This is a genomic window from Nocardia flavorosea NBRC 108225 (assembly GCF_001613385.1).
Classification (GTDB): Bacteria; Actinomycetota; Actinomycetes; order Mycobacteriales; family Mycobacteriaceae; genus Nocardia; species Nocardia flavorosea.
This window is the reverse complement of the sequence record NZ_BDCG01000004.1, coordinates 57672-115342: the sequence shown is the minus strand read 5'-3', so window position 1 is coordinate 115342 and position 57671 is coordinate 57672. Positions and strand designations below refer to the sequence as shown.

Annotated in this window: 51 protein-coding genes and 1 pseudogene (2 of these 52 cut by a window edge); 30 read left to right on the top strand and 22 right to left on the bottom strand. The window is 67.3% G+C overall.

Annotated features, from left to right (window positions below; genetic code table 11):
- From NFL01S_RS04405 to NFL01S_RS36720, 3 genes are all read right to left on the bottom strand, one after another.
- Positions 1-363: the 5' portion of a hypothetical protein gene (locus NFL01S_RS04405; protein ID WP_062971740.1), read on the bottom strand. It extends 246 nt beyond the left edge of the window; the window shows 363 of its 609 coding nt (coding positions 1-363); its start codon is at positions 361-363; the stop codon falls past the left edge of the window.
- Between the two features lie 135 nt (positions 364-498).
- Entirely contained in the window at positions 499-1272 is a 774-nt protein-coding gene (locus NFL01S_RS04400) for a MerR family transcriptional regulator (RefSeq protein ID WP_062971738.1), read from the bottom strand.
- 85 nt (positions 1273-1357) lie between these two features.
- On the bottom strand, positions 1358-2950 hold the full coding sequence (locus NFL01S_RS36720; protein ID WP_062971736.1) for a SpoIID/LytB domain-containing protein: 1593 nt from the start codon (positions 2948-2950) through the stop codon (positions 1358-1360).
- A gap of 327 nt (positions 2951-3277) precedes the next feature.
- Between NFL01S_RS36720 and NFL01S_RS04390 the strand changes: the two genes are divergently transcribed.
- A complete protein-coding gene (locus NFL01S_RS04390) occupies positions 3278-5584 on the top strand; it encodes an N-acetylmuramoyl-L-alanine amidase (RefSeq protein ID WP_063915860.1) in 2307 nt (768 codons plus the stop codon).
- Between the two features lie 165 nt (positions 5585-5749).
- On the opposite strand, the gene NFL01S_RS04385 is transcribed toward NFL01S_RS04390, so the two are convergent.
- Positions 5750-6607, bottom strand: coding sequence for a Cof-type HAD-IIB family hydrolase (locus NFL01S_RS04385; protein ID WP_084492398.1), 858 nt, complete (start codon positions 6605-6607; stop codon positions 5750-5752).
- A gap of 239 nt (positions 6608-6846) precedes the next feature.
- Here NFL01S_RS04385 and NFL01S_RS04380 point away from each other — a divergent pair, with 239 nt between their 5' ends.
- The 5 genes and pseudogenes from NFL01S_RS04380 (at position 6847) to NFL01S_RS04360 (ending at position 13108) form a co-directional block, all read left to right on the top strand.
- Positions 6847-7824 (top strand): ABC transporter permease, encoded by a 978-nt coding sequence (locus NFL01S_RS04380; RefSeq protein ID WP_033244439.1) that lies wholly within the window; start codon positions 6847-6849, stop codon positions 7822-7824.
- On the top strand, positions 7821-8798 hold the full coding sequence (locus NFL01S_RS04375; RefSeq protein ID WP_062971734.1) for an ABC transporter permease: 978 nt from the start codon (positions 7821-7823) through the stop codon (positions 8796-8798). The genes NFL01S_RS04380 and NFL01S_RS04375 overlap by 4 nt, the downstream gene beginning before the upstream one ends.
- Before the next feature lie 14 nt (positions 8799-8812).
- The gene (locus NFL01S_RS04370) at positions 8813-10696 is read left to right on the top strand and encodes an ABC transporter ATP-binding protein (protein ID WP_062971733.1); all 1884 of its coding nucleotides are present in this window, start codon (positions 8813-8815) and stop codon (positions 10694-10696) included.
- A 44-nt stretch (positions 10697-10740) separates the two neighbouring features.
- A pseudogene (locus NFL01S_RS04365) lies at positions 10741-12416 on the top strand (ABC transporter family substrate-binding protein).
- Positions 12413-13108 carry a hypothetical protein gene (locus tag NFL01S_RS04360; protein WP_371851770.1) on the top strand — a complete coding sequence of 232 codons (696 nt, stop codon included), beginning with the start codon at positions 12413-12415 and terminating at the stop codon, positions 13106-13108. The pseudogene NFL01S_RS04365 and the gene NFL01S_RS04360 overlap by 4 nt, the downstream one beginning before the upstream one ends.
- Positions 13109-13210: 102 nt before the next feature.
- On the opposite strand, the gene hemC is transcribed toward NFL01S_RS04360, so the two are convergent.
- From hemC to NFL01S_RS04345, 3 genes are all read right to left on the bottom strand, one after another.
- Complete coding sequence (gene hemC, locus NFL01S_RS04355; protein ID WP_062971731.1) at positions 13211-14137, bottom strand: hydroxymethylbilane synthase; 927 nt, start codon at positions 14135-14137, stop codon at positions 13211-13213.
- A gap of 331 nt (positions 14138-14468) precedes the next feature.
- Positions 14469-16055 (bottom strand): Rieske 2Fe-2S domain-containing protein, encoded by a 1587-nt coding sequence (locus NFL01S_RS04350; RefSeq protein WP_062971729.1) that lies wholly within the window; start codon positions 16053-16055, stop codon positions 14469-14471.
- A 44-nt stretch (positions 16056-16099) separates the two neighbouring features.
- Positions 16100-17059: a hypothetical protein gene (locus NFL01S_RS04345; RefSeq protein ID WP_062971727.1), complete on the bottom strand. Its 960-nt coding sequence runs from the start codon at positions 17057-17059 to the stop codon at positions 16100-16102.
- A gap of 101 nt (positions 17060-17160) precedes the next feature.
- On the opposite strand from NFL01S_RS04345, the gene NFL01S_RS04340 reads away from it, so the two are divergent.
- The 4 genes from NFL01S_RS04340 to NFL01S_RS04325 all read left to right on the top strand — a co-directional run bounded on the left by NFL01S_RS04340 (position 17161) and on the right by NFL01S_RS04325 (position 22727).
- Entirely contained in the window at positions 17161-17922 is a 762-nt protein-coding gene (locus NFL01S_RS04340; protein ID WP_062971725.1) for a lysophospholipid acyltransferase family protein, read from the top strand.
- 58 nt (positions 17923-17980) lie between these two features.
- Positions 17981-18721: a lysophospholipid acyltransferase family protein gene (locus NFL01S_RS04335; RefSeq protein ID WP_062971723.1), complete on the top strand. Its 741-nt coding sequence runs from the start codon at positions 17981-17983 to the stop codon at positions 18719-18721.
- A 785-nt stretch (positions 18722-19506) separates the two neighbouring features.
- Positions 19507-20421, top strand: coding sequence for a DUF8832 domain-containing protein (locus NFL01S_RS04330; RefSeq protein WP_062972376.1), 915 nt, complete (start codon positions 19507-19509; stop codon positions 20419-20421).
- A gap of 26 nt (positions 20422-20447) precedes the next feature.
- Positions 20448-22727 carry a heavy metal translocating P-type ATPase gene (locus NFL01S_RS04325; protein WP_062971721.1) on the top strand — a complete coding sequence of 760 codons (2280 nt, stop codon included), beginning with the start codon at positions 20448-20450 and terminating at the stop codon, positions 22725-22727.
- 177 nt (positions 22728-22904) lie between these two features.
- Here the strand turns inward: NFL01S_RS04325 and NFL01S_RS04320 are convergent, their stop codons facing one another.
- The 4 genes from NFL01S_RS04320 to serS all read right to left on the bottom strand — a co-directional run bounded on the left by NFL01S_RS04320 (position 22905) and on the right by serS (position 28981).
- Entirely contained in the window at positions 22905-23906 is a 1002-nt protein-coding gene (locus tag NFL01S_RS04320; RefSeq protein ID WP_062971719.1) for a DMT family transporter, read from the bottom strand.
- 327 nt (positions 23907-24233) lie between these two features.
- On the bottom strand, positions 24234-25628 hold the full coding sequence (locus NFL01S_RS04315; RefSeq protein ID WP_245670515.1) for an MFS transporter: 1395 nt from the start codon (positions 25626-25628) through the stop codon (positions 24234-24236).
- A 153-nt stretch (positions 25629-25781) separates the two neighbouring features.
- Positions 25782-27635, bottom strand: coding sequence for a putative bifunctional diguanylate cyclase/phosphodiesterase (locus tag NFL01S_RS04310; RefSeq protein WP_245670514.1), 1854 nt, complete (start codon positions 27633-27635; stop codon positions 25782-25784).
- Positions 27636-27718: 83 nt separating this feature from the next.
- Entirely contained in the window at positions 27719-28981 is a 1263-nt protein-coding gene (serS, locus tag NFL01S_RS04305; RefSeq protein WP_062971718.1) for a serine--tRNA ligase, read from the bottom strand.
- Positions 28982-29135: 154 nt separating this feature from the next.
- On the opposite strand from serS, the gene NFL01S_RS04300 reads away from it, so the two are divergent.
- From NFL01S_RS04300 to NFL01S_RS04280, 5 genes are all read left to right on the top strand, one after another.
- Entirely contained in the window at positions 29136-30419 is a 1284-nt protein-coding gene (locus NFL01S_RS04300) for a septum formation family protein (protein ID WP_084492397.1), read from the top strand.
- Between the two features lie 14 nt (positions 30420-30433).
- Complete coding sequence (locus NFL01S_RS04295) at positions 30434-30784, top strand: metallopeptidase family protein (protein ID WP_084492396.1); 351 nt, start codon at positions 30434-30436, stop codon at positions 30782-30784.
- Between the two features lie 175 nt (positions 30785-30959).
- The gene (locus NFL01S_RS04290; RefSeq protein ID WP_062971714.1) at positions 30960-31292 is read left to right on the top strand and encodes a PE family protein; all 333 of its coding nucleotides are present in this window, start codon (positions 30960-30962) and stop codon (positions 31290-31292) included.
- A 102-nt stretch (positions 31293-31394) separates the two neighbouring features.
- A complete protein-coding gene (locus tag NFL01S_RS04285) occupies positions 31395-32552 on the top strand; it encodes a PPE domain-containing protein (RefSeq protein ID WP_062971712.1) in 1158 nt (385 codons plus the stop codon).
- 41 nt (positions 32553-32593) lie between these two features.
- Entirely contained in the window at positions 32594-33379 is a 786-nt protein-coding gene (locus NFL01S_RS04280; RefSeq protein WP_245670513.1) for an ESX secretion-associated protein EspG, read from the top strand.
- Positions 33380-33713: 334 nt separating this feature from the next.
- Here the strand turns inward: NFL01S_RS04280 and NFL01S_RS04275 are convergent, their stop codons facing one another.
- The 3 genes from NFL01S_RS04275 to NFL01S_RS04265 all read right to left on the bottom strand — a co-directional run bounded on the left by NFL01S_RS04275 (position 33714) and on the right by NFL01S_RS04265 (position 35807).
- On the bottom strand, positions 33714-34379 hold the full coding sequence (locus NFL01S_RS04275) for a histidine phosphatase family protein (protein WP_062971708.1): 666 nt from the start codon (positions 34377-34379) through the stop codon (positions 33714-33716).
- Positions 34376-35293 (bottom strand): prephenate dehydratase, encoded by a 918-nt coding sequence (gene pheA, locus NFL01S_RS04270; protein ID WP_062971706.1) that lies wholly within the window; start codon positions 35291-35293, stop codon positions 34376-34378. The genes NFL01S_RS04275 and pheA overlap by 4 nt, the downstream gene beginning before the upstream one ends.
- An 82-nt stretch (positions 35294-35375) precedes the next feature.
- Positions 35376-35807: a hypothetical protein gene (locus tag NFL01S_RS04265; protein WP_062971705.1), complete on the bottom strand. Its 432-nt coding sequence runs from the start codon at positions 35805-35807 to the stop codon at positions 35376-35378.
- Positions 35808-35985: 178 nt separating this feature from the next.
- Here NFL01S_RS04265 and NFL01S_RS04260 point away from each other — a divergent pair, with 178 nt between their 5' ends.
- The 5 genes from NFL01S_RS04260 to NFL01S_RS04240 all read left to right on the top strand — a co-directional run bounded on the left by NFL01S_RS04260 (position 35986) and on the right by NFL01S_RS04240 (position 40344).
- Positions 35986-36744 (top strand): DUF2470 domain-containing protein, encoded by a 759-nt coding sequence (locus NFL01S_RS04260; RefSeq protein WP_062972368.1) that lies wholly within the window; start codon positions 35986-35988, stop codon positions 36742-36744.
- 61 nt (positions 36745-36805) lie between these two features.
- On the top strand, positions 36806-37585 hold the full coding sequence (locus tag NFL01S_RS04255; protein WP_062971703.1) for a CPBP family intramembrane glutamic endopeptidase: 780 nt from the start codon (positions 36806-36808) through the stop codon (positions 37583-37585).
- An 88-nt stretch (positions 37586-37673) separates the two neighbouring features.
- Positions 37674-39068 (top strand): LCP family protein, encoded by a 1395-nt coding sequence (locus tag NFL01S_RS04250; protein WP_245670512.1) that lies wholly within the window; start codon positions 37674-37676, stop codon positions 39066-39068.
- Positions 39069-39145: 77 nt separating this feature from the next.
- A complete protein-coding gene (locus NFL01S_RS04245; RefSeq protein WP_062971701.1) occupies positions 39146-39700 on the top strand; it encodes a ferritin in 555 nt (184 codons plus the stop codon).
- 92 nt (positions 39701-39792) lie between these two features.
- Positions 39793-40344, top strand: coding sequence for a ferritin (locus NFL01S_RS04240; RefSeq protein ID WP_033243815.1), 552 nt, complete (start codon positions 39793-39795; stop codon positions 40342-40344).
- A gap of 269 nt (positions 40345-40613) precedes the next feature.
- On the opposite strand, the gene NFL01S_RS04235 is transcribed toward NFL01S_RS04240, so the two are convergent.
- The 4 genes from NFL01S_RS04235 to NFL01S_RS04220 all read right to left on the bottom strand — a co-directional run bounded on the left by NFL01S_RS04235 (position 40614) and on the right by NFL01S_RS04220 (position 43827).
- Positions 40614-41534 (bottom strand): DUF5926 family protein, encoded by a 921-nt coding sequence (locus tag NFL01S_RS04235; RefSeq protein WP_062971699.1) that lies wholly within the window; start codon positions 41532-41534, stop codon positions 40614-40616.
- A gap of 74 nt (positions 41535-41608) precedes the next feature.
- On the bottom strand, positions 41609-42394 hold the full coding sequence (locus tag NFL01S_RS04230; protein ID WP_051157003.1) for a glycerophosphodiester phosphodiesterase: 786 nt from the start codon (positions 42392-42394) through the stop codon (positions 41609-41611).
- Entirely contained in the window at positions 42391-43377 is a 987-nt protein-coding gene (locus NFL01S_RS04225; protein WP_062971697.1) for a DUF4328 domain-containing protein, read from the bottom strand. The genes NFL01S_RS04230 and NFL01S_RS04225 overlap by 4 nt, the downstream gene beginning before the upstream one ends.
- A gap of 81 nt (positions 43378-43458) precedes the next feature.
- Positions 43459-43827 carry a rhodanese-like domain-containing protein gene (locus NFL01S_RS04220; protein ID WP_062971695.1) on the bottom strand — a complete coding sequence of 123 codons (369 nt, stop codon included), beginning with the start codon at positions 43825-43827 and terminating at the stop codon, positions 43459-43461.
- Between the two features lie 479 nt (positions 43828-44306).
- On the opposite strand from NFL01S_RS04220, the gene NFL01S_RS04210 reads away from it, so the two are divergent.
- The 3 genes from NFL01S_RS04210 (at position 44307) to NFL01S_RS04200 (ending at position 46658) form a co-directional block, all read left to right on the top strand.
- Complete coding sequence (locus tag NFL01S_RS04210) at positions 44307-44945, top strand: hypothetical protein (RefSeq protein WP_062971692.1); 639 nt, start codon at positions 44307-44309, stop codon at positions 44943-44945.
- 342 nt (positions 44946-45287) lie between these two features.
- Positions 45288-45911 (top strand): superoxide dismutase, encoded by a 624-nt coding sequence (locus tag NFL01S_RS04205; RefSeq protein ID WP_033243809.1) that lies wholly within the window; start codon positions 45288-45290, stop codon positions 45909-45911.
- 219 nt (positions 45912-46130) lie between these two features.
- A complete protein-coding gene (locus NFL01S_RS04200) occupies positions 46131-46658 on the top strand; it encodes a hypothetical protein (RefSeq protein WP_062971690.1) in 528 nt (175 codons plus the stop codon).
- 84 nt (positions 46659-46742) lie between these two features.
- On the opposite strand, the gene NFL01S_RS04195 is transcribed toward NFL01S_RS04200, so the two are convergent.
- Positions 46743-47117, bottom strand: coding sequence for a hypothetical protein (locus NFL01S_RS04195; protein ID WP_062971688.1), 375 nt, complete (start codon positions 47115-47117; stop codon positions 46743-46745).
- 540 nt (positions 47118-47657) lie between these two features.
- On the opposite strand from NFL01S_RS04195, the gene NFL01S_RS04190 reads away from it, so the two are divergent.
- Together NFL01S_RS04190 and NFL01S_RS04185 are read left to right on the top strand one after the other, a co-directional pair.
- A complete protein-coding gene (locus tag NFL01S_RS04190; protein WP_062972364.1) occupies positions 47658-48392 on the top strand; it encodes a TMEM165/GDT1 family protein in 735 nt (244 codons plus the stop codon).
- Positions 48393-48502: 110 nt separating this feature from the next.
- Entirely contained in the window at positions 48503-49270 is a 768-nt protein-coding gene (locus NFL01S_RS04185; protein WP_062971686.1) for an SDR family NAD(P)-dependent oxidoreductase, read from the top strand.
- A gap of 345 nt (positions 49271-49615) precedes the next feature.
- On the opposite strand, the gene NFL01S_RS04180 is transcribed toward NFL01S_RS04185, so the two are convergent.
- From NFL01S_RS04180 to NFL01S_RS04170, 3 genes are all read right to left on the bottom strand, one after another.
- A complete protein-coding gene (locus NFL01S_RS04180; RefSeq protein WP_157116238.1) occupies positions 49616-50128 on the bottom strand; it encodes a hypothetical protein in 513 nt (170 codons plus the stop codon).
- A gap of 307 nt (positions 50129-50435) precedes the next feature.
- Positions 50436-52394, bottom strand: a complete 1959-nt coding sequence (gene htpG, locus NFL01S_RS04175; protein WP_062971682.1) for a molecular chaperone HtpG — start codon at positions 52392-52394, stop codon at positions 50436-50438.
- A 4-nt stretch (positions 52395-52398) separates the two neighbouring features.
- Positions 52399-54177 carry a TM0106 family RecB-like putative nuclease gene (locus NFL01S_RS04170; RefSeq protein ID WP_084492447.1) on the bottom strand — a complete coding sequence of 593 codons (1779 nt, stop codon included), beginning with the start codon at positions 54175-54177 and terminating at the stop codon, positions 52399-52401.
- A gap of 347 nt (positions 54178-54524) precedes the next feature.
- On the opposite strand from NFL01S_RS04170, the gene NFL01S_RS04165 reads away from it, so the two are divergent.
- The 5 genes from NFL01S_RS04165 to NFL01S_RS04145 all read left to right on the top strand — a co-directional run.
- The gene (locus NFL01S_RS04165; protein ID WP_062971680.1) at positions 54525-55163 is read left to right on the top strand and encodes a DUF6474 family protein; all 639 of its coding nucleotides are present in this window, start codon (positions 54525-54527) and stop codon (positions 55161-55163) included.
- Positions 55164-55270: 107 nt separating this feature from the next.
- On the top strand, positions 55271-55930 hold the full coding sequence (locus tag NFL01S_RS04160; RefSeq protein WP_157116237.1) for a hypothetical protein: 660 nt from the start codon (positions 55271-55273) through the stop codon (positions 55928-55930).
- Positions 55891-56547, top strand: a complete 657-nt coding sequence (locus tag NFL01S_RS04155) for a YcnI family protein (RefSeq protein WP_062971676.1) — start codon at positions 55891-55893, stop codon at positions 56545-56547. The genes NFL01S_RS04160 and NFL01S_RS04155 overlap by 40 nt, the downstream gene beginning before the upstream one ends.
- Positions 56544-57086: a copper resistance CopC family protein gene (locus NFL01S_RS04150; RefSeq protein WP_062971674.1), complete on the top strand. Its 543-nt coding sequence runs from the start codon at positions 56544-56546 to the stop codon at positions 57084-57086. Before NFL01S_RS04155 ends, NFL01S_RS04150 begins: the two co-directional genes overlap by 4 nt.
- Positions 57083-57671 carry the 5' portion of a CopD family protein gene (locus NFL01S_RS04145; protein WP_062971672.1) on the top strand. The gene runs 338 nt beyond the window's last position, so only the first 589 of its 927 coding nucleotides appear in the window; its start codon is at positions 57083-57085; its stop codon lies off the right edge, out of view. Before NFL01S_RS04150 ends, NFL01S_RS04145 begins: the two co-directional genes overlap by 4 nt.

The window sequence follows — 57671 nt, the reverse complement described above, 5'->3', positions numbered from 1 at the left end:
CACCGCCACGATGAGGTACAGAATTCCCCAGATGATGCCGACGCCCTCGAAATCGATATCCACGTCGGTGCCGCTGCTACTGGAGGAGCTGCTGCGCCGACGCGCCCCGGTGGCCAGCGCCGCTCCGCTGGTGAGCGAACTCTCCGAGGTGGCGGCCGTCAGGATGAACATGGAGATGGCCATACCGATGCTGGAGAGGGCGCCCAGCAGCGCGAGGATGCCCGCGGTGATACCGGTGCCCCCGCTCGGCGCGGGCTGCGGGTACCCGTACGGGCCGGGGGCGGCCGCGTAGGCCGGGGCGGGATAGCCGGGGCCCGGTGCCGGGTATCCCGGCTGATGCGGCGGCTGATAAGGATAACTCATGGGACCTCCCCCTGGTAAAGGTTTTCGGGAACCCTACCGCGCCGCAATGGAGTTCGCCGACGTCTCGTCCCACTCATTGTGAAAAGCAAGTGTCCGCATACTTTTCGTGTGCGGACACCCGCGCCGAGCCGTTTTCTATTCAAGATAGGTGTCCGCGTAGTACTTCATCGCATCGCGAACCAGCTCCACCGTGCCTTTTCCGTGCCGGTCGTAGTTGATACCGAAACGTTCGTCGGCGACGTACATTTCACCGAGCCCGGCGAATTCCTTCGCACTCGGCCGCCGGCCCTGCCAGCCCATCGTCACCCATTCGTAGTGCCGCTGGGTGATCGCCCGGACCTCGGCGCTGTCCGGCGCCAGCCCGGCCTGCCACGCCCGGCCGTAGTCCGCAGCGATATCGAGCTGATCCTGCTGGAACCGCTGTTTCTGTGTCGTGGTGAGCGCATTCCACCAGCGGTCGCCGCGCTCGTAGGCTTCGGCGCCCCAGCGCTCGGTGACCTCGTCCTTGTATTGCGTATGGTCGAATTCTTCGAAAACTTCTGCCGCCACGAGTCGTTCACCTCTTTCCAATTTGCCCAACGTGGTGCGTACCGACTCGATCCGGCGGCGGATCCGGTCCTGTTCACCCTGTAACAGGTCCAATTGCGCGCGCAGGGCGGTGGCGGCGTCCGTCTCTCCGGCCAGAATCTCCCCGATCACGGGCAGACCCATACCGAGTTCGCGCAGCAGCAGGATCCGCTGCAGCCGCACCAGGGAACGCTCGTCGTAATAGCGGTATCCGTTGGCGCCGATCCGGCTGGGCGGCAGCAGCCCCAGCTGCCCGTAATGGCGCAGCGTGCGACTGGTGGTGCCGGCCGCCCTGGCCAGCTCCTGGATGGGCCATTCGCCGGTGCCCGAACCCGCGCCCACGACCACTCACCTCTTCCGTATCGCGTCGGTTCCCCCAGCGTGCAAGTTGACGCTACGTAAAAGTCAAACGGTCGCGGGGCGGCGTTCACGCACCGTCGAACAGGTCTGTCGCCTCCATATCCGTGGGGATTTTCTGGGCACCCGGCACGGCGGCCGGGCGGTCGCCCTGCAGCGCGGGCCCGCCCGGCGAGGTTTCCGGTACGTCCGCGGCTCCGGCGCGCCCCGCCGGCACTCGGCCCGGAGCGATACCGGGGTCGCTTCCAGCAGCTCCCGAACTACCCGATTCGGTGGTCCCGGGCTCGGTCGTTCCGGGAACGCCGGTGCCGGGTTCGGTTGCTTCCGGATCAGCGCTGCCCACCGCGGGCTCCTCCAGGTTCGGCACCATCTGCATCAGCGTGGTGAAGTCGACTACCTGGGCACCCAGGGACGGGGTGTAGACAATGACACCGTTCTCGAACAACCGGTAGCTACCGGCGTCGTCGGGTAGCGGCATTTCGGGGGTGACGGGCAGGCCGACCACACTGCGCGTGCCCCCCATTTCCGCATAGGCGGTATCGATCGGCGAGGGCGTTTCACCCGGTTTCAGGCCGGGTATCGCCGGATTCGTCCCGTCAGGTGACGCCGGCAGGGTGCCCTCCGGGGTCCGCGGTACCGGTGCGCCCGCATTCGGGGCGGTCTTATCGCCTTCCGGTGACAACGGCGGTACGGAGTCGCCGGGCATGCCGGGCGTGGACCCGTCGGGGCGCGCGGCCTGGATCTCCGGATCGGCCGGCGCGGCCGGCATGGGACCGGCGACCGCGAGTTCCGCGGGTGTCGGGCCCACCTCGAACGTCTGGATATCGGCGGGTTGCCCGCCGTCGGGCGCGGCGGAGTACTCCGACCGCAGAATCCGTCCGTCCCGCAGCAGCACCCGGCCCGCGGTGGCCTCCACCGCGGCGGTGGTGCGCGGATCTTCCTGGGCGGTACCGCTGTAGACCTGGCAGTCGGTGGTATCGCAGGTCTGCGCGTACGGCCAGCGGGTCTCCGCGAGAGCATAGGAGCGCGCCGCGATGGCCTGGGCCTCGAGCGCGACGGGATCCCAGCCGGCGGGCATCTCCGCGGGGATCACGCCGAGTAGATAGTCCTGGACGTCCACTCGGTTGACCGTGCGCGGGTCGCCGTTTTCGGACGCCACACCCACGGAGCCGCGGTAGGCGCCGCCCCCGCACAGGGTGAGGTGTTCGTTCGCCGGACGGTTGGGGTTCGGGTCGACGGGATAGACCCAGGGGTCGTCGACGGAGGTCTCCCAGAGCACGCCGCCCTCGCAGCCGTCGGTGACCACGACATGGGCACCGCCGTCCGGCAGGGGGATCAGGCGGGCGGCCTCGCCGGGTTCGAGCACCCGCCCCGCCACCCGGGCGCCCGCGTCCGAGAAGACGACCGGTTCGGCGCCGTCGTAACCCTGTAACCGGACCGATACCGAAGCCGGGCCGACGGTGCCGATCTCGGCCCCGGGGTAGTAGTGCCCGAGGATCTGCTCGACACTCTGGCCGCTGCGCGCGTTCTGCAGGGCGCCGTGCTGGCTGAGCCCCCGGCCGTGCCCGGGACCGGCCTCGGCAATCATCCGGTATACCTCACCGGCGGAGGGCGCCAGTAACGATCCGCCGATCAGCAGAGCCGTGGCGCCGCAGGCGAACATCGGCCCGGGCCTGATCCTCCGTTCCCGCATCGACCGGGGTAATCGGCGCACTACCAGCGGATTACCAAGGCGCAGCGGACCTTTCGAGCGAGTTTTGCTGTTTCGGTATGGCATACGAGCACTCCCATCGATTCGCCCGGACGTTTGCCTCGACACGACGTCGGCATGTCGTTTCGACCGGCCACGCTCCGGGAGCTACATTCGAGCGACCAGGTAAGCCTCAACCTCAGGTTTAGATTTGTGACGAATGTGGCTAGTGTGGTCTGTGAGACTCGAGTACGCAAGCATGACTTGCTCACCGATCACCGGTTGCAACCCTGATTGGAGATGCTCGTGCCCTACCGCAAACCGAAGCGTTCCTACGTCCTGCCGGTTGTCGCGCTGATTGCGGTAGCGGGGCCGCTCCTGGTTCCCACGGTTATCAGCCCACACAAATCTGCCGATCAGGTGGAACTCACCGCCGTACCACCCCTGCTCACCGAGCAGGCGTTGAGCAACGCCACCGATATCGTCCTACCGCTGGCCGAACTGACCGGCCTCGAACTCCCCGACCTGCGATTATCGGATTTACAAGCACTCGATCTGTCCGGACTCCCCCCAGCCGAAACCCCATCGGGCCCGATATCCGGCGGACAGGTCCCCGGATTCGTCACCGACGGCGGCACACCATCGGCCGACACGCCGGCACTCACCCCCGGCGTCATCCCCCCTGAATTCATGAACGCCGTAGGCGCCCAAGTCAAGGAGCTGACCCGGGAAGAGCCGTTCAGCATGGTCGCGCTCACCGCGCCGGACCTGGCGAACACCACCGTCATGGTCCGCGCCAAACAGCCCGACGGTGCATGGGGCCAGTGGTACGAAGCCAGCCCGATCGACGGCGCCGACGGCGTGGCCGACGGCGCACCCGCAGGTACCGACCCGATCTACGTCGGAAACACCACCGCGGTACAGGTCCTGGTGACCCGGACACCACAGCAGGCACCGGGCGGACCACTGTCGCCGACCCCGGCAGCGGCCGGCGAACAAGAGCCACCGCCCGATCTCACCGCCGTCCTGATCGATCCCGGTCGCGGCGCCGTCGACGACAATTTGCAGGATATCGCCGCCGCGTTGCCGGGCGGCGGACCACGGGTGATCACCCGTAATCAATGGGGCGCCGACGAATCCATCCGCTGCCAGGAACCCACCTACGACGACAGTCTCGGCGGTATCACCGTGCACCACACCGCTGGCCGCAACGATTACAGCAAGGGTGAATCGGCCGGCATCGTGCGCGCCATCTACGCCTACCATTCGAAAACCCTCGGCTGGTGCGATATGGGCTACAACGCCCTGGTCGACAAGTACGGGCAGATCTTCGAGGGTCGCTACGGCGGCCTGAACGAGCCGGTACAGGGCGCCCACGCGGGCGGTTTCAACGAGAACACCTCCGGGGTCGCGATCATGGGCGACTACCAGACCGAACAGCCCACCGACGCCGCGATCGAAGCCACCGGCAAGTTCATCGGCTGGCGCGCGAAGATCGCCGGACTCGATCCGAAGGGTCAGACGACCATGTACTCGGAGGGCACGGAGTTCACCCCGTACGCTCGTGGTGAAGAGGTGAAACTGCCGGTTGTGTTCGCGCACCGCGACGTCGGCAACACCAGCTGCCCGGGCGATGCCGCGTACGGGCAGATGGACCGTATCCGCACCATCGCCGCGGGTGAAGCCGGTGGAACACAATCACAATCGCAGGCCCCCCGCAGCCAGGCCTCCCGCTCCGACCTGGCCGCGCTCGCCGATCTCACCGCCAAGCTGCTGACCATGGTCGACGACAACCTGATCGCCAAATACTGGGTCGCCAAAGGCGGCCCCGACGGCCCGCTCGGCCAGGCGACCTCCGAACCGCTGCCCGCCGCGCAGGGCCAGCAGTACGCGAAATTCGTGAACGGGTACGTCTACACCACCCCCGACGGACAGGCCCACGAAGTGGTCGGCAAAATCCTCGACCGCTTCCTCGAACTCGGTGCCGACGCCGGCGCCCTCGGCCTGCCGTTGACCAGCCCCTACCCGGTCCCCGAAGGTCTGCGCGCCGATTTCCAGAACGGTTCGCTGATCCTGAACCAGGCGACCGATATCGTCAGCACGCTCTGGAAGACCTACAACGAACTCAACCAGCAGCAGGTCCAGGGGGCGCCGGGTCAACCACCACACCCACAGGCCGCCCCCCTGCCGGCGCCGGGCCTGCCGCAGGGAGTAACGCCGACACCGGCGCCCGCGCTCGCCGCCCCGCCGCCCGTACACGATCAGGTGCCGGGGGCACCCGCGCCGGCAGTGGCGGCCCCGGCTCCGCAACCACGGGCGCACGCCCAGGTTCCGGCCCGATCACAAGCTCCGGTTCCGGCCCGAGCGCAGGCCGGAGTTCCGGCTCCGGGAGAAAGTTCCACGCCGAACGGTCCCATCGCACCACCGCCCGCCGGTGCGCCCATCCACGAAACGCCCCCGGCGCAACCGGCACCCACCGGCGCGCCGACGGCACCGCCCGAACCGGCCGGCACCCCGGACCAGCAATCGCCACCGCATAACCCGCAACCGGCCCCGACCGGCCCGGAGGGAGTTACAGCGCCCCCCGCAACCGCCGGCGGCCGATAGCCCCACCGTCCCCAGCAGCCTGAATCGAGCCCGGATCACCGCGCCGACCGTGCACCACGGTCGGCGCGGTTCTGCGTATGGCCAGTGCTGCTCGGTCTCCAGCTACCGCTTCTCGAATTCCCGGCGGTCCTTCTCGAAGCTCCGGGCAGTGCTCATCAGTCCGTGTCAGCGGTACGAATCGCCCTGCGGCCACCAGCGTTCCAGCACCCGCGCGACCCCGTCCTCGGAGTTCGTCCCGGTCACCTCGTCCGCGGCCGCGATCGCCTCCGGATGCGCATGACCCATCGCGACGCCCAGCCCGGCCATCCGCAGCATCGGTACATCGTTGGGCATATCACCGAACGCGACCATATCGGCGGGGTCGATACCGAGCCGCTCGCCGATGATGCGCAGCCCGTGTGCCTTGGTGACACCGGGCGCCGAGATCTCCACCAGCCCGTGATCGGTGGAATAGGTGATATCCGCCCGGTCACCGATATGCCCGGCCAGCGTCGCCGCCATATCGCCGCTACTGGCCTCGGGTAGCCGGATCAGCATTTTGATCGCCGGGGAGGCGATGACCTCGTCGCGTGCCACGGCCGTATCGTCGGGGTTCAGCCAAGCGTGCACGTACTCCGGCGAGCTCACGAACTGCGGAGTCGCCGCGTCCTGGGCGCTGGCGCCCACCCGTTCGGCCGCCAGACCACATCCGGGCAGTACCTTCTCCGCGAGATCGGCGAGCCAGGCCAGCGTCGGCACATCGAGGACGGTGGTGCTCAGCACCCGGTCGGTTTCGGGGTCGTAGAGCACCGCCCCGTTACCGCAGACGCACAGCGGCGCGAACCCGAGCCCGGCGACCACCGGCGCAATCCACCGCGGCGGCCGCCCGGTCGCCAGCACAAACTGCACTCCGTCGGCCACCAGCGCCGCCACGACATCCCGGGTCCGCGCGGTAACCCGTTCGAACGGGTCGATCAGGGTGCCGTCCACGTCGGAGGCCACAAGCTTGGGTTTGGGCATTTGCGATGCGGTCACCCAGTCCATTCTGCTGTGTCACCGGTAGGGCGGGCCCCCGCGGGCACCGCAGTGTTCCGCGAGTACGCCCAGCGCCCCCGGTTCATGGGCCTCCCTCGACGCGGACCATGCGCGCCCGGTACCCGACAGGCGCCGTGGCACCGGGCGACCCAGCCACGTACCGGGTGAACACGGAGCAAGCCATCCGGCGCGCAGGTCGCGGGAACGCTCCCTATGATCAGGGACCACACCTGATACCGAGGGGAATGATGGCCGGCTTTCTGTTGCGACGCGCACTCAACTACGTCGTACTGTTGCTGCTGGCATCCTTCTTGACATTCAGTCTCGCCTCGCTGACCTTCCGGCCACTGGACAGCCTGGAACAGCGCAACCCGCGCCCCCCGCAGTCGGTGATCGATGCCAAAGCCGAGGAACTGCATCTCGACGAGCCGATACCGCAGCGCTACGTGATCTGGATGAAAGGCGTGGTACAGGGCGACTTCGGCGAAACTCTCGGGGGACAGCCGGTGAGCGAAGAACTCGGCCGGCGGGTGGCGGTGAGTCTGCGCTTGCTGATACTGGGATCCATCATCGGCACCGTGCTCGGCGTGCTGATCGGCGCGGCCGGCGCGATCCGCCAGTACAGATTCAGTGACTACTTCACGACGGTTTTCTCGCTGCTGATCCTGTCAACCCCCGTCTTCCTGCTGGCCACACTGTTGAAGTTCGGTGCGCTGGAGATCAACTCACTGACCGGCCAGCAGATCTTCCTGTACACCGGCGAGACCTCGGCCGGCCATATCGAGGGTTTCGGCGCGCAACTCGTCGACCGGCTACAACATCTGGTGCTGCCCACCTTGACCCTCGCGCTCGGCGGCATGGCCGGATACAGCCGCTACCAGCGCAACGCCATGCTGGACGTATTGCAGAGCGATTTCATCCGTACCGCACGAGCAAAGGGGCTCACGCGGAACAAAGCGCTCTACAAACACGGTCTGCGCACCGCGCTTATCCCGATGGCAACACTGTTCGCCTACAGCCTCGGCGGGCTGATCACCGGCGCGACCTTCACCGAGAAGATTTTCGGCTGGCACGGCGTCGGGGAATGGCTGGTCGATTCGATCAACGCGCAGGACATCTACGTGGTCGCCACGGTGACCGCGTTCGCCGGCCTGGTGGTGCTGGTGTCCGGGCTGCTCTCCGATATCGTCTACGCGATTCTCGACCCGAGGGTGCGAGTGGCATGAGCATCAACGAAACCGAGATCCTCGTACAGGGCGCGCCGGAACCCGCGGCGAGCGGCCGGCGGAAACTGGTGCTGCGCCGTTTCCTGCGGAACAAACCGGCATTGTTCGGCGCCGCGATCCTGATCCTGCTTTTCCTTGCCGCGTTCGTGCTGCCGGGATTTCTGCCGTACGACCACAAGGAACTCGATTACACCGCGCTGTTACAACCCCCGAGCCCGCAGCATCCCTTCGGCACCAACGAAATCGGGCAGGACGTACTCGCCCAAACACTGCGCGGCCTGCAGAAATCGCTGATCATCGGATTCTGCGTGGCGGTGGCCTCCACAACCCTCGCCGCGCTGGTCGGTGCGATAGCCGGACTGCTGGGCGGCTGGACCGACCGTGCCCTCATGTGGCTGGTCGATCTGCTGCTGGTGGTACCGAGCTTCATCATCGTGGCCTTGTTCGCGCCGCGGACGAAAGGCAGCGGTTCTATCGTGCTGTTGATCGTGCTGCTCAGTGTGTTCGGCTGGATGATCAGTGCGCGGATCGTGCGCGGTCTGACCATGAGCCTGCGCGAACGCGAATTCGTCCGGGCTGCACGGTATATGGGCGCCCCCACACATACGGTGATCCTGACCCATATCGTGCCCAACATCGCGTCGATCCTGATCATCGATACGACGCTCACCGTGGGTGCTTCGATCATGGCCGAAACCGGGCTGAGCTTCCTGGGTTTCGGCGTGCAGCCGCCGGATGTCTCGCTGGGCACCCTGATCGCCAACGGCACCAGCTCGGCGATGACCTATCCGTGGTTGTTCATGTTCGCCGGTGGTCTGCTGATCGTCACCGTGCTCTGCGCGAACCTGGTGGGTGACGGGTTACGTGATGCCTTCGACCCCGGGGCGAAGAACGCCCGGTCCCGGCCGTCCCGGAAGGAACGGAAAGCGCAGCAAGCACAGCAGGCCCGCGCGGCGGAGGGTTCGGGGAAATGACCGGAGGCAACTCGATGACGGAATCGGCGGCGAACCGGTCCGGCGGGCCGGCCGAAACGGAGCCGACCGCGCCGCTGCTCGAGGTGACCGGCCTGCGGGTTTCCTTTCCCAGCGAAGAGGGGCGTATCGAGGCAGTCCGCGGTGTCGACTACACAGTGGCCGACGGCGAAGTTCTCGCGATAGTCGGCGAATCCGGTTCCGGTAAGTCCGTATCGTCACTGGCGGTTATGGGCCTGCTGCCCGAACAGGCGCGCGTCGGCGGATCGATTCGGTTGCGCGGCCGGGAGCTGCTCGGGCTGGGTGACAAGGAATTGTCGCGGTTGCGCGGCAGCGCGGTGAGCATGGTATTCCAGGATCCGCTCTCGGCACTCACCCCGGTATTCCGGGTGGGCGATCAGATAGCCGAGGCGCTGCTCGCGCATGGTGCCATGAGCAAAGAGGCCGCCGCGAAACGAGCAGTGGAACTGCTCGACCTGGTCGGCATCCCCGATCCGGAGCTGCGGGCCAGGGCTTTCCCGCACGAGTTCTCCGGCGGAATGCGCCAGCGGGTGGTGATAGCGATGGCCATCGCCAACGATCCCGCGTTGATCATCTGCGACGAACCGACCACCGCACTCGACGTGACGGTACAGAAGCAAATTCTGAACCTGCTGCGCAAGGCACGTGATATCACCGGCGCCGGCGTCGTCATGATCACCCACGATATGGGTATCGCCGCCACCATCGCCGACCGTGTGGCGGTGATGTACGCCGGTCGGATCGTGGAAACCGCCAGTACAGCGGCATTGTTCCGGAACCCGCGAATGCCCTACACCGTGGGCCTGCTCGGCTCCATCCCCCGGATGGACGGCCCCCCGCGCGCCCCCCTCATTCCGATCGTCGGCGCCCCGCCCGCCATGCACGCGCTACCGCCGGGATGCTCGTTCGCGCCACGCTGCCCCGTGGCGATCGACGCCTGCCGCACCACCGAACCACCGCTCACCGAAACCGATCCGGGCCAGGCCGCCGCATGCATCCGCACCGCCGAGCTGAGTTCCGGCGCATTGTTCGACGCGTACCGCCAGGAAATAAGGGCAACGGCCGCCACACCCGATACGGATACTCAGGTCGTACTGAAGGTCACCGACCTGGTGAAAACATTCCAGATCACCTCCGGTGTACTGCTGCGGCGCCGCAAAGGCGAGGTGCGCGCGGTGGACGGGATCAGCTTCGAGATCCGCGCCGGACGCACGCTTGCCCTGGTCGGCGAATCGGGGTCCGGTAAATCGACAACCCTCACCCAAATCCTCGACCTCGTGAAACCACAGTCCGGCTCCATCGAGGTCATGGGCCGCGACGTGGCGACCCTGACCCGGGCCGAACGTCGCGAACTGCGCCGGAAACTGCAGATCGTCTTCCAGGATCCCACTGCTTCACTCGACCCCCGCCTGCCCGTGGCCGACGCCGTCGGGCAACCGATGCGGATCGCCGGGCGGCCGAAATCCGAGATCGCTCAGCGGGTACCGGCGCTATTGCGACAGGTGGGCCTGCGACCCGAGCATGCCGACCGGTACCCGGGCGATTTCTCGGGCGGCCAGAAACAGCGCATCTGTATCGCCCGAGCCCTCGCTCTGGACCCCGAACTGCTCGTACTCGACGAGCCGGTGTCCTCGCTGGATGTGTCCATCCAGGCCGGAGTGCTGAACCTACTGCGCGATCTGCAAGCCGAACGCGGGCTGTCCTATCTTTTCGTCTCGCACGATCTGTCGGTGGTGCGGAATCTGGCGCATGATATCGCCGTGATGTACCGCGGCGAGATCGTGGAAGCGGGGCCGGCCGAGCAGATCTTCGAAGCCCCGGAACACGCGTACACACGGTCGCTGATCGAGGCGGTACCCGTGCCCGTGGTACAGGGTTGACAGGCGTGCTCGCCGGACCCACCGGCAGGAAGGAAGTATCGGCCATGAGGATTCGATCTGTGGGGAGAAGGCTCGCGGTACCGCTGTTCGCTGCCGCCCTGCTCGCGGCCGGATGCGGCGCGAACGACACCGGTGCGCCGGAGGGCGCGGTCGCCGAGTTGGGGACGGTCAACGATCTCAACCCGCACGATGTGAACGAACTGCGTGACGGGGGAAACCTGCGGTTGGTCATGTCGTCGTATCCGGAGCAGTGGAATCCGCTGCAACTGGACAGCGACGGCGGTTCGGCATCCGTCGTCCGGCCTACGCTGCCCCGCTCCTTCACCACGGATGCGGCAGGCAAGATATCGGTGGACACCAACTACTTCACCAGCGTGGAGCTGACCAACACCGACCCGCAGCAGGTGACCTACACGATCAATCCGAAGGCTGTGTGGTCCGATGGTAGCCCTATCACCTGGGAGGACATCGCGTCGCAGGCGAACGCGCTCAGCGGCCGGGACAAGCGGTTCCTGGTGGGCAACACCATGGGCTTCGACCGGGTCGACAAGGTCGAGCGCGGCGTCGACGACCGCCAGGCGATAGTCACCTTCAACAAGCATTTCGCAGACTGGGCCGGGCAGTTCGCAGGCAACAGCATGCTGCTGCCCAAGGAGATAACGTCCACGCCCGAGGCCTTCAACGAAGGCTGGCGAAACGGCGTGACCAAAACCGCCGGACCTTTCGTCGTACAGTCCACCGACCGCGCGCAGAGCCGGGTGGTGCTCGGCCGCAATCCCGAGTGGTGGGGCGATACTCCCAAACTCGACACCATCACGTTCAGCGACTGTCTTCCGAGGCGATGGTGCCGGCGCTGGCCAACAACGAGATCGACGCAGTTGGGCTCGGTACACGCGACGATATGGAAACGGCGCGAAAAACCCCCGGAGTCGTTATCCGCCGGGCGCCCAGCAACTACTGGAACCACCTGACCTTCAACGGGGCTCCCGGTTCACTGCTGGAAGATCCGGCGGTGCGAGTCGCGATCATCAAGGCGATCGACCGTAACGGTATCGCCAAAGCCATGCAGAATGGGCTGGTTCCGGATCCGAAACCACTGAACAACCACATCTTCGTCCAAGGGCAGGAGGGCTACCAGGACAACAGCCTGCCGTTCGACCCCGAGGCCGCAGCCCGGGAACTGGATGCCCTCGGCTGGAAACTCAACGGCGACGTCCGCGAAAAGGACGGGCGCCGCCTCGAGATCCGCGATGTGATGTACAACGACCAAACCTGGGTGCAGATCGCACAGATCATCCAGCAGAACCTCGCCCGGATCGGGGTCGAGCTGGTCATCGAGACCAAACCGGGGAACGGTTTCTTCACCGATGTGATCCAGCCCGGCAATTTCGATGTGGGCCAGTGGAGCTGGCAGGGCGACGCATTCCCACTGAGCAGCATCCCGCAGATCTGGGGCTACTATCCCGATGACCTCCAGGGCAACTACGGTCGCATCGGTTCGCCCGAACTGAACGAGCTGATCGAGCAGACGCTGTCGGAGCTGGATCCGCAGAAAGCCATCGATCTGGCCAATCAGGTCGATAAGGAGATCTGGGCCGAAGGACATTCGATTCCGCTGGTGCAGTCTGCCGGGAACGTCGGCGTGCGCGATAACCTCGCCAATTACGGTGCCGCCGGACTGGCCTCGCTCGACTACACGAAAATCGGATTCCTGAAGTGAGATCCCGGATAGGCCATCCACTGGCCTATCCGCTGTGCGTAACGATCGGCGCCCTCGCGGTACTCACCGCGTGGGCGCCGTTCGCCGATCCGGACCAGCTCAGCGCATTGGCGGTGGTGGCGATCGGGATCGTGGGGTACAGCGGGTACCGGATCGCGGTCGCGCTGGGCGTTCTCCGGCACGGCACCAGCGACCACGGAACAGTCACCGTGCGGCGTGTCCGGCAGGAGTATCAGCTGCTCAGCCGGTCCTGGCTGGAACTGCGCGATGGTGACCGCATCCGGTGGCTGCCGGTGTACTTCGGCCCCGAACTGATCTCCTACACCGGTGGCACCGCTCCGCTGCGCCAGCGCCGGATGGTGCTGCGGAATACGAGGACCGACCCGGACACCGTTTCCGAGAGTGAATTCCGCATATTCCCGTCGGGTCGCGCACGTGATCACGAGCCCCCTGGCCGCCTGATCGACAACCCCGCCCGGGTCGACCCGGACGCCCGGGTTCGTGCACAGACAGCCGCGAAACTCACCCGGCGTCTTCTGCTGGACGCCCAGTCTGTGGTGGCGGCACCGTTCGCGGGCCTGCTCTGGGTCTACGTCGTGGGCGGCGGCATTCCGGCCTTCACCGGCGCATGCTGTGTCACCGCCGCAGCCGCCATCTGGCTCGCCGCGATCCGCGGATCGGACCCGAGCTGATCTGAGGTCATCTCGGCTGGTGGAGAGGCCGCCGAGCTACGCGTGTTCCTCGGCGGCGGCGATCCGTTCCCGGCTACTCGAAGTCGTTCTTCGCAGGTCTGGTCAGTGCGGGATGGAGTCAATGATCCTGCGCGCACCCTGCCGCAGCAGGTCCGATCCCACGAAGAAGCCCAGTGCCTGCGGATCCTCCGGGACACCCCAGTGCTGTGAATCCAGCCACTGGGTCCCCTCGAGGTTGAACACCTTGCCGTGCAACGAGAGCCGACCGGCGGGTTCGATCACACAGACCCCGGCGATCGGCGAATTGCAGTGGCCCTGCAGGGCGTGGAGCATCGCGCGTTCGGCGTCGACGACGCGGCGGGTTTCGGCGTGGTCGAGCCGGCCTGCGAGTTCGCGGACCTCGTCGTCCTCGGCACGGCAGGCCAGGGTGAGCACCCCCGCACCGATCGGCGGGCACATGATTTCCAGCGGCAGGATTTCGGTGATCCGATCCTCCTGGCCGATCCGGTACATACCGGCGACCGCGGCGATCAGCACATCGCAGTACCCGTCTTCGAGCCGCATGAGCCGGGAGTTCATATTCCCGCGCAGCGGTTTCATCTCGAGGTGCGGATAGTGCAACCGCAGCTGCGCGGCCCGGCGCACCGAACTGGTACCGACCACCGTTCCCGGCGGTTGTTCCGACAGCGGCCGGCCGTCCTTGGTGATGATCGCGTCACGGACATCGTCGCGTTTCGGGAAACCGGCGAACGCGATACCTTCCGGAATCGGGATATCACCCGGAATATCCTTCAGACAGTGCACGGCGAGATCGGCCTCGTCGTGCAGCAGGGCGTCGTCGATTTCCTTGACGAAAGCCCCCTTGCCGCCGAGCGCCGCCAGATCACCCATCCAGCGGTCACCCGCGGCGGTAACCTTCACCAGTTCGGTTTCCGCACCGAGCTCGGATAGACCAGCCGCCACCTGCTCGGCTTGGGCAACTGCCATAGGGCTGGCCCGGGTCGCGACCCGGATAATGCGCGAGGCCATGGCGTGACTCTACCGCCGCCCGAAACCGGGGCAACCGGCCGTCCCGCAACTACCCGGCCACAGAGTCATCGACACAGGCAGCGTTCGGGAACTACGTCAAGACGCCTGCCGGAACCGACGGGTCGCGACAGCAGTGATGAAGGCATCCCGGGTTCCTGCTGCGGGATTCGCTCACCCGACTGGGTCGGCCGGTGCCCGTAACCGGTGGGCCCGTAACTACTCACCGCATTCGCTTCGTTCTGCGAGATCACCGCCCCCTCCGGACGACGGATAACTCTGCTGCGTGAATGACGCCGGCGGCAAAGGGTCCACCGGAACGGTGCCGCGCTGATCAGCTGTCCTGTCCCGCCGGTTCGGTCAGTTTGCGGGAGCGGAGTTCATGGCCCTTCGAAGTTTTGCAGCGGCCCGATTCCAGATCCCACTGCCAACCGTGCAGGTTGCAGGTCAGAGTGTTTCCGTCCACCACACCGAATTTCGACAGATCGGCTTTGAGGTGGGGGCAGCGGCGCTGGATTTCCCAGCCGGCCACTTCGACCGAGGCCGAATCGTCGTGGGCTTCGGAGAACCAGCCGTCGGCGTAGGCGATGCGTTCGTCGGTGAGGCATTTGAAGAACGTGTACAGGTATTCGTTGTAGCCGCCGATACGCCATGCCTGGAAGCGGGTGGACAGGAAGATCGTGTTGACCCAGTCCGGTTCCTGATCGCGCAGGACGGTGCGAACGAGTTCGGGGGCGATCCGGAAGCCGTAGCGGTATCTGCCCTCCCCTTCGCGGGGGGCGCGGACTTGGCGGGCCGGGAAGTCGAGCACCACGGTTTCCTCGCCCAGCACCAAACCGACCGGGTAGCCGATACCGTCGCAGATGAGATCGCTCTGCCGCATGATCGGCTCGAACAGTTCGCGCAGGGGTTCCAGGAGCGGTTCGCCTTCAGCGGAAGCCCAGGTCTTCTTCTCCGCGACCAGGACCGGTGCCAGCCGCTGCGCCATCTTCTCGATGTAGGCGGCCTTATCGCTCCAGATGGTGTCGGGATCGTAGGGGTGGTTCAGCTCGAGTTCGGTGCCGTGCACGTCGACCGTCGAACCGGGCACCATCAGCAGCCCGCGGTCGTGGCCGTGCTCACGCATCTGCTCGAGGAAGACCATCTGATCGGGGAAGATATTTCCCTCGTCGCCGCGATCGTCGTTGAGATAGCGCAGTTCGTCGTCCAGGAAAACCGGCGGACCGGCCGACGGGACCACCCAGGTGGCATCGACCTGCTCGATATAGCTGCGGGCCCGGTCCATTCCGCGCTGCCGCTTCTGCTTACCGAAATTCGATTTCGTGCGGGCCGGGATGTCGTAAACCATCGGATACCAGATGGCACCGGAGTACTGCAGCAGATGAATATCGATCTTGCCGAAGGCGTCGTGCAGTACGTCCATATCGACCGGCCGCGCGTCGTTCATATTGAAACAGGTGGTTTCCCGGTCGGAGACGATGAGTCCGGAATCACCGATCGGGCCGTCGGCGGGAGCGCGCAGCGCGACGATCATGATGTCCAGTTCGGCGGTGGGATCGCCACCGCCGGCGCCCATGGCACCGGTCACCGTGTGCTTGACCGAATCCTCGGTTTCGAAGAATTTGTGAAAACCGAGTTTTTCCAGCTCACGACGCAGATCCGGGACCGGGTAGTCGGGCAGCAGGACGGTGGCGTCCTTGTTCACGTACTCCAGCAGATGCGCGGTATCGAAATGGTCGCGGTGCAAATGGGAAACGTAGAGGAAATCGCAGTTCCCGAGTTCCTCCCAATCGAGCTGGGTGTTGTCCGGGAACGGGAACCAGGAACCGAAGTACGCGGGGTTCACCCAGGGATCGCATAGGATCGTCCCGGCCGCGGTCCGGATATGGAATCCCGCATGTCCGACGCTGGTGATCTGCACGTGCTCGCTCCTCTTGACCGATTGCAGGCTTCCAGGGTAGTGGCTCAGGACGAGATTTCCCCGATGCAGTAGCCGTTGTCACCATCGGCGAGGACAAATGTCCGATTTTGTGTGACTCCGGAGGCATTCGTCACCGGCGCCGTCACCGACATATATCCCGGGGTCAGCTGCTGGGAACTGATCTGCTGGTCGGTGAAACCGGTGGTTCCGGTGAGTATGCCGGTGTTGTTCGCCAGCGGCGCGGGCCCCGGCGCGCCGGTGGCCTGGGGATCCCAGGTGGCCGGATTCGCCGCGCAGACCAACGGATATTCGGCTTCCTGGTCGTCGGGGTGCAACGGTTGGCCGACGAGCCGGGCCAGGTACCGGCGCACGGTGTGCCGGGCGTCGGCGGCGTCGTGCGCCGGTTCCACCCCGGCGGGGAACACGCGGCCGCAGGCATATCCGGACGCCACCCGATCCCGCTCGGCCGTGACACTCGTCACTCCGTCTGTCCAGGTGAGCGTTCCGTCCGTCGCCGTACCCGGCTGGGCCAGCGCACTGAGCGCGGCGTCGGGGTCGGCGTACATGGTCTGCGTGGTGAGAGGCGGGATGGTCCAGCACGTCTCTTGGAGGGTCGTGAGATCACCGGCACGCAGGTCGACGGCGAACCGTTGCAGCGCGGGAGCAGCCTCCGGAACCCCGGGCACCTCGCCGACCAGCGGTGCGTCCGCGGGGACCGGCGGCAATGTGGGCGAAGGTGCCACGGCAGTGGCGGCGGCCGTCGGCTCGGCGCTTGTACCGGTATCGGCCGACTCGGTGGCCGGATCGTCGACCGGAATCCCGGAGACGGAATCACATGCGGTGGCCAGTAGCAGACCGGCCGCGGCCAGCCCGATCACCGCCGACCGGCCCCGGTGGCGGCGCGGTGCGGCACCGGCGCGGAGATCGCCTGCACGGCGCGGTGCGGTTGCGCGGCCGGGTCGGCGCGACGGTACGGGGCGGACGCGTTCCACTTCGACGATCACCTTTCCTGCGGTACATACCGGTTCGAACAGGGCCCGCCGGGGGATGCTTTCGCGGGCCGGGCGGCGCCGGTCATCATGGCAGCGACTACGCTAGCGGACTTGTGGATCCCGTCTACCGGACTGTCATCGGGCTGGCCCGGACCGTCTTCTTCCTCGAGGGCCTGAAATTCACCGTCACCGGCGACGAGAACATTCCCGCCACCGGCGGTGCGGTGCTGGCGGTCAATCACACCGGGTACATGGATTTCACCTATGCGGGCCTGCCGGTGCGTACCCCCAAGCGCTACATCCGGTTCATGGCCAAACACGAAGTCTTCGAGAACAAGATCTCCGGCCCGATCATGCGGGCCCTCAAACATATTCCGGTCGACCGCACCGCCGGCGCCGACTCGTACCAGGCCGCCGTGGACTATCTGCGCCGCGGCGAACTCGTCGGCGTATACCCCGAGGCCACGATCAGCCGCAGCTTCGAGATCAAACAGCTGAAATCGGGTGCGGCCCGGATGGCGCTCGAAGCCGATGTGCCGATCATCCCGATCGTCATCTGGGGTGCGCAGCGCGTGTGGACCAAGGGGTACCCGAAGCGGCTCGGCCGCACCAACACCCCGATCTCGATCGCCGTCGGGGAACCGATCCGGCCCTATGAGCCCGCGGCCGAACTGACCGCCGAACTGCGTTCCACGATGCAGCGGCTGCTGCACGGGCTACAGGAGAACTACCACCACGAACCCGGCGCCTACTGGGTTCCCGCCCGGCTGGGAGGTAGTGCCCCTACCCTGGAGGAAGCCGACGCGATGGATGCCGCCGAAGCCGCGCAGCGAGCCGACCGCAAACAGGCCGGCGACGGCGCGGCGGACGGGTGACCACTGCGCGGCGATACCGGGGAGCGGGTGTATCCGCAGGCAGTGAGCAGGAGTCGCAATGGCGCGGGAGCCGGTTTTCGATATTCTCGCCGGGCTGGTGCATACGGTGTGCTTCGCCCAAGGTCTGCGGGTGGATATCCGCGGCCAGGAACATATTCCACGCAACGGCGGCGCGGTCCTCGCGGTGAACCACACGTCCTACCTGGATTTCATGCAGGTAGGGGTGGTCGGGCGCCGGTCGGGCCGCAATGTGCGGTACATGATGAAGGCCGAGCTCGAACACGGCATCGTCGGTTTCCTCATGAAGCATTGCAAGGCTATCGGGGTGGACCGCGCGGCGGGCGCGGAATCGTTCGGCCGGGCTGTGGCGGCGCTGCGCGAAGGGGAACTGGTCGTCGTCTATCCGGAAGCGACCATCAGCCGCAGTTTCGAACTGAAGGAATTCAAATCTGGTGCGGCCCGAATGGCCCTGGAATCCGGCGCTCCGATCATTCCGCTGGTCATCTGGGGTGCGCAACGGATTTGGAGCAAGGGATTTCCCCGGCAGCTCGGCCGGCACAATTTTCCGATCAGTATCCGGATCGGCGACCCGTTGGAAGCTTCGGGTTCGGCCGATGAGGTAACCGCCGCTCTGCGCACTCGAATGAGCGATCTGCTGACCGCTGCCCAGGACGGCTACCCGATGCCGACGGGCCAGCCGTGGGTGCCGGCCCGATTGGGTGGTAGCGCCCCGACGCTCGAACAGGCCGCAGTCCTGGAGGCCCAGGAGTACGCCCGCCGCCATACCCCGCGCCCCTAGCCGGAGCGGTGGACTGCCGACTGATATCCGTCCCCTCCGGGTTGCCGTAATGCGCGGGCGGCGGAGTCGGCTATCGACCGGGCAGCCTCCTGCGCCTGAGTGGACATAGTCATCCCGATCTTCGCGTTCGTCGACGTCGAAATCGGCGGACTGTCTGCCACTGACCCCGAACGCCGCGGATTCAGGAGGCTCTCGGATGCCTTCGGTGCCGCACACGAACGCGCTCGGTCTGGTGCCGTCGTTCGCGCATTCCGTCGGGCGACAGCGCCACTCGGCAGGGTTGCGGCTGGTCCTCGGTCAGTGGGCTCGGCGAGACCCACTACCGGATAGACCTGGGCTCGCGCTCCCGGCAGTACGTCCAACGGCCGATCGCTGCGGGCCGGTGAACGAGCTGTCCACAATCATCCACAGCAATCTTTCGCGGTTCAGAAGGATGCGAGCATCGCGCCGCATGACAGGCAAGGCGTGATCGTCGGCGACGGCCGCCCTCGCCCGCCCGTCCTTTCTGACCGGGGTCGGTCCGCCGGGTCGGACGCGACCGATAAGGCGTGTACCAGCGGCCTTACGGAGCGCGCCGCGACCGACCTTCCACCCGGCCGGAGCCGGGGTTCACAGCGATCGGTCACATCCCGGATCACCGGATGTTCGCGCTCGACCGGGCGTATCCCAATCCATCCACAGTTGCCGATGCACCCCACCTCGCTTGTTGACAAAATACCCTAGGGGGGTACCGTAGCAATCATGAGGTGGCGCGGGCCGCCTGAAACCGTTGGATGGAGCATCGGATGAATACGTCGACCAAGTTCGCCGGCTTCGCGCTCGGACTTGTCGCGCTGTTCGGAGTCGCGCTGGGAGTAGGCACCCTCGTGGAGGCACCCGACAGCGAGCCGGAGACCCACGACACCGCCGCGCCGGAACCGGGCACGCACGCCGGTCCGGGCGGCCTGACCGACAGCGCCGGCGGATACACGCTGGTGGTAGCGGACCCGATCACCGAATCCCGGCGCGACGCCATGCTGCGTTTCCGGATCGAAGACAGAACGGGCCGGCCGGTGGTGCGATACACGACCGAGCACGAGAAGGATCTGCACCTGATCCTGGTACGCCGCGATATGACCGGATATCAGCATCTGCATCCCACGCTCGGCGCCGACGGCACCTGGAGCGCGCCGGTGGACCTCGGCCGCGCCGGCGACTACCGGGTCTTCGCGGATTTCGTCACCGCCGACGGGCAGCCGTTCACGCTCGGGACCGACCTGCGGGTCGCGGGCCGGTACGCGCCGCAGGCATTGCCCGCCCCCGCCACCACAGCAACCGTCGGCGAATATACGGTCGAGCTGAACGGAACCCTGGCCGCGGGACGGTCCACCGACCTGGCTCTCGCGGTCTCCCGTGACGGGCAACCGGTCACCGATCTACAGCCCTACCTGGGGGCGTACGGTCATCTCGTGGCCCTGCGCGCCGCCGACCTCGGCTATCTCCACGTACACCCGGCCGGACATCCCGGCGACGGAACCACCCCGGCCGGTCCGGACGTACGTTTCGCGGTAACGGCGCCCGGCACCGGGGACTACCGGCTGTTCTTCGAATTCCGGCATGCGGGAACCGTGCACTGGGCCGAGCTGACCGTTCCGGTCGCACCCGGCACGCACGCCCCGCAACCGGCATCCGAACCCACCGAACCCGGCCACGGCCACTGATCCGGCCATACGGAGCGAGCGAAATCATGACCACACAGACACCACGGGAAAAATCCATCGCCCACCCCTCGACCGAACAGGTCGAACTGGTGATCGGCGGGATGACCTGCGCCTCCTGCGCCAACCGTATCGAGAAGAAACTCAACAAGCTCGACGGTGTGACCGCGACGGTCAACTACGCGACCGAGAAGGCCCGCGTCCACTTCCCGGAAAACCTCACCCCCGACGACCTGGTCGCCGTGGTCGAACAGACCGGATACACGGCCGCGCTTCCACAGCCGCCCGCCGAGGAAAACGCCGCCACCGAACCGGCCGACCCCACCGATGCCCTGCGCACCAGGCTGCTGGTCGCCCTGGTACTCACGATCCCGGTGATCGCCATGGCGATGATTCCGGCATTGCAGTTCACCAACTGGCAATGGCTGTCGCTCACGCTGGCAGCACCGGTCGTCGTCTGGGGCGCATTGCCGTTCCACCGGGCGGCGCTGACGAATCTGCGGCACGCCACCGCAACCATGGACACCCTGGTCTCGCTGGGCACTCTGGCCGCGTTCGGCTGGTCGCTGTACGCGCTGTTCTGGGGCACCGCCGGCACTCCCGGGATGACCCACCCGTTCGAATTCACGATTGCGCGGATGGACGGTACGGGCAGCATCTATCTGGAGGCCGCCGCCGGCGTCACCACCTTCATCCTGGCCGGACGGTACTTCGAGGCGAAGTCCAAGCGCCGCGCGGGAGCCGCGCTACGGGCCCTGCTGGAGCTCGGCGCCAAAGAGGTGTCGGTGCTGCGCCCCACGGGCACGGACAACTGGACCGAAGAGCGGATACCGGTGGAACAGCTCGCCACCGGCGACCGTTTCGTGGTCCGGCCCGGTGAGAAGATCGCGACCGACGGTGTGATCGTGGACGGTTCGTCCGCGGTGGATGTCTCCATGCTGACCGGCGAATCCGTGCCGGTGGAGGTGGGACCGCAGGATTCGGTCGCCGGCGCGACCGTGAACGTGGGCGGCCGCATCACCGTGCAGGCCACCCGGGTCGGCTCGGATACCCAGCTCGCGCAGATGGCCCGGATGGTCGAAGACGCGCAATCCGGAAAAGCGCAGGCCCAGCGGCTGGCCGACCGGATCTCCGGGGTTTTCGTCCCGATCGTGATCGCGCTCGCCGTGGCCACCCTCGGCTTCTGGCTCGGCACGGGCGGTTCGGTGGCGGCGGCCTTCACGGCAGCGGTGGCGGTGCTGATCATCGCCTGCCCGTGCGCGCTGGGCCTGGCGACCCCGACCGCGCTCATGGTCGGTACGGGGCGGGGTGCGCAGCTGGGCATCCTGATCAAAGGTCCCGAGGTGCTGGAGAACACCCGCCGGGTGGACACCGTGGTCCTCGACAAGACCGGCACCGTGACCACCGGCAAGATGGCGCTGCTCGATGTGGTGGCCGCGGCCGGCGAGGACACCGACGAGGTGCTGCGGCTGGCGGGTTCGCTCGAGGATTCCTCCGAGCACCCCATCGCCAAGGCCATCGCGGACGGCGCCCGTCAGCAGATCGGCGCACTACTGCCGGTCGAGGGTTTCCGTAACAACGCCGGGCTCGGTGTGGAGGGTGTGGTCGACGGCCACGCCGTGCTCGTGGGCCGCACCGGGCTGCTCGCCGAGTACGCCCTGAACCTGGACGACGACCTGCGTGACGCCATGCACGCGGCCGAAGCCGAGGGCCGGACGGCGGTGGCGATCGGCTGGGACGGTAAGGCCCGCGGCGTGCTCGTGGTCGCCGACACGGTGAAACCGACTTCCGCCGAAGCGGTTTCCCGGCTCCGTGCCCTCGGTCTCACCCCGATCATGCTCACCGGCGACAACACCACCGCGGCGAAGGCCATCGCCCGGCAGGTCGGCATCGACGAGGTGATCGCCGAGGTACTGCCACAGGACAAGGTCGCGGTGATCGAACGGTTGCAAGGTGAAGGCCGCACCGTCGCCATGGTCGGTGACGGTGTGAACGACGCGGCCGCCCTGGCCCGCGCCGATCTCGGCCTGGCCATCGGCACCGGCACCGATATCGCCATCGAGGCCGCCGACCTCACCCTGGTCCGGGGCGACCTGACCGCCGCCCCCGATGCCATCCGGCTGGCCCGGCGCACCCTCGGCACCATCAAGGGCAACCTGTTCTGGGCCTTCGGCTACAACGTGGCGATGATCCCGCTGGCCATGGCGGGTCTGCTCAACCCGATGCTGGCCGGCGCCGCAATGGCGTTCTCCTCGGTGTTCGTGGTGAGCAACAGCCTGCGTCTGCGCAGGTTCCGGCCGACCCACTGATCGGCAGCACAGGGCCGGGGCCCCCGAGGTGCCCCGCCCTGTGCTGCGACGAAGGCTACGGACCGCGAGGGGCCGGCGCAGAGGTTGCCTCTTCTCTCGTCGACAGTCGTCGCTATCTCGATTTCCAGGGCCACCATCCTGTCCCCTGGGCCGATGACGATGAACCTTTTGTCATCCCTACTGCCGGGCCGATCGCGAGTCTGGGCCGGTGGCCGAGTTCGCGGGAGCGGAACGCCCGGTCCGCAAGGTCGCGACGACCACCGCGGCGAGGGTGAGCCCGCAGCCGACCAACTTCGCCGTAGACAGGGCGGCACCCGCGGGCAGGAACCAGTCGAGCAGCATCGAGGTCGTGAGCTGGCCGGCGACAGTGCTGAGACCCATCATCAGCACCCCGACCCAGCGCACGACCAGCACCCCGGCCGCGATGAACAGCACCCCGATCGCGCCGCCGAGGTATAGCCAGGGTTCGCGGGGGAACTCGGCAGGAGGCCCGACCCGGACCAGTACCAGTGCATCGATAACCAGAAGACCCAGCAGGCCGATGCCGAAGTTGATCACGGTGGCGGCGAACGGGCTACCGGACGTGCCGACCCGCCCGTTCCACGCCTGCTGCCACGCCAGCCCGATCCCCGCCAGCACCGGCAGGAACAACAGAACCGGCCCGGCGGCGGCTCCGAGCCAGGACGCCGTCGTCGTCCCGTCCGATCCCGACCCACCGGACGCGGCCAGCAGCACAGCGCCCACCGCCAGGACCGCCCCACCGAGCCGAGCCGTGGTCACCGGAGTGCGACCCTGCGGCCCGATCCCCAGCCGGTCCACAACCAGACTGCTCACCAACTGCCCGGATACCGCGCCCACGGTGAATGCCGTGACACCGACGGCGGCCACAGCCAACGATTGACTAGCCACGAACAACGCCCCGCACAGCCCGCCGAGCAGCTGCCAGTACCTCAGTTCCCTCGCGGCCAGCGCCGCCCCCACCCCGCGCAGTCCCGCCTGCAGTCGAGCACTGAAGGCCACCGCGATCAGCAGGAGCACGAAGCCGCTCCCGAAACTCACCACTGCCGCCGCGACACCGTCTTCCAGCCGCGCTCCGAGTTCCCCGTTGATCCGCCCCTGCACAGCGACCCCGGCCCCGATCAGCAATCCCAGCCCGAGACCCCACCGCCGCAACACCATGATCGGAACCCTACCGCCGGCGACTCCTGCGCTTCGGGCGCCGACGGAAGGCCGGGCATACGCGGTCCACCTATGCCGCCCGGCGACCGATGCGCGGCACACAGCGAGTAGCCCCAGACGGGGCCGATCGATCACTGTGCAGATACGGGCCGGCTCCCGGAGATCCGCCGAACGCCGGTTCTCTCAACACCGGATATCGATCGAGCGAAGCTGAGCGCGGCACGATACGCACACCGGTTGCGGAGGGAGACTCCCGTGGTGCGTGCCGCCGCGTTCCGATACGCCACCGGCCAAGCAGCGGTCGGCACGGGTCGCCGGACCGAAGCGTTATGTTTGCCCGGTTCCCGTGGACCGAGGGTCGGCGTCCGGCGCGGTTCCGTCCAGTCGGCCCCGCACCGGTAACCACGCCGGCGCCAGGACAGCGATCGCGGCGAGGGCGATACCCAGCAGCGCGAGGGTGGAGGAGATCGGCAACCACATCGCCATCAGGCCGACGAAGCCGAAGACCGCCAGGGAAACCAATTCCTCCGACAGCCCGGCCACCGACATCACGGTCGCCCGCGCCGGCCCGGTGATGGAGTCCTGCAACCGTGCTTCGGCGACGATACCGGCGTTGTAGACAATGCCGTAGGAAACAGCCAGCGCGGCGAAACCGAGGCCGGCGAGGACATACCCCACCGCCGGCCAGCGGCTCGCCGCGCCGGCCAGCAGCGCCCCCGCGCCGAAAAGGACAGCCGCCGCGCACAGCGCACATGCCATGGTGCGGGCCCGCATCGCTTCGGTCCGGCCGGCCAGTAGCGAACCCAGCAGCGAACCGACGACGGTCACGCCCACCAGGACCGGCACCACCGCGGTAGCGGCACCGGCCTCACCGGCGAGCAGCGCGAAGTATTCGTCGAAGGCAGTGATCCCGTAAAGCAGCGCGAGAAGCCCCACACCGTGGCGCACCCGCCGGATCCGCACCGCTTCGGTGACACCGGTCCGCAGCATGTGCAGGTACCGCCGGATCGATCCGTAGCCGCTGAGGGTGGGGTCGGCGGTGGCCGGTCGCGGGCCGGGGGCGAGCACGTCGCGGCCGGCCGTATCCGAGTCGGTCCCGTCGCGTTCGTCCTCTTCGAGGTCGGCGATATCGGCCGCCGAAACCGATCTCGGCGCCGCCGGCAGGCTCCGGGCCAGGGCGGTATGCACGACCGCGCAGCCGACACTGGCCCAGCCGACCAGCGCGTAGCCGCCCCACAGATACAGCGGGGTCGCGGCGAGTATCGCGATCACCGCGCTGAATTCGCTCGCCGATCGGGTGTAACCGATAACGCGGGCATAAGCACGGGATTCACCGCGGACGGTGAGTTCGTCGTACACCAGCGCTTCGAAGGTCCCCGACCGCAACGCGCCCGCCACACCCCACAGGACGAAACCGAGCGCGAATCCGAGGAATGACGGCGCGACCGTCCACAGCAGGAACCCCGCGGCCATCAAAAAACCGTTGAGAACCAGCAGACCGCGCCGCGAGACGGTATCGGCCCACGCTCCGGACGGGATCTCACAGACGAAGGCCGTCACCGACCAGAGCGCTAACAGCAGCGAAATCTGTCCGGCCCCGAAGCCGTGATCGGCGAAGAGCAGCGCGTACAGCGCGTAGTACGGAATCAGGTCCCCGGTCGCGGCGAACAGCGTCGCACGCAGAGTCAGCGCGCGCAGGCCGGCGTTACGCCCGGGGCTCACCCACCGGTGTCAACAGTTGTAGATGACCAAACGCATACGATCAGCTTTGCGGCCGCGAGCCCCCGGGTCAAGACCTTTTACTCTCGCCCCCGCGGGGACCTCATCGCCGGCCACGCGCCGGCACCGGCGAATCACCGGCCGTGGCCGGGAGACTCAGAGCGGCACCCAGCCGTTCTGTTCCGCCGAGCCGATGCCGAGCGCGCGGGTATTCGCGGCGCCCAGTCCCCGGTTCATATCGCTGATCAGATCGGCCACCGGATGCGAATCGCTGTAGTGGTATCCCTGGGCCAGTGCGAAACCCAGCTCGGTGAGCACGGCTGCCTGGTGTTCGGTTTCCACACCTTCCGCGATGACCTGCAGGTCCAGCGATTTACTCAGCGCCGCGATCACACCGAGTAGCGGCGGGGCCGGGGAATCGGAGCGGATGGCGGCCACGAACGACTGGTCGACCTTGATGATATCGCTGGGCAGTGTGGCCAACCGGCTGAGCGAGGAGTAGCCGGTTCCGAAATCGTCGATGGCGATCCGCACGCCCCTGTCGCGCAGGGTGTGCAGATTCGCGATCGCGGTATCGGATTCGGCGGCCAGTTCGGTTTCGGTCACCTCGAGCACCAGCTGATCCGCGGGCCAACCGGTGCTCTCCAGGATTCCGGCGACCTTGTCCGCGTACCCGGATTCGGCAAGTTCCAGCCCGCTGACGTTCACGTTCAACGTGAGTTCCAGCGCGGCGAACGTTTCCTGTAGCTGGGCGGCGTCGGCGCAGGCCCGGCGCAATACCAGTTCGTCCAGGTCGGCGATGAGGTCGTACTCCTCGGCCACCCGGATCAAACCTTCGGTGGTGACGTCCGGTTGCGCGCTCGACGACCAGCGCAACAGCGCCTCCACCCCGACCGCCTTCTCACCGCCGTCGCTGAGGCTGACGATCGGCTGGTAATGCACGTCGAGGTTGCCGTTGTCGATGGCCTCACGCAGTTCCACCGCCAGGGGTGTGCGATGCCCCGATTCCAGGACCGTCCGGTTGCGGCCCGACTGTTTGGCTCGATAGAGCCCCACATCGGCACGACTCACCAACAGGGAGGCCGATTCCCCGGTCTGCCAGGAGGTGACACCCGCCGAACATCCGGTGCTCACCGCGGCCCGCAACTGCTCGGTGAGCAGGATGGCCGCCTGTTCGGTGGTGCCCGGCAGCAGCGCCGCGAAGACATCGCCGCCGTAGCGGGCGAGCCGCTGACCCGGTCCCAGCAGTCCGGCCCAGGTGTCGGCAACCTTCTGCAGCACCGCGTCGCCGGCGCGATGGCCGAGATGATCGTTGACCTTCTGGAAGCGGTCCAGATCGACCAGCACCAGCGCCAATGCCTGACCGGAGCGGTCGGCCTGTTCGATGGCGTTGTTCAGGGCCCGGTCGAAACCGCGCCGGTTGAGCAACCCGGTCAACGTGTCGATATCGGCCTCGGATGCCATCCGAGTGAGGATGCCCACCACGACGCCGACGCCGAAGGTGATCCCCGCCGGGGTCACGCCGGACCACCACGGCAGACCCATCCGTGTCGGCAGCACCCACAGGCACAGCGCCATACAGAGGGCGATATGGGCCGCGGCCTGCGTCCAGGCGAAGAACAGCGCGGCATCACACGCGACGAAGACGTAGAACGAGGCCAGGGTGATCGCCGCGACGGTATTGGGGAACGAGTGCACGGCGATGGTCACCAGGACGGTCGCCAGCACGACATAGCCGTGATGCAGCCAATGCGGCATCCGCGGACCCCAGCCGAGCAGGCTTATCCCCAGCAGAAGCGCCACGGCCGCAGCCGAGCCGACCAGGACGCGATTGCCCTCGTCGCCCGGATACAGCACCTGGGTGGGCGCAATGGCGGTCACCAGGAGGCCGAGTACACCACCCATGACGTAGAACGCCCCGGTGGTCCGGGACATGACCATGGCGGTCGCCACACCCGACGCGGCCCGTACCCGAGTCCGGGTATCGCCGCGAGACCCGCTTCCTCGCACGATGAACAGCCTAAACAACGAGTTCACTGCGCGGCGACCCAACCGGGGATATCGAGTACCCCGAAACCGGTGAACCGAACCGCTCAGCCCACCGGGGTCAGCACATCGGTACCCACGAACGGCACCAGGGCGGCGGGCACCCGGACCGAACCGTCGGCCTGCTGGTGGTTCTCCAGCAGCGCGACCAGCCACCGGGTGGTGGCGAGCGTTCCGTTCAGCGTCGCCGCGATCTGCGGTTTCCCGTTGTCGTCGCGGTAACGTACCGAAAGTCTGCGCGCCTGGAAGGTGGTGCAGTTGGAGGTCGAGGTGAGTTCACGGTAGGTGCCCTGGCTGGGGACCCAGGCCTCACAGTCGAATTTGCGGGCCGCCGAACTGCCCAGATCGCCCGCGGCGACATCGATGATCCGGTACGGCACGTCGAGGGCGGCGAGCATATCGCGCTCCCAGGCCAGCAGCCGCTGGTGTTCGGCGTCGGCGTCCTCGGGCCGGCAGTAGACGAACATCTCGACCTTGTCGAACTGATGAACCCGGATGATCCCCCGGGTGTCCTTGCCGTAGCTGCCGGCTTCCCGCCGGAAACACGACGACCAGCCCGCGTAACGCTTGGGGCCGGCGCCGAGGTCCAGGATTTCGCCGGAGTGGTACCCGGCCAGCGGCACCTCGGAGGTGCCCACCAGGTACAGATCGTCCTCCTCGAGGTGGTACACCTCGGCCGAATGCTGACCGAGGAACCCGGTTCCGGCCATGATCTCCGGACGGACCAGCACCGGCGGGATCATCATCGTGAAACCGTTGGCCACCGCGCGCTGCGCCGCCAACTGCAACAGCCCCAGCTGCAGCAACGCGCCGTAGCCGGTGAGGAAATAGAACCGCGAGCCCGATACTTTGGCCCCGCGTTCCATATCGATCACGCCCAGTGATTCACCGAGATCCAGGTGGTCACGCGGTATGAAATCGAATTCGGGCACATCGCCGACGGTCTCGAGCAGGACGAAATCGTCCTCCCCACCGGCCGGTGCGCCGTCCTGGACGATATTCGAGATCGCCCGGTGCGCTTCCTGCAGTTCGGCCTCGGCGGCGTGCTGCGCGGTCTCGGCCTTTTTCACCTCGGCCGACATCTGCTGCGCCTGCTCCAGCAGCGCCGGACGCTCTTCCTTGCTCGCCTTGCCGACCTGCTTACCCATGGCCTTGTGCTCGGCCCGCAATTTATCGGCGGTGGCGATCGCGGACCGGCGCGCGCTATCGGCCGTGAGCAGCGCGTCGACGAGTGCCGGGTCCTCGCCCCGGGCTCGCTGCGAGGCGCGGACCAGCTCGGGATCATCGCGCAGGAGTCGGAGGTCGATCATGGCTGACCAGCGTAATGGGCGCTGATTTCCGGCCTCAACCGAGTATCTCCCCCACGGGCCCACGCCGGTCCCCACCGGTTCTCGCACAAGTGCGCCATACCGATCGGCCGGGTTCGTGGCACGTTCGGGTGTGGCGCTGCCATGATGGACCGCGATGTCCTCCGAAAATGAGCCTGCAAACCGGCCCGGCCTCCGTGGCGGCCAATCGTTGCGCTCGCGTACCGCCCGCCCGGGCCGCGGTCGCAAGACCGATACCGCGCGGACCCGGTCCGGTGATCCGGCATCCCCTGACGGGCCGGACCACGATCCCACGGCGGTGCCCTCCCCACGCCGGGGGAAACGGCCGGGGCCGGCGGGGTCGCGTCCGAGTGCGGCGGCAGGTCCGCGACCGAGCGGCAAAGGCAAACCCAAACGGGTCCCCGCGCCGCGGTTGCGCTGGAGCCTGCTCGCGGTGGCCGTCGGCGCGATCGTCGCGGCGCTGGCCACGCTGATGCTCAGCGGGTTCGACAACGATTCGAACCTGCAGGCACGCAGTCCGGGCGGGGTGGTCGCAAAGGCGGACAAGGTATTCGCATCGGTGGCTCCGGGCGATTGCCTCACCTGGACCAAGCCGGACCATTCGGATCTGGTGGAACTGGATTGCGCCGAGGAGCATTTGTTCGAGGTCACCGATACGGTCGATCTGAGCCGGTACCCCGGCGCCGAATTCGGGCCCGGTGCTGTCTGGCCGGATTCGCTGCGGCTCACCGAACTCCGCGAGGAACATTGCGTGCCCGCAGCCCAGCGCTACCTCAACGGCCGGTTCGACCCGCGCGGCAAGTACGCGGTGGGATTGATGTATCCGAGCAATGACGGCTGGAACACTTCCGGCGATCGCATCCTGCGCTGCGGTTTGCAGGTACCCGGATTGAGCGGCAACCCGCTGCCCAATACCGGTCGCGTGGCCGAAAGCGACCAGTCCAAGGTGTACGAGCCCGGCGTCTGCCTCGGGATCAGCCAGAACCTGCCGACCGATCCCGTCGACTGCGCCCAGGAACATGCCGTCGAAATCGCGTCGACTATCGATCTGTCCGCCCGGTTCCCCGGCGGGCCCCCGTCCAAGGACGACCAGGACAGATTCCTGGAAGAGGAATGCGGCCGGACCACCAACGACTATCTCGGCGGCCCGCATGTGCTGCGGGACAAGACACTGACGGTGTTCTTCGATTTCATCGATGCGCGCAGCTGGCTGGCCGGTAGCCGGAAGTTGAACTGCATGATCGGAAAGGGCGCGGACCAGGAAGGTTTCGCACCGATCGTGGGTCCGGCGCGCGGCCGGATCATGATCGACGGTCAGGAGCCCGTACCGCCGCCGAACTCGGGCCGCTCCACTCCCACCCCGTTGCCGGGTGCGGCGCCGCTGCCCCCGCAGCCGGAGCCGCGGCCCGCGCCGCGCTGAGACGGAGCGTCACTGTGCCGGTAACCATGTCGGAGACCCGTTTCGAAGAGCTCGTCGGGGATGCGCTGGACCTGATCCCCCCGGAGTTGTCCCGGGCCATCGACAACGTGGTCGTGCTGATCGAACCGCGTAATCCCGACGATCCGCATCTGCTGGGGCTCTACCACGGGATCGCGCTCACCGAACGCGACAGTCATTACGGCGGTTCGCTTCCCGATACGATCACCATCTATCGGGAGGCCCTGTTGTCGATCTGCGCCGACGAGGACGAAGTGGTGGAGGAGGTACGGATCACCGTGATCCACGAAATCGCACACTATTTCGGGATTGACGAAGACCGGCTGCATCAGTTGGGATGGGGTTAAGCTAAGCCTGGTCTACGCGACGCGCCGGCAGGGGATGCACGGGCGCGGGGCCGGACCGCACCGGAAGAAGTTCTGGATTCGATGGAACCGCTCGCGGGGGTATCGCGTCCAATGTACTCGTAGGGGGAATTCTCGTGGTTCCGCCCAAGAGCCGCCACAAGAAGGAGTCGAGGACATGATTGGCAATGTCGGCGTCACACCTGAGCTCATCCTTGCCGCAGCGGTCGAACTGGACCTGCTCGCCGACCGGCTGGCCGGGGTTGCCGCGGCCACCGTACCCGCCACCTATGTCGCGCCGTCCGGCGCCGACGAGGCGTCGATACACGGTGCGATGCATATGAACAAGGGTGCCGCCACCCACCAGACCTCGCTGGCGCAGGCTGTGCTCGAGCTGCACCACACCGCCGCCATCCTGCGTACCCAGCTCGCCGGATACCTTGCCCAGGACGCGGCCTCGGCCGGTGTACTGGCGCTCACCGGCGCACCGTTCGGCGCGATCAGCGCCTAGGCCACCGATGATCTCGAACGCGCCGCACCGCGGCGCGGACCACGAGCGCGCGTGGCGCGACCGCCGAAGTATCAGCGATAGTTCACAAGGGGAGAAACAAGCATGACCGCAGGTATCACCGGGGTGTTCTGGCTGCCCAGACTCGCCGAGGGGAATTCGATCGCACTGAACGCGGGATCGCACGCCATCCCGATGTCCGGGGCCGCCACCGCGTGGGGCGCACTCACCGCGGCCTGGGTGGATGCCAATGCCACGGTGGTCCGGGTGATGGCCGAACTCGGCGTCGGTATGCAGAGCGTCAACGGTATCGGCGCCCTGGCCCGCCTGGTCGGCTTCACCGGCTGGGCGCAGCAGCAGGGTGCCATGGCCGCGACGCTGGGCACCAAGGCCGCCTCGCAGGCCACTGCCTACACCGTGGCCTCGATCGCCATGCCGAGCCTGCCGGAGATCGCGGCGGTGAACGCGGCCCGCGCCGCGGCTCACACCACCGGTGGAGTCCTCAACGGCAGCTCTCAGGTTGCGGAAACGGCCAAGGCCGCCCTGGATCTGCGGGCAGCACTCACCATGGAGACGTACGAGGCGGCCATTACCGCGCTTGTGCTGACGCCCGGCGAATTCCTCAACCCGCCGCCGATCGCCAACGGCGCCGGCCAGGCCGATCCGGGCCCCGCCGAGGATGCCATGAAGGAAGCCAACGGCGATCCGGTGAAGATGCTGGCCGCGGCGGGTAGTGCGCTGGCCCAGAATCCCGGTGTCGCGAGCGCGGTCACCCAGGCCGCGAATGTTGCCGGTTCGGTGGCGAGTACCGGTGTCACCACCGTCGGCAATCTCGGCGCGAATGCCATCGCCGCGGCCACCACCACCTCGGCACCCGCATCGGTGGCGCCGATGCCCGGCATGGTGACCGGCGCGGTAGCGGCATCCACCGCGGCGGCCGCGACCCGGGCCGGTGGTGTGCCCAGCTCGGCCCTGGGACTGAACAACGGCGGGCTGAAAGTACCCGAGGGTTGGGGGGCTCCACCCGCGAGCGGCGCCGCGCCCGCCACCGAATCCGTCGCCGTGACGCGCGGCGAAGCCGCCCCCGTCCGGCCGGCCGGCCCCGGCACCGCCGGGAGCCCGCTGATGGGTAACGCCCGTGCCGGACGCGAGGACGAGCAGGATCACGACGCGGCCGATTACCTGCGTGGTAATCATTTCGCCGACGGGCGCTATATCGCGGACGGCGTCATCGGCGCCGAACCCCAGCGGTCGGACAAGTGACGGTGCTGGGTGGGGGGCGCGGCGCGTCCATACTCGCGGCGGTGTCGTTGTCGCTCGACGAAATGCAGTATCTCCTGGAGAAACTGGAGATCGACGAAGTCCCCGTCGTGCTCGACGCGCGGGGTCGCTACGACAACGAGGTCGACCACGACAGAGCCATGAAAGCCGCCGAGCAGTTGCTGACCGAACGGGAACTGCTCGACGGCGATCATATCCATCCGGAGCTCGCCGACCGGCTACGCGGCCTGTACCGGCCGCACTGGGAGGTGGCACTGCGACTCTTCGTGGGCGGCCAGGCGAGCCGGATGTGCCTGGCGAAGGGCGACGATTTGGTGACGGTCGCCCTGCGTGGACCGGTGTCCTACATCATCGATGAGGCCGGCGAGGATCTACCAGGACCGGTGATGGCGGCACTCGGTCCCGCTCAACCGCTGGAACTGACCGGAATGAATGCGCCCACCGAACAACTCGTGCCGATTTTCGACGATACCGGCGATCCGGCGGCCACCGCCGCTCGGCTGGCGAAGGTCGGCAATCCCACCCGGGATGCGCAAACCATCGCATCGGCCATGGCACATTGCGAATCGCATGCCGAAATCGTGGGGGTCGTCTACGGGGACGCGAGTCGCGATATCGCCGACAACCATATCGCCGTATTCAATACGCGGGCGGGCCGTTTCATCGCCACCGCCAGCCTCGCGGACGATGGAACCAAATGGACGTCGTTCAGCAGCGGTACGGATGCCCGGCTGCGAATCGCCCTGCAGGATCTGATCAATTCGCTGCCCGAGCGTTCGGAATTCCCGACCAACCCTGCGCTGGCCTGATCGGCCGGGCCTGTCGAAGCCGATTCCCCTGCGCGTTGCTCATGGTCGACGGAAACGAGCAGAGGTACTCGGCGTCTCCGAGTGGCGTCCCGGAGCGGGGCCGCATCCACTGAGGTGTGGCCCCGCTCCCGGAGATATCGCTCAGGTGCCTGCCGGTTTGCGCATTTCCTGCGCGCCGGCCAGGCATATCGCGGAAGATCCCCGCGCGGCACAATGGCGTCCCGGTCCCGACTCGCCGTGCCGACGGCGCGTACCCGGCGCGGTTCAGCTACTGCCGTCCGACCTGACCGGCCCACCGGCGCTGCCCATGGCAGTGGGCGCCCGGGAACGCTCGCTACCCCATGGGATCGTCGGCGCCGAATTCCGCCTTAGCGCCGAACGGCGGGGTGAACCGGCCCCAGCGGACACATTCCCAGCCACCGCCGGGCCGTGCGACCAGTTCGATCGTCTCGGTGTTGTCCAGATGATTGTTGGTGGTGAAGGGCGGGGCCACCCCGGCCAGCTCCCGGCCCAGCAGCCGCATGGCGGCGCCGTGGGTGACCACCAGAACGTCGCCGCCGTCACCGGCTTCCAGCAGATATTCCGCACGTAGATCGGCGATTGCGGGAAGAAAGCGGTCGAGCACATCGCGACCCGATTCTCCGCCGGGAACACGCTCGGTCAACCTGCCCTCATGCCAGGACCGGTAGATCGCCTGGAACTGTTCGTGGGCTTCAGGACTGGCCGATCCGTCCAGGTCACCGAGCTGTACCTCGTGTACATCGTCGCGGCCTATCGCCCGCACTCCGGTGGCCGCCTCGATATAGCCCGCGGTCTGGCGTGCCCGCAGCGCATGCGAGTGGAAGAGGGCGCGCGGCGGGGTCAGCAATCCCTCGCCGAAGGCCTTGGCCTGGGCGGCGCCGCGTTCGGTGAGCGGCAGGCCGGGCAGTTTGGTGTCCAGGATCTTGGCGACGTTACCTTCGGTTTCGCCGTGCCGGACCAGGATGAGTTTGGCGGTCACAGGTCGGCCACCCCTTTGCGTAGCTGGGTCAACCAGAGCGCTGCATCCTCGTCCGACGGTGGCGGTGTGCCGTTCGCGGAGGTCGCGGGCCAGGAGCCGAGGAAACGGATATGCGCCGTGCGGTGCAGCGCCTTCAATGCCTCGGCCACCGCGGCATCTTCGATATGGCCGACGCAGTCGAGGTAGAAGCGGTAGGTGCCCATACCGGTCCGCGTAGGCCGGGATTCGATTCGGGTGAGATCTATTCCGCGGGTGGAGAATTCGGCAAAGGCACGCATGAGGGAACCGGGCAGGTTCGGCAGTTCCTCGATCACGATCGAGGTGCGGTCGCTGCCGGTGGGGGCCGGCGCCACGCGCGGCGCGGTGACCAGCACAAACCGGGTGACGGCCTGGTCGTGGTCGGCGACCCCGTCGGCGAGCACCGTCAAGCCGAGTCGTTCTCCCGCCAGCGCGGTGGACACCGCGGCGTCCGCCAGGCCGTCGCGGACGTCTTCCGCGGCGGCGGCATTCGAGTTGGAGGTGTGGATCGAGACATCGGACCAGGTATCGGCCACCCAGTTGCGGACCTGGGCCAATGCGACCGGGTACGCGGCCAGTGACCGGACGGCGGCGATATCGGTTCCGGGCCGGGCAAGGATGGTGAAGGTCACTTCCAGTTCGGTTTCGGCGACGATCTGCAACCGCGGTCCGATGGCCAGCGAGTCCAGGGTCGCCGAGATGGAGCCGTCCACCGAACTTTCGATCGGCACCACCGCCGCGGCCGCGGAACCCGCACGCACCAGGTCCAGGGCGGCTGCCTGACTGGGAGCGGCAATCCGCTCGACCGGCCCGTCGAAGGACCCCGAGTTTTCGAATTCGGCGAGGGCCATCTCGGTGAATGTTCCGGACGGACCGAAATAGGCGATACGCGGCACGTCTACGAGCGTACTTGTGCGGGCAGTGTGCTCGCCCCCGGTATCGGGGACTCGAATCCGCGGGCGGGAAGACGCCCGTGGGTCAGCCTCCGGTCTCCGCCGGGCGTAGTGCCGCACGCAACGCGCGCTCGGTCTCGACCGGCGTATCGCTCTCGATCCCGAGCAGTATTTCCCGGACGGCATCGGCTGCGCCATTGGAAAGTCCGGCCAAGAATGCGGTATCCGGGCTGTTCAGCGCCTTGCGGATATCTTCGCCGCACAGTGCGGCGACCGTGCCGGCCAGGACCGCCAGGGCCTGTGCGCCGCCCTCGGCGCGGGCTACGAAACCGTCCGGGCGGTGGGCGGCCTCGGCCAGGAAGTCGGCGATGCGTTCATCCGGTAGGGCCGGGTCCAGCCGGCGTTCGCCGGTGAATTGCCCCGCCGGTACGACCAGGCCGTCCACCAGTCCGCGTTCGACCACGCGTTTGGGAACGCTCAGTTCCACCAGGACCGGTTCGGACTCGCCTGCGACCACTCTTCGATCGTAGGCAGGGCGGCGGCGTAGGCAGCGGGCACCCGGTCACTGCCACCGGCTGCAGAACATCCCGGGCGATCCACGCGGCGATCCCCTTGCGCGACACCCGACTTTAACTTAGCTTAGGTTTACCTAATTCTCGATCGTGAAGCCGGGTCCGCCCGCACTGGAGGTACCGATGGCGCCGACCGCCCCCGCCCCGTCCACCGCCGAACGCGTCCGCAGCGCCTGCGCACACGCCGAACAGGCCGTTCTCGCGCTGCCCGGCGCCGATCCGACCCCCGTCCCGGTGCACTATCTGCGCCAGTGCGGCGACGTGGTGATCGCGGTGCCGAACGAGAGCGCCGCGGTCTACGCCGCTCGGGAACAGGTCGCCGGTGCAGCCGCCGTGCTCGAACTCACCGATCACGCCCCGCTGCCGCTGCGCGAACCGGTTCGGGCGCTGGTCTGGCTACGCGGCTGGATCCGTGCGGTGCCGGCCCGCGCCCAGCGCACCCTGGTCACCGCCGTCGCGGAGGAATATCCACACCCCGGCCTGCTCGATATCGGCCACACCACCACCCTGCTCCGGTTGGTGCTGAACTCGGCGGTGGTCGCCGATTCGGCCGGCGCGGAATCGGTCTGCGTCGACGCTCTGCGACTCGCCACCCCCGATCCGTTCTCCGGGATGGAATCGGCGTGGCTACAGCATCTGGACGCCGATCACGCCGATGTGGTCGCCCAGTTGGCCCGGCACCTGCCGGCCCGGCTGCGCCACGGCCGGATCCACCCGCTGGCCATCGATCGCTACGGCCTCACCCTGCGCATCGAAGGAATCGACGGCGATCACGATTTCCGCCTGCCCTTCGCCACACCCGCCGAAGATGTCGAGGCGCTGAGCCGAGCGGTCCGCACCCTCGCCGGCTGCCCCTTTCTCAACGGTTTGCGTTCCATCTGACCCCGGCGGCCCGCGCACCTCCGGCCACGCCTGCGGGGCAGTGGACCCATAAGTTCGGTACATGAGCGAAAGCGGTTGGACGGTTGGTGACCGGCTACGGGAGCAGCGGGCTATCCGGCTCGAAATTCTCGTCGTCCTCGGTGTCACGTTCGGCCTGAGCGGGGTGAATGCTGCGCTGTCGCTGCTGGAGAGCGCGCTGGCGCCGGGCGGTGTCGGTGAGCAAACGGTCGCGTTGAATTCGTCGCGGACGAGTCAGCCGGTGCTGGATCTGCTGTTCCAGCTGCTCGGTGTGGCGCGTTTGGCCGCGTGGGCGGGGCTGGCTCTCTACCTGCTGTGGCGCAGCGGGCTGGGGACTCGGGCGATCGGTCTGGCCCGGATGCGTTCCCGGCCCGATGTGATGCACGGCGTAGTACTCGCCGCGGCGATCGGGCTTCCCGGCTTGGGGCTGTATCTCATCGCCCAGGGCCTGGGGGTCAATGTGACGATCGTGCCGGACGCACTGGCCGACCATTGGTGGCGGATGCCCGCGCTGGTGCTTTCCGCCTGTGCCAATTCGGGTGCCGAGGAGATCGTGGTGGTCGCCTACCTGCTGACCAGGCTGCGCGCGCTGGGCTGGTCGGATAATTCGGCCCTGGCCGCTTCGGCGCTGCTGCGTGGCAGCTATCACCTTTACCAGGGGCTCGGCGGCGGGATCGGCAATGTGGTGATGGGCGTGATCTTCGGACGGTACTGGCAGCGTACGGGCCGGCTGTGGCCGTTGGTGATCGCGCACGCAGTGATCGATGTGGTGGCCTATATCGGCTACGGGGTGTTGCGCGGGCGGGTGTCGTGGCTGCCGTGAGGTCCGGCGCGTAACCCGGCTGGACACGATCGACGCCCCCACCTGGGGCGTAGTCTCGCCGGTCCCGCCGCTGACGAACACCGGCGAGATGGATAAGTACAGTCTGATGATGATGAACGGCGACGACCCACGGATGCGCCGGGTGCCGCCGCAGAACGGAGCACCCGGACGAGGCCCCGCGCGCCGGCCCACCCCTCCCCCGCCCCGTGGCGGGCGCCCACCGGTCGAACCGCCGCAGGTCATCCGCCGCGGTCCGGGCCCGTCCCGTGGCGGGCGGCCCACCGAACGCTATGAACCGCCCCGGGCGTACTCCCAGGCCCCCGAGGGACGGCAAGCTCCGCCCGCGCGCCCCCCTGCGCCGGGACGTGGCGGTAAACCCGGTCCGCGCACCCATGCACCCACGCAACGTCCGGTGCCTTACCGCGAATCCGAGTACGCGCCCAACCGGCGCCCGGCTCCGGACCACGGGGGGCGCAGGCGGCCACCGCCGGCGGGCCGGAATGCGCCGTACGGCGGTGCCGCCCCGCATCCGCGACGCCGCCGGAAACGTCATCTCGGCCGGTGGGTCCTGGTTTTCCTGTTGGTGCTGATCAGCGCGCTGGTGTACGGGGTCGTGAAACTCGACGGTTCGCTGACCCGGATCGACGCGCTCGGCGATTACGAGGACCGGGTCGGCAATACCGCGGGTACGAACTGGCTGCTGGTCGGATCGGACAGCCGGGCCGGGCTGTCCGATGAAGAGACGCAGGGCCTGGCCACGGGCGGTGAGGTCGGCGACGCACGCACCGACACCATCATTCTGGTGCATATCCCGCCCTCGGGCCGCACCACCTTGGTGAGCCTGCCGCGCGATTCCTATGTCGGTATCCCGGGCTACGGCCAGGACAAGCTCAATGCCGCGTTCGCTTTCGGCGGGGCGCCCCTGCTCACCCAAACCGTGGAGATCGCTACCGGGCTGCACATCGATCACTACGCCGAGATCGGCTTCGCCGGTTTCGCGGGCGTGGTGGACGGGCTGGGCGGTATCGATGTGTGCGTACCGCAGGCCATCAACGATCCGCTCGCCGGCATCGATATCCCCGCGGGCTGTCAAGAATTGAACGGCCCGCAGGCGCTGGGCTTCGTGCGCAGCCGGGCCACCGCGCTCGCCGATATCGACCGGATGAAAAATCAGCGACTGTTCCTTTCGGCCTTGCTGGAGAAGGCGACCAGCCCCGCCACCCTGGCCAATCCGTTCGCGCTGTGGCCCATGGCCAGTAACACCGCGCGCTCGCTGACCGTCGATTCCGACGACCATATCTGGGACCTCGCCCGGCTGGGCTGGTCGTTACGGGGCGACACCCTGGCGACGAGCGTCCCGGTGGGTGGATTCACCGATACCGCGAGCGGCAATGTCGTGCTGTGGGCGAAGCCCGATGCCAGTAGGTTCTTCGAAGCGCTGGCCAACGGTGATCCGGTCCCTGCGGAACTCACCACCGAATGAGCCCCCCCGGGCCGGGCGACGACCACTGGTCGCGGCCCGGGCTCCGGACCTGTCCGTGAACGCGCGATAATCGATATATGCACGACAGCGACCTGGCTCAGCCGTTCATCGCCCTCCTACGGGCCCAGGTGCAGCACGGGCTCACCGCTTCGCAGCAGTATCTGGCCGCGGCGGTGTACTTCGATATCCAGCGGTTGCCGCGGCTGGCCGCGCATTGCTACGGCCGATCGGACCAGCAGCGCGGGCATGCGCTGCGGATCGTCCAGTATCTGATCGACCGGGATCTCGAGATCACCATCGGTGGCCTCGGCGAAGTACGCCAGACCTTCGAATCACCTCGTGCCGCAGTGGCATTCCTGCTCGCGCGCGAGCAGACACTGACGGATCAGGTCACCGAACTCGCCAACGTGGCCCGGGAATGGGCGGATTTCCTGGGTGAACAATTCATGAGCTGGCTGCTCGAATGCCAGCAGCAGGATGTGGCCGGTATGTCGACATTGCTGGCTGTGATCGATCGCTCAGCCGGGAATTTGTTCGATGTCGAGGACTTCGTGGCCCGGGAGCTGCCCGCGGTCGCACCGCAAACGAACAGCTCGGTGCCGAAAATGGCCGGAGCCGGTAGAAATAAATAAGGCAATACTATCCTCATTCGAATAAGGCAACACTAGCCTCAATAAGGCTGCACTTGGATGACATAGCCCCATTACGGCGTTAATGTCAAGGCATGTCCAATCATCCGGAGAGCCCCCGCAGCAAATTCCACGGATTGCTGCACGATCAAATTCGGCACGAGTTCAATGCCGAGCACCAGTACATCGCCATCGCCGTGTGGTATGACAACGCCGACCTGCCCCAACTGGCGAAGCGTTTCTACGCGCAGGCCGTCGAAGAACGCAATCACGCGATGATGATCGTCCAGTATTTCCTGGATCGGGATATCAGCGTCGACATTTCCGGCGTCGATGCAGCAAAGTCGCATTTCGAGAATTCTCGGGAGCCGATCGCGCTGGCACTCGATCAGGAGAAGACCGTTACCGACCAGATTGTCCAGCTGGCGAGCACGGCCCGCGAAGAAGGCGATTATCTGGGCGAACAGTTCATGCAGTGGTTCCTCAAGGAGCAGGTCGAGGAAGTCGCGAAGATGACCACGCTGCTCACTGTGGCCGACCGCGCCGGTTCGAACCTGTTCGATCTCGAGGAGTTCATCGCCCGCGAGATGAGCGATGACCCGACCTATGCGCCGGGCTCACCTTCGGTGGCCGGCGGCCATATCTGATAACTGGACAGTCCGCCCGGCCGAGTGCCGCCGTGATGCGGACAGCTCGGACGGCGCCGGTGGACTGTTCCCGGATGATGAATTGGGAGCATCGGCCGTCCCGGCCTACTGCGCCGAGGTCGGGCGGCCGATGCTCCAGCACGTCAGCCGGCGCCGGGTCGTGTGTCGGCTGACGTTCGTCGCCGGGGGGTTCCAGAAACGGCGACCCCTGAAACTTAGCGGAGATCAGCTTCGGAAAGAAGGGTTTTTCGGAAATTCCTCCGTTTTATTCAGCGGAGGGTCACCTGACGCGAGCGCAGCCCGTCCCGTGAACGCCGCTGATCCGAGGTCAGCGGAGCGTCGACCGCCAGCGCCTCGGTCAAACGCTCACCGAACTCCGTTGCCGGCGTAGCCCATTCGCTTACATGCCGCTCCGGATCGAGATCGAAGACCGGAACCAGCAGCCCGTGCGTACGGAACGAACCGGCAAACCGCGACCCCTCGCCGAGATGCAGCCCGCCAGCCGCGTGCAACCGGGCCAGCGCCAGCATCAGATCATCTTCGGACTCCGGCCGGACCCAGCGCAGATGAGCCTTCTCGCCGGCATCCACCCACCAGGGCGCACCGATCGCCTCGGGCCCCAGATCCAGCCGATCCGACGGCATGATGGCCTCTTTGGCCTGTTCGATGGTGGCGGCGATCTGCGGATCGGGTTGCACCCCTTCCGGCACCCACCAATCGAAATCCTGGTGCACCACCAGATCCAGCGCAGCATCGGCCACGATCACATCGGAAAGCGCGGGCCCGCCCGGCGCGGCATGCGCCACGGCCAGCGAATCACCGGGTTCGGCGGATTGCGACCACAGGATCGACGCCGCGATATCCGCGGCCGGGTCCGCCGTCGGGGCCTGAACCTGCACACCGACGTATCCGGTCGGAGTGTCGGCGGCACGTACCAGCGCCGCCACCGCCCCCGGCAACACGGTCGCCAGGACTACCGGCCGCTCGGCGGCGACACCGGGAGCAAGCGCCAATTCGGCAGTCGCCGACGGGACGAACTCGCGCAGCGCGACCAGATCGCATTCCGCGGCCAGACCCTCGAAAGGCCGGGCAACGGCAGTTTCGGCCTCCTGCAACGCCGCTCGCCGCTCGGCCAGACGCTGGGCCCGGTTGCCTCCGGGTTTCGGACTATTGCGTTTGCTCTTACCCACGGCTGGTCAAATTACACGGCATACCGGTTCACCGGCGGCAGGCCACTCGGTTCGGAGCCCGGCGAGTAGCCGCTTCAGCGGTTGGCGAGGACAGCCTTCGCCCGGCCCGGATGGTTCGTCGCCACCCAGCTCACTCCGAGATCCGCGCACAGCGCGATATCGTCGGGTTCGTCGACCGTCCAGCAGTAGGTCGCCCGGCCGGCCGCGGCGGCCTTGTCCACCAGCTCCGGATGCTCCCGCAGAGTTTTCACCGAGGGCCCCACCGCGGTCGCGCCCACGGTGGTCGCCGCACTTCCGCCCAGGTAGCGGGAGGATTCACCGAGCAGCACGGTCGGCAGCAAGGGCGCCGCCCGGCGGATCCGCCAGACCGCGGTGGCCGCGAACGACATCACCACCGCCCGCGAATGAGCCGCCGACGCCGGCGTGGCGATCCCGAATCGCTGCAGTTCGGCCAGCACCTTGTTCTCCACCAGCGACCCGTATCGGACCGGGTGTTTGGTCTCGATGAACAGTTTTGTCGGGCGGCTGCGCCAATCCAGCACCAGGCCGATGAGTTCGCTCAGCGTGAGCACACCGGCCGGGGATCCGTCACCGAAGTCCAGTTCCTTCAGCTCGGCCAGCGTCAGCTCGCTGACCAATCCGGTACCACTGGAGGTGCGGTCCACCGTGCGATCGTGCACGCAGACCAGATGTCCGTCGCGGGTGAGCCGCACATCGCATTCGACCCCGTCGGCGCCCTCTTCCAATGCAAGTTCGTAGGCCGCCAGCGTATGTTCCGGACGCGCGGCCGACGCGCCGCGGTGCGCGACCACGAACGGCGCACGCGGGCCCTGGACCGACTGGTCGCTGTGCTCGCTCACTGGGCCACAACCTCCTGTGCTGCTCGGCCGGCACCGTCCCGGGATTCTGCCGACCCGGCGTCCGGCGCCGTGCTCACCGTAGCGGCACCGCTGGGACGCACCGGTTCGATCAGCGGAGTCGCCGGGTCGACGGCCACCACCCAGCGGTGGGCAAGCCGGTCGCGGCCGCGCAGATCGCGGCCCTCGACCGTGCGCACGACCCAGAGTGTCAGCACGGCGACACCGGCCGCGGCGAGATCGGTCAGCGCGGTGAACAGCACACCGTCGGCCTGGGCCTGCAGCGAATCGGCGGTCCGCCAGTACAGCGCGGCCAGCGCGAGCAAGCCGCCGAGAACCCAGGCCGCCCACCAGACCCGCACCGCCCGCAACGGGCGCGGGTCACTGCGTTCGGCCAGGACTTCCGAGAGGAAGACCCCGGGCCAGATCAGGTTCACCACCGGAATCAGGCAGCCCAGCGCCAATATGCGCGGTGAACGCGGGTCGCGCCGGCCGGTCGCGGCGAAGGTGGTGCGACGTATCTCGATCAGCCAGCCCAGCGCGGCCACCGCGGCGACCAGCGCCATGATCAACGCGAACAGTGCGGCGGTGTTCACCAGCGCGTCGGAGAACCACAGCAGCGGCGGTTCGATCAGCCGGGTGCGGTTGCGCAGCAGAAGCAGGTATCGGCCGAGTTCGGCCACGGCGGCCAGACCGAACAGCACCGCGGTGGCCAGCAGCGCGGTGTACACCCAGCGGGTGAGCGTGCTCAGCGGACGGGGGTGTTCGCGGTCCCGCGCAGCTACGGGGCGGTCCCGTAACCCCCAGCGCGGAATCTCGGTGTACCGGGGTGTCGCCGCGGACACCCGGCCCGCCCCGGCGGTGCGGCGGGAACGGTCGAGGCGACCGGGCCGGCGGGCGACCCAGCGGTAATTACGGCGTTGCGGCGGGGCGTCGATCGGGCCCGGGGACAGCAGAACACCACGGCACCGCGGGCACCAGTGCATCGGCGTACCCTGCACCGCCCAGCGTGTACCGCAGCGGGCACAAGGCTGCACCACCGTACTCACCGCGCACCTCGCAATTCGTCAGTAGATCGTCGCGGGCCCGGGGCCCTCGCCGGCCAGCGGACGGCCGAGCTGCTGCCAGGCCACCATGCCGCCGGCCACGTTGACCGCTTCGTATCCGATGTTCACCAGATACTTGACCGCCTCCATCGAGCGGCCGCCCTGCCGGCAGACGACATACAGGTCGGCGTCGGGATCCAGTTCGCCGTAGCGCGCCGGGATATCGGACAGTGGGATGTGCACGGCGCCCGGCGCATGGCCGAGCTGCCACTCGTCGTCTTCACGCACATCGAGCAGGACGACGGCAGCCGCCTCCGCCTGCCCGGGCGGCTGATCGAATTCGGCCGGTACGGCCTCGACCGATACCGACGGGACCCCGAAGCTCGTCACGTTACTGATCCTGCCACAACCGCCGGTACCGCCGCCGGGTCCGGGGCGAGCGTCCGGTCAGTGCCGGCCGGCGGTCCACAACTGTCCGGACCGAACCGACACGCCGGGCGCTGCCGAAGATTCGCCGGATCGGGATACCGCGTCGATCCGATGTTGCGCGGGCCGCATCCATGGACGGCTTCATAATGAGTAATATGCAAAATTCGCATCGTGTCCCGGCGCAATCAGCTACCATTCAGCGCACCATTATCCCAGGTTCCCCGAATCGACGGCTCGACCTGCGGTAACGGTGGACCCGAACGGCCGATCCGGTACTCCCCTCCAAAAAATCCCGGAGCGGCCGTCCGGCCACCGCATCGCGCCGCGCCCCGTCGCGACCCGATAACCAGTTGGACGCCACCGGCGCCGAATCGGTTCCACCGGATCCGGAAAAATCGAAAATCCCCTGATCCCCGTGCTGATCTCGGTAATCTGGCGCCATGACATCGACCAGGGGGTTACTCGACGAATTGGACAAGGCCGGTCTCGACAAAGCACTTTCGGAGGCCGGATGCCTGGGATCGGCAGTCGATTCCGAGGCCAAACGACTAGTACTCGACCTCGAGGTGCTGAGCCTGCCGGAGCAAACCGCCGGCATCGCCCCCGGTGAGGCCACACCGGGCACCCGCACACAACGGGTGCACCTCATCTTCCACGGCGTCACAAGAATTGCCGCATCGTTGCGGATGCAAAGGTGGGACGATCTGGCACCACGAATCCTGCCGCTGGAGCTCACCGGCCTCGACGCCGCGGTCGCCAGTTTCGGCGGTAGCCGGCTTCACGGCTGGGAATTCGTCGACCTCGACGACAGCAGCTGGACGCTGTGGAGTGAACTGCTCAGTTTCGATACCACCATCGACACCGGGATCTCCCGGCATGTCCTGGAGTTCTCCCAGGAAGAAGGGGTCGACCCGCGCGAACTCGATGTCCGGGTCTGGTTCGATTCGGTCACCGCACAGCGCGCCGATGGAGAACCCGTTCCGCTTGCGGATCTGGTCTCCGGTTCGCAGCGCTGGTGGGCGGCCCACGACAAGGGCGACCCGCGCGCATCGCATCCGGGTATCGCACCACCGTTGTGAATCATCGCCGAGCGGTCCGCCGCGGAGCCGCCGGGAAACGTCTGCTGCGCCGCGGCTTCCGTTGCTCGGATAGCGCGGTGGAGGGGTGAGGGCCGGCACCGGCGGCCCCCGGCCGAGTCCGGTGACCGTCATTACCTTCCGCGCGGAAGGGCCGCCGACCCGCCTCCGGCCAGGTCGGCCCGGCGGGTAGCTGCGGACATATCACAGGACCGGAACAAAAATGGTCGGTTTCGCCTCCGATGTGGAATGGTGGGGTGTCGGGGCGAGTTGGACCGATCGGGTGTACGAATGGTCGGGAGCATCCCGTAACGGACGCGCTCGACCCGACAAGGAAGGGACATCGTGGCTGAGTACACGCTGCCAGATCTGGATTACGACTACGGCGCCCTGGAGCCGCATATCTCCGGGCAGATCAACGAGATTCACCACTCGAAGCACCACGCGACCTACGTCGCCGGGGTGAACACGGCGCTGGAGAAGCTCGAAGCCGCGCGCGAAGCCGGCGATCACGGCGCCATCTTCCTGCACGAGAAGAATCTCGCATTCCACCTGGGCGGTCACGTCAACCACTCGATCTGGTGGAAGAACCTCTCCCCCAACGGCGGCGACAAGCCGACCGGCGAGCTGGCCGCCGCTATCGACGACCAGTTCGGTTCGTTCGACAAGTTCCGCGCGCAGTTCACCGCCGCGGCCAACGGCCTGCAGGGCTCCGGCTGGGCGGTGCTCGGCTACGACACCCTCGGCCAGAAGCTGCTGACCTTCCAGCTCTACGACCAGCAGGCCAATGTTCCGCTGGGCATCATCCCGCTGCTGCAGGTCGATATGTGGGAGCACGCGTTCTACCTGCAGTACAAGAACGTCAAGGCCGACTATGTGAAGGCCTTCTGGAACGTTGTCAACTGGGCCGACGTCCAGGAGCGTTTCGCCAAGGCGACCAGCCAGGCGAAGGGCCTCATCTTCGGCTGATTGCCGCGTCGTGATCGCCGGGCCGAGTTCCGGCCGGGGAGGCGACGTAGCCTACCGAGCCCGCGGACCCTCGAGGTCCGCGGGCATTTCGGCGTTTGCCGGTGAACTGGCACTCTCTGGTACTTGTGTGCCAGATGACTTCTGGGAGATGCTCGAACTTCACAAGGGCCTCGAATTTCACAAGGGCAAGGCCGCCCCGGTATCCGTACGGGAGGCATCATGCGCGGCAACGGTCAAATCGGCGTGACGCCGTTCCACGCCGGCGGAACACTGCGCGGTTTCGTGATCTCCGGCCGCTGGCCGGACACGACCAAGGAATGGTCCCAGCTGCTGGTGCTCGCGGTACGCGTGGCCTGCATGCCCGGCCTGCTCACCACCTCGACCGTCTTCGGAGTTCGCGAAGACCTGCCCGATGATCCGGCACCCGATACGGTCGGGCTGGTGATCGCGGAGGGCCCGGTGCTGGGCAAGGAGGGTGTGCAACCGGGACTTTTCGGCGAGCACACACCGCCCGCCCTGTTCATGCTGCATCCCCCGGCGGAAACCAATCCCTCACTACCCGAATGCACAGGTGCCGCTTCCGGATGCGTACTGCTGCCAGGGCTGCCGCACCTCGGGCTGGAACACCGGGCCGCCTGGGCCGAGGCCGAGGCGGACGGGACAGTTACTTCCCTGGTCAGCAGGGTGGGGCTGGACCCGATCAGCGATCCCGATACCGCCGTACTGGCCATGTTGCTCGCCGCCTGATCCGGTGCCGAGCCCGGCAGATCTGCGGGCTCGCGTCGATACCGCCATCAGCGGTTCCACGATCGGTGGCGGCCGAACCACTGGTTACTGCAGCTTCGACAAGATCTCCGCGAGCTTGTCCATGACAGCCTGCTGGCCTTGCTGCAGGGTGGCAACGTCGGCGCGCAGCTCCGCCTGCCCGGTGTCGAGCCGAGCCTGCCCGGCTTCGAGCCGAGCCTGCCCCGCCCGCAGATCCTGAACATCGGCACGCAGCTTGGTCTGCCCGGCTTCGAGCCGAGCTTGGCCGGTCCGCAGATCCTGGACGTCCGCGTGCAGACTGCCGAGCTCCCCCACAACCGCATTGTGGTTGCTATCGATCCGAGCTCGGAGACCCCGGACCGATTCCGGTTCCCGATCGCGCTCGTTGATTATCTGCACAACCTGGGCTTCCAGCACAGCCAAGCGGTTCTCGATCGACATCTGACGTGATCCTCTCGTTGGTCGGTAGTGTACCGAGCGACCGGGCCCATCAGGCTTACGTTCGGTCACACGGCTCACGGTTCTCGGTGATCCGGCCGCTCACCGGCCGGAAGCATTTCCCACAACTCGCAAGGACACTCCGGCCACACCTCGGTCCGACCCGGCGAGGACCCCACGCTTCGATTCAGGGCTCGCGGTCTGATTGCTGGCGTGATGCCATAAAACCGTTCCGGACGACCGGACAACGGTTATCAGGGCCCCCTAACTATGTCGCTACCTTACCCAAACTTATTGCCGGAAGCCATGTTTCACAGTTGCGTAATTGCGACACCGACGTCGATGCGATAGAGTTGCCGACAGCGAAGGGGAGTAGCCCCCAATCACGCGGTCGACATACTGACCACGCCGCCCCCGGCGGCGGGTCCGGTCGCGTGAACCGGTACCCCGGTGGGCGAGACCTTCGGCCGGACAGCTATCGCGTTGCCGGCCGGAGGCGACCTGCATCCGGCCGGTGAACCGGAGGATCGGGAGCCCCTGGAGATGATCGCCACCATCGGACTCGCCATCGGTATCGTTTTCCTTGCCGAACTGGGCGACAAGTCCCAGCTCATGGCGTTGACCTTTGCCCTGCGCTATCGCTGGTGGGTGGTCCTCGGCGGGATCACCGCGGCGACGGCCGCCGTGCACGTGCTCTCGGTCGCCGTCGGGCATTTCCTGGGTTCGGCCCTACCCACGACAGCCATTGCCTGGGTCGCGGCGGTGACCTTCCTCGCAGTCGGCGTCTGGACGCTGCGCGAACTCACCGGAGACGACGACGGCGAACCGTCTCCGCCGAGGTTCGCCACCGCCGCGCCCTTCTTCGTCGTCCTCTCCGCCTTCCTGCTGGCCGAACTCGGGGACCGCACCATGTTCGCCACGGCTGCGCTCGCCACCGACAACAACTGGGCGGGGGTCTGGCTGGGCTCGACCATCGGGATGGTCGCGGCCGACGCGCTGGCCATCGCGGCGGGGATTCTGCTGGGCAAACACCTCCCCGAACGGGCCATCGGATTCGGCTCGGGGTTGCTGTTCCTGTTCATCGGCGCACTGACCGCCCTGAACACCGCGGCCCCGGCGATCGGCCTGCTACCGGCGATCGGTCTCGCGCTGGCGGTACCTGCCGCAGCAGCCCTGACGTTGTGGTGGCTGCACACCCGCCGGATGGCCCGGGAAATGGTTGTGACCTCGGCAGACACCGAGGATATCGGCGAGCGACCGGCCGGTGGGCAGCGCTAGCATCCGATGACCGATCGGCGCAAGGGGACCGTCCACGACCCCGGCGCATCCACGGGCTAGGGTGCAATTGACGTTAGGCCAACTGGCTTGTCACGAACGAGAGGACCATCGTGGAGATTTCGGGTTCCGCCGCCATCGTCACCGGGGGCGCGTCCGGTCTGGGCGCCGCCACCGCCAAGCGTTTCGCCGATCTGGGCGCCACCGTCTTCGGGCTCGACGTACCGCAGTCGATCGAGCGCGCCGGCGACAATGTCCCCGACGGGGTCACCCTGCTCGCCGCCGATGTCACCAGCCACGACGAGGTCGCCGCCGCCGTCGCCAAGGTGGTCGAATCGGGTATCCCGCTGCGTATCGTGGTCAACTGCGCCGGTGTCGGCTGGGCCGGGCGTATCCTGTCCAAGAACGGCCCGCACGATCTCGAGCTGTTCCGCACGGTGATCACCGTCAACCTGCTGGGCAGCTTCAACGTCATGCGGCTGGCCGCCGATGCCATCGCCAAGACCGACGCGGTGGACGAAGCCGGACAGCGCGGTGTCGTGATCAACACCGCTTCCGTGGCGGCGTTCGAGGGCCAGATCGGCCAGATCGCCTACTCGGCGTCGAAGGGCGGCGTGCACGGTATGACCGTTCCGGCCGCGCGTGACCTCGCGCAGTTCGGTATCCGCGTCAACACCATCGCCCCCGGGATCATCGACACCCCGATGCTGGCCGGTGTCACCGAGGAATACCGCCAGGGCCTGGAGGCCGGCGTGCCGTTCCCGTCGCGGCTGGGCCGTCCGGACGAGTACGCGCAGCTCTCGCAGTACATCGTCGAGCACGACTACCTCAACGGCGAAACCATCCGGATGGACGGCGCGCTGCGTATGGCGCCGCGGTAACCTCCGGCTCGCAATATACGACCACAACGCCCGCCGCCCGGAAACGGACGGCGGGCGTTCGTCGTACAACGATGGGTGTGCAGCTATCAGCTGCCCCCGGCCGGGATCTTCGTCCGCCAGGCGTCACCGGCCGCGCGGATGGTCGGCCTGCTACACCCCGAGCCGGAACGGAACCGACTGCGGCACAGCCGCCTCCGGTAGTGGGTACCTCGCCGGACCCTTCGGTTTCTCGGCGGCCGCATCCGCGTCCCTGTATTCACGTTCGGGTAGGCCGGGGTCTTGCTCGAGTTGGCGCCATCCCGGCCGGAAGCCAGGCGGCGGGCGTCCGCTTCCCCAGGTTCGCTACTACAGGAGACCGGTTCGGTCGGCGAAGGGGCCGGCAGCCGCCACGCGTGCCCGCCAGGCATCGCAGATCCGGCGGATTGCCCACTTCTGATCGTTGCCGTCGATACGGCACCCGTCGCGCGTGTAGTCCCACCGGTCGTAACCGTCCTCGTCGAAACCGTCCTCGTCGTAACCCCACGTGTCAAAGCCGTCGCGGTCATAGCCGTCGCGGTCATACCCCCACCGGTCGAAACCTTCCTTGTCGTAACCGCGGTTATCGCGACCGAATCGGTCATAGCCGTCGCGGTCATAACCCCACCGGTCGTAGCCCTGGCGGTCATACCCCCACCGGTCGTAGCCGGAGGAGTCATAGTCATCGGAGACGGGGGCGAGGTGCGTCGTGATCGGACCGATCCCTGGTTCCGCAGACGCCGGCGCCACTGCCAGGACGGGGGCAGCCAACAGCGCGCCGAGCAGCGCGATCCGAAGCGAGGTGTAGCGCAATCCACGGCGCGCGGCAGTGGTGGTCGACATGATCGATCTCCTATCCGGAACACGATTCGCGTGTTCCGGATAATCCATCGCCCGTACCCCTTGACGAATTACAAACCGCAGGTCGAAGTCCGGGCGAAAACCTGTGCGCCCGAAAAAGGTTCGGATGATGTACGGGTCAGCCCATGCTGCGCCCCGGCCGAACGGAGCCGTTTCCGGTGCTCGACCTCGAGTATGCGATGGTCGCAGCAGCGAAACCGGTAAGCCGCGTACTCTCGGCCCCCTCATTCCATGAGTGCCCCTGGGGAATTCGGAAAGAGGCCGCGGGCACGCCGCGGCCTCCTTCCGGTCAGAGCGTACGCGTCAGCCGGTCGGCGAGGATCTGCGCAAATTTGGCCGGATCCTTCAATTCCCCGCCTTCGGCCAGCACAGCCGTGCCGTACAGGAGTTCGGCGGTCTCGATGAGCTCGGGGACCTTCCCCTCATCAGCGTCGTCCTTGCGGGTGTCGTAGGCATCGCGCAGCCCGGTCACCAGCGGATGGGTGGGGTTGAGTTCGAGGATCCGCTTGAACTGCGGCAGTTCCTGCCCCGAGGCCCGATACATGCGTTCCAGCATCGGGGTCATATCGAAAACATCACCGACCAGGCAGACCGGCGAGGAGGTGAGGCGGGAGCTGAGGCGGACCTCTTTGACGCTGTCCTCGAGGGTTTTACCCAGCCAGGTCAGCACCTCGGCGAAATCCTTGTCCTGCTGTTCGCGCAGGGCCTCGGATTCCTTCTTCTCCTCCTCGGTTTCCAGATCGACCTCGCCCTTGGCGATCGACTGCAACGGTTTGCCATCGAACTCGGTTACCGATCCGACCCACATCTCGTCGACGGGATCGGTGAGGATCAGCACCTCGCGGCCCTTGGCGCGGAACGCCTCGAGGTGCGGTGACTTCTCCACCTGTTCCCGGGATTCACCGGTCATGTAGTAGATCGAGTCCTGGCCCTCGGGCATCCGCTCCACGTATTGCGCCAGTGTGGTGGCCTCGGTATCGGAGTGGGTGGAGGCAAACGACGACACCTCGAGGATCGTCGCCTGGTTGTCGAAATCGGAGAGCAGGCCCTCCTTGAGGACCCGGCCGAATTCCTGCCAGAAGGTGCGGTACTTGGTCTGATCCTCGGCGCCCTGCAGCTCCTTGACGGTGCTCAGCACCTTCTTGACCAGGCGTTTGCGGATCATCTGGATCTGCCGGTCCTGCTGCAGGATTTCCCGGGACACGTTCAGCGACAGATCCTGCGCGTCCACCACACCCTTGACGAAACGCAGGTACTCCGGCATCAGCTCTTCGCAGTTGTCCATGATGAACACGCGCTTCACGTAGAGCTGCACGCCGCGTTTGTGCTCGCGGGTGAACAGGTCGAACGGCGCCTGCGACGGCAGGAACAGCAGCGCCTGATATTCGAAGGTGCCCTCGGCCTTGAGCGGGATGGTCTCCAGCGGCTCGTCCCAGGCGTGGCTGACGTGCTTGTAGAACTCGTGGTACTCCTCCTCGGAGACCTCACCCCTGGGACGGGTCCAGAGGGCCTTCATCGAGTTGAGCGTCTGCTCCTCGACAACGGTCTTCTCCTGCTTGTCTTCGCCTTCGCCCTCGGTGACGGTCCGCTCGACCTGCATCCGGATCGGCCAGGCGATGAAATCGGAGTACTTCTTGACGATCTCGCGGAGCTTGTATTCCTGGGTGTAGTCGAAGAGGTGATCCTCGGCGTCGGCCGGTTTCAGATGCAGCGTGACCGCGCTGCCCTGCGGCGCCTCGTCGAGGGTTTCGATGGTGTACGAACCGGAGCCGGCCTCGGACTGCCAGCGGGTCGCGGTGGTCTCACCCGCGCGGCGGGTGGTCAGCTCGACCTTGTCGGCCACCATGAACGTCGAGTAGAAGCCGATACCGAACTGGCCGATCAGCTCCTCGGCGGCGGCATCGGATTTGGCCTCGTTGAGTTTGCGGCGCAGTTCGGCGGTACCGGACTTCGCCAGCGTCCCGATCAGATCCACCACTTCGGCACGCGACATGCCGATGCCGTTGTCCCGGACCGTGAGGATCCGCCGCTCGGCGTCGACCTCCAGCTCGATATGCAGATCGTCGGTGTCGACGTGCAGATCCTTGTCTCGATAGGACTCCAGCCGCAGCTTGTCCAGCGCGTCGGAAGCGTTCGAGATCAGCTCCCGCAGGAACGTGTCTTTGTTGGAGTAGACCGAGTGGATCATCAGCTCGAGCAGCTGATGGGTCTCGGCCTGGAACTCGAGTTGTTCGACGTGCTCTGTCACGCTGTCACATGGTAATCAAGCCTGCGCCGGGCTCGGGCTCAGGTCTCCCCGGAGCAGCTGGTGCCTGCGCGAAATCCGCGAGCGTGGGCACCTCCCGGTCGGCGCAATGCTCGGTGGGGATCCGGGGATTCATCCATTCGCGCAGGACAGCGGTCGCGCGGACATCGTCTTCGTTGTACTCGAACAGGCGGGTGCGCTGGGTGAGATCCGGTGCCGAGTCGTAGCCGACCGCTCGCCGATACCAGCTCATCGACGCTTCGCCTCCGGCCTCCGGATCGCGCCAGGCGAATCCGGCGACGGGCGCGATCTTCTTCAGCCCCTTACCACTCGGGCAGATGAACTGATCGGTGACGGCCTGGAACATATCCACCCACTGCGCCGAATCGACGAACTGCGTCACCTGCGCCGCGGTGGGCACCCCTGGCCGGCCGGCGAAGCGACGCGCGGACTCGTAGAGCCATTTGTCCTCGGCCGAACGTGAATAGCAGTAGGCAGCAAACGTTTTGCCGGCGGCCATGGCCTGTTCGCGGATTCCCATCAACCAGGTCCAGAATTCGGCGAAGGACCGGCCCTCGTCCTCGGTCGGCAGCGGATCCCAGGTGACGAACGGCCGGTATTTCCCGTCGAGCAGCGTGCCCCAGAGATAGGCGCCGTCCTCCTGATAACTCTCCAGATCCACATCCACCTCGACATCGGCGCGGCGCACCCACACGTGGTCGGATCGGCGTACCAGCGGCGCATCCACCAGCCAGGCCCGCGCGGTGACCACGGCCTCTTCGAACGGCCCGTGCTGCCAGTCCTCCGGTTCGGGTGCGGTCCAGGCGGCCAGTTCGTCGATGGTCCGCACACCGTGCGCACGCAGCACCTCGGCCCGCGACCCCGGCGCCACCACACTCACATCGCGGTGCTCGTTGAGCCACGCCTGACAGCCGCCGGCGGCCCCGCGCGTCCACCACGGGCACTGCCGGCATTCGGGAACCTTGGAGGGGACGGTGGCGACCTCGCCGCGCAGCACCGCGATCCGATCCGCATAGCGGTTGTCGTAATCGGTGAGTACGGCGGACAGATCGTGCACCAGGATCCGGTCGAAGTGGAAGCCGATAACGCCGCCGACCGGGGTGGCGGTGGCCAGGCCGCGTCGTTGCAGCATCCGGTACACGTGGGCCAGGCGCTGCTGATCGCGGGGTTGCTGGCGGAGTTTGCGGGCCCGGTCGGGTTCGGGACGCCAATGCAGCAGGTCGGAGGTGAGCGGATGGAATTCGGCAGGTTCGGGGCGGCGTGGGTCGGTGACCTTGTGGTTGACCACGATCACCGGGATATAGCCGCCGCCCACATCCCGCAGCAGGATCTCGGCGCCGCCCCGGCGGCCGGTATCGGGTTCCTGTGGAAGCAGCCCACCCCAGATCCGGGCCGCTCCCGCCGCACACGCCTGCAAAGTGGCGTCGGCGCGAGCACGGGCGGATTGTGCCGGATCGATGATCACCCAACTATCGGGATCCTCGGCGACCAGGGTGTCGCGAACCCGGTCGCGATGGGCCTGCGCGGCCGCACGCCGCTGCTGCACCCCGGGGTCCTCCCGGACTTCGGCCAGTTGTTCCGGATAAGTGGCGTCGAGCCCGAGCCGATGCCGGCAACCGATCAGGCCGCGGGCATCGAGAAATACGGTGCGGCCGCGGCCCGCAGCGTCTCCCCCCGCGGCAGTGCCCGATCCGGCAACCGAACCTGCATCGTCACTGCCGCCGAATCCGGCAGGCGCACCGCCATCGTCGGCACCTGCTGCCATGCCGTTCCCGGCACCCACGCGGGCATCGGCGGCGCCTATGGCGGCGTCGCTTTCGGCACCCACGCCGGCGCCGGTTTCGGCACCCGCGCCGGCGGGGTCTTCGCGGTCGATACTGCCCGGTTGCACGCAAGCAGTATGGTCTCTACCCCCGACAGTCCGACGAATCGAGTCCCGTTCGACCCGCTCACCCACGTACGCGACGACACCATTCCGCGGTGACCCGGGTGGCGTGTCTCGCCGGTTGGGCAGGGAACCCGATAGGGTGTCGGCGAACCGTGTGACACGGGTGGACGATGCGGTTTCCGTGTCGTATCGCCGCAGCGAACCAGCATGACGGAGGGCCTTCGATGGGGTTGTTCACCAAGCGCAAGCGGCGGCCGAATCGGCGGGCCGAGGCAAAGGCCCTCAAGCACAAGGCCGCGATGGAGGCCAAACTCGGCGCCAAGAACGAGCGCAAACGGCACCGCACCGAGGCCCGCGCCCAGCGCAAGGTCGCCAAAGCGCAGATCGCGACGCTGCAGGCCGAGGAGAAGGCCGCACAGAAAGCCGCCGCGCGCGCCGAACGTGACCCGTTCAGCCCCGGACAGGTCAAGAAGTACATCGGGGTGGCGCGGGTGCTGGTTCCGGTGCTCGCTCCGCTGGCCTACCGTGGCGCCACCTATGTGCGCGGGCAACTGGACGCCCGGAAGGCGAAACAGCTCGGGGTGGGCGTGAATCAGCTCGGCGACTACGCCGGCCACGGGGGCCGGCTCCAGGCCCGGATAACCAACACCCGAGCCGCCCTCGACAAGATCGCGAACGGCGACGCGGGCAAGGACACCCAGCAGTTCCTGACCAGTGCACGCAACCGGCTCGACGCGCTGGATTCGGCTGTCCGCACCGCCGATCAGATGCCCGCGGCGCGACGGCGTTCCGTGCATGCATCGATCGCCACCGAACTGTCCAAGATCGAGGCGGACGTCCTGGCCCGCCTGGGCGTCGCCTGAGCCCGGACGCCGGCGCGTCTCCGCGGGGGCGGCGTCGAGGCCGGACCGGCCGCCGACGATGATGGACGCCGATCAGCCGTCCCGCCGCGACCTCACGAAAGTGCTCGATGTCCTTCAACCCGTGCCCCGGCCCCGCACAATTGCGGGGCTGCGTGGTAGGCGTGGCGACCGGGGCGTTGGCCGTGGCCGCCCACGGCGCGGCGGGTGGCGGGTATCCCACATCGGCCGGTACCGCCCTGCTGTTGCTGACCACACTGGTCACCGGGTGGGTCTCCGGATCCGTCGTCACCGGAGCACGCGGCCGGCTCGCGAATCGGGCCGTCGCCCCGGGCCTGGGAATTTTCGTACCGCTGGTATCGGGCCAGTTCATCGGTCACTGGGCGCTGGCCGGGCTCACCGGTCACCACACCGGTACAGGTAGCGCGGTCGGTGAATCGTCGACCGGTGGCCCGCTCTCTGCGGCGATGTTCGCCACCCATCTGCTCGCGGTGCTGCTGTGCACCCTGATGATCACCGCGGCCGAACGGCTGTATCGGGCGGCTTCGGCGGCGTTGCGCGTGTTGCTCGCGCCCGTGCACCGTTTTCCACCGGCACCTCGGGTCTGCATCGCGGCGATCGTCGCGACTCCACGGAATCACGCTCCGAACGGTGCGTCCGGTCCACGCGCGCCACCGCGCCGTGTGCTCGGCGACGTTCCCACATCCTTCGGAGAGAAAGTTTTCCGCCCATGTCCCACGGGTTTTCCCCACCTCTTCGCCGCGGTCTGACCGCCGCCCTCACCGCCGGTTTCCTACTGGCCGGTGCCGGTACGGCCGCCGCGCATGTCAGCGTATCGGCGCCGAACGCGACCCCTGGCCGGTCCACCGTCGCAACGTTCAGCGTACCCACCGAATCCGATACCGCCGCCACCACCGCGCTGCGGGTCGCCGTGCCGGAGATCGCGACGGCACGCACCGAACCGGTCCCCGGCTGGACCGCGAAAATCGAACGCGACGACGAAGACCGCGTAGTGGCCGTGACCTGGACCGCAAACCCCGGCGGGCCCGGTATCCGGCCAGGCGAGTTCCAGCGTTTCGTGGTGTCGCTGGGCCCGTTACCCGACGCCGATTCGATCAGCTTCCCGGCCGAACAGACCTACAGCGACGGTACCGTGGTGCGCTGGAACGACACCGGCGACCACGATTCGGCGGAGCATCCGGCCCCCCTCCTGGCGCTCGGCGCGTCCGCCGGCGACCAGTCCGGTCACGAACACGGCGACCAGTCCGCGGCCGAGCCGGCCGAGAGCACCGATATCACCGCCCGCTGGCTCGGCGGCCTGGGTCTTGCGCTCGCGGCGCTGGCCCTGGGCGCCGGTATCGGGGCTGTGGTCAGGGGGCGGCGATGACCCGCCGGACATCCCTGATTGCCCTGGTCACTGCGCTGCTGTGGCTGTTGCTCGGGCCGATCGCCGGTACGGCAGGAGCGCACTCCACCGTCGTGGGCAGCGATCCGGCCGACGGCGCCTCTATCGATACCGGCCCCACACGGGTGACGATCAGCTTCAACGAACCCCTGCAACCGAACTTCCCGGCCATGACCGTGGTCGGACCGGACGGCAATCTGTGGTCGAAGAGCGAACCGGTCGTCGAGGGCCGCGACCTCAGCGTGGCGGTCGGCGAGCTCGGTCCGGCCGGGGTGTACCGGGTCGCCTTCCGGGTCACCTCGGCGGACGGCCATGTCGTCGACGGCGAACGGACTTTCACGCTGACCACCGCAGGCCAGGGCACACCAGGTCCGGCGGTGGACGCCCAGAGTTCCGGGGAGGGATCCGACGGCGGAGTCCCGGTGTGGGTCTATATCGCCGGGGCGGTGGTTCTGTTCGGCGCCGGTCTCGCCTTCGCGCTGTTCGGTTCGAACCTGGGCAAGGGTAAGAACGAGCGGTGAGAAGTGGTCTCCCGGGCGGGCTCGACCGCCGGGTCGCGCTCGGACTCGCTGTTCCGGCGGGCTTGCTCGGGGTACTGGTGGCCTGGACGTTCGGCGATATCCCGGCGGCCGCGACGATGCGGTTGTGCGCGGATCTCGCTGGGGCCGCCGTGCTCGGCCTGGCTGCCCTGCCGCGGCTGAACGGCCGGCTCGACGTCCCGTGGCGCATGCTGGCAGTGCTGGCCGGGGCCTGGTGCTGCCTCGAATTCGCGGTGCTGGTTTTCGCCGCGGGCGACGTCGTCGGCTCGGGTGTGACCGCGTTGAGCCCGGCGGATTTCGCCACCTATCTGGTGCGGATCAGCGGTGGTCAGATCGGTTTGGCCATCCTGGCCGGTACGGCGGTTGTCGCGGTTTACAGCACGCTCGCCTTCCGCCGATCGGGCGGGCACAGCCCCGACCTGGTGCTGGTGTTCGCCGCGGTCACCGTGACACTGCGTCCCATCACCGGGCATATGTCGCAGCAGATGTTCGGTTCCGTACTGGCCGGGGTGCACGCGCTGGCCGCGGCGATGTGGCTGGGCCTGCTGCTGGCGCTGGCGCTGGTGG

Excerpts from the sequence above, each read along its gene's own strand:
- NFL01S_RS04250 (WP_245670512.1), top strand. The coding sequence starts at position 37,674 with ATGGATAAGTACAGTCTGATGATGATGAACGGCGACGACCCACGGATG.
- NFL01S_RS04370 (WP_062971733.1), top strand. The coding sequence starts at position 8,813 with ATGACGGAATCGGCGGCGAACCGGTCCGGCGGGCCGGCCGAAACGGAG.
- NFL01S_RS04375 (WP_062971734.1), top strand. The coding sequence starts at position 7,821 with ATGAGCATCAACGAAACCGAGATCCTCGTACAGGGCGCGCCGGAACCC.
- NFL01S_RS04320 (WP_062971719.1), bottom strand. The coding sequence starts at position 23,906 with ATGGTGTTGCGGCGGTGGGGTCTCGGGCTGGGATTGCTGATCGGGGCC.
- NFL01S_RS04190 (WP_062972364.1), top strand. The coding sequence starts at position 47,658 with ATGATCGCCACCATCGGACTCGCCATCGGTATCGTTTTCCTTGCCGAA.
- NFL01S_RS04155 (WP_062971676.1), top strand. The coding sequence starts at position 55,891 with ATGTCCCACGGGTTTTCCCCACCTCTTCGCCGCGGTCTGACCGCCGCC.
- NFL01S_RS04210 (WP_062971692.1), top strand. The coding sequence starts at position 44,307 with ATGACATCGACCAGGGGGTTACTCGACGAATTGGACAAGGCCGGTCTC.
- NFL01S_RS04260 (WP_062972368.1), top strand. The coding sequence starts at position 35,986 with ATGGCGCCGACCGCCCCCGCCCCGTCCACCGCCGAACGCGTCCGCAGC.
- NFL01S_RS36720 (WP_062971736.1), bottom strand. The coding sequence starts at position 2,950 with ATGTTCGCCTGCGGCGCCACGGCTCTGCTGATCGGCGGATCGTTACTG.
- NFL01S_RS04165 (WP_062971680.1), top strand. The coding sequence starts at position 54,525 with ATGGGGTTGTTCACCAAGCGCAAGCGGCGGCCGAATCGGCGGGCCGAG.
- NFL01S_RS04170 (WP_084492447.1), bottom strand. The coding sequence starts at position 54,177 with ATGGCAGCAGGTGCCGACGATGGCGGTGCGCCTGCCGGATTCGGCGGC.
- NFL01S_RS04195 (WP_062971688.1), bottom strand. The coding sequence starts at position 47,117 with ATGTCGATCGAGAACCGCTTGGCTGTGCTGGAAGCCCAGGTTGTGCAG.
- NFL01S_RS04330 (WP_062972376.1), top strand. The coding sequence starts at position 19,507 with ATGAATACGTCGACCAAGTTCGCCGGCTTCGCGCTCGGACTTGTCGCG.
- NFL01S_RS04325 (WP_062971721.1), top strand. The coding sequence starts at position 20,448 with ATGACCACACAGACACCACGGGAAAAATCCATCGCCCACCCCTCGACC.
- NFL01S_RS04290 (WP_062971714.1), top strand. The coding sequence starts at position 30,960 with ATGATTGGCAATGTCGGCGTCACACCTGAGCTCATCCTTGCCGCAGCG.
- hemC (WP_062971731.1), bottom strand. The coding sequence starts at position 14,137 with ATGGCCTCGCGCATTATCCGGGTCGCGACCCGGGCCAGCCCTATGGCA.
- NFL01S_RS04245 (WP_062971701.1), top strand. The coding sequence starts at position 39,146 with ATGCACGACAGCGACCTGGCTCAGCCGTTCATCGCCCTCCTACGGGCC.
- NFL01S_RS04255 (WP_062971703.1), top strand. The coding sequence starts at position 36,806 with ATGAGCGAAAGCGGTTGGACGGTTGGTGACCGGCTACGGGAGCAGCGG.
- NFL01S_RS04150 (WP_062971674.1), top strand. The coding sequence starts at position 56,544 with ATGACCCGCCGGACATCCCTGATTGCCCTGGTCACTGCGCTGCTGTGG.
- NFL01S_RS04200 (WP_062971690.1), top strand. The coding sequence starts at position 46,131 with ATGCGCGGCAACGGTCAAATCGGCGTGACGCCGTTCCACGCCGGCGGA.
- serS (WP_062971718.1), bottom strand. The coding sequence starts at position 28,981 with ATGATCGACCTCCGACTCCTGCGCGATGATCCCGAGCTGGTCCGCGCC.
- NFL01S_RS04390 (WP_063915860.1), top strand. The coding sequence starts at position 3,278 with ATGCTCGTGCCCTACCGCAAACCGAAGCGTTCCTACGTCCTGCCGGTT.
- NFL01S_RS04380 (WP_033244439.1), top strand. The coding sequence starts at position 6,847 with ATGGCCGGCTTTCTGTTGCGACGCGCACTCAACTACGTCGTACTGTTG.
- NFL01S_RS04285 (WP_062971712.1), top strand. The coding sequence starts at position 31,395 with ATGACCGCAGGTATCACCGGGGTGTTCTGGCTGCCCAGACTCGCCGAG.
- NFL01S_RS04225 (WP_062971697.1), bottom strand. The coding sequence starts at position 43,377 with ATGCACTGGTGCCCGCGGTGCCGTGGTGTTCTGCTGTCCCCGGGCCCG.
- NFL01S_RS04160 (WP_157116237.1), top strand. The coding sequence starts at position 55,271 with ATGTCCTTCAACCCGTGCCCCGGCCCCGCACAATTGCGGGGCTGCGTG.
- NFL01S_RS04180 (WP_157116238.1), bottom strand. The coding sequence starts at position 50,128 with ATGTCGACCACCACTGCCGCGCGCCGTGGATTGCGCTACACCTCGCTT.
- NFL01S_RS04240 (WP_033243815.1), top strand. The coding sequence starts at position 39,793 with ATGTCCAATCATCCGGAGAGCCCCCGCAGCAAATTCCACGGATTGCTG.
- NFL01S_RS04385 (WP_084492398.1), bottom strand. The coding sequence starts at position 6,607 with ATGGACTGGGTGACCGCATCGCAAATGCCCAAACCCAAGCTTGTGGCC.
- NFL01S_RS04335 (WP_062971723.1), top strand. The coding sequence starts at position 17,981 with ATGGCGCGGGAGCCGGTTTTCGATATTCTCGCCGGGCTGGTGCATACG.
- NFL01S_RS04300 (WP_084492397.1), top strand. The coding sequence starts at position 29,136 with ATGTCCTCCGAAAATGAGCCTGCAAACCGGCCCGGCCTCCGTGGCGGC.